Origin of the sequence: Paenibacillus sp. alder61, assembly GCF_020179875.1 — a bacterium.
In the GTDB taxonomy this organism is placed as follows: Bacteria; Bacillota; Bacilli; order Paenibacillales; family Paenibacillaceae; genus Fontibacillus; species Fontibacillus faecis.
The window spans coordinates 1-55,863 of the sequence record NZ_JAIUDG010000030.1 but is presented as its reverse complement, the minus strand read 5'-3'; the positions used below and the strand labels follow the sequence as shown (position 1 = coordinate 55,863).

The following is a 55,863-nucleotide window of genomic DNA, read 5'->3' as shown; positions in this document are numbered from 1 at the left end:
AACGTCGTTCCTTGAAAAACCGTCATGTTTACTGAAGTCTATCATGTAGTATGCCTAAACAACCATTGTTACCAAACGATGATGTTGTTATACCACACAAAAGGAAACTTCATTATACACGACGACGTTTCGGAGGACGGCATCCGTTATGAGGAATTGGAGTCACGTCTTTAATCATGTTTACTTCCAGGCCTGCAGCTTGCAAGGAGCGGATAGCGGCTTCACGACCGGCTCCAGGACCTTTAACCATAACTTCGACGCTCTTCATGCCATGTTCCATAGCCGCTTTCGCAGCGGATTCCGCAGCCATTTGAGCGGCGAACGGAGTGGATTTACGGGAACCTTTGAAACCAAGACCGCCGGAGCTGGCCCAGGAAATTGCGTTACCGTGCGGATCCGTAATTGTAACGATCGTGTTGTTGAAGGTGGAGCGGATATGTGCCACACCAGATTCAATGTTCTTACGGTCACGACGTTTCGTACGTACGACTTTTTTTGGTTTAGCCATTGTCTGTTATCCCCCCTTCTTATTTCTTCTTGTTCGCTACAGTACGACGAGGACCCTTACGAGTACGGGCATTCGTCTTAGTACGTTGTCCGCGAACCGGCAATCCGCGACGATGACGCACACCACGGTAGCAGCCGATTTCAATCAAACGTTTAATATTCAAGGAAATTTCACGACGCAGGTCACCTTCCACCTTGACCGTCTTGTCGATCGTTTCGCGTAGTTTGCTAACCTCATCTTCCGTCAAATCACGAACACGAGTGTCCGGATTGATGCCTGTTTCAGCCAGGATTTTCTGAGAAGTCGTTTTACCGATTCCGAAAATGTAAGTTAAGGCGATCTCAACGCGTTTATCACGTGGCAAATCCACACCAGCTATACGTGCCATTTTACGCTACACCCCCTTCTTTAACCTTGTTTTTGTTTGTGCTTCGGATTTTCGCAAATCACCATGACATTGCCTTTGCGACGAATGACTTTGCATTTTTCGCAAATGGGCTTTACAGAAGGTCTTACCTTCATGTTGATTACCTCCTAAAAGTTTTACGAATGTAAAACTGACTTCGAGAGCATTTGCTAAGTTTTGCGAAGCAAAACTCTCTTCGTAAGGATAAACTAAGTTTTACGGATGTAAAACTGACTTCGAGAGCATATGCCCAGCTTTGCGAAGCAAAACTCTCTTGCAAGGATGAACTATGAACTAAGTTTTACAGATGTAAAACGAATTTCTCAACTCATCGATTACTCAACCTGAATATCATAACACATATTTGTTCCAATTGGTATTGGAATCTATTTACGATACGTAATACGACCTTTAGTAAGGTCATAAGGGGACAATTGTACTACCACTTTGTCTCCCGTCAGAATCCGGATAAAGTGCATGCGCAGCTTCCCGGAAACGTGAGCGAGAATTTGATGTCCGTTCTCCAGCTCTACTCGAAAAGTAGCGTTCGGCAACGGTTCGATCACCGTACCTTCGACTTCAATGACATCTTCTTTGGCCACTGTCATTCTCCTTTCTCTTCAGCATTCGGTTTGGCGGATTCCATATAAACGTTCACGGCATGCCGCAATTTCCCGTTGGTGACCCGTCCGCTTTCCTGCAAACTATGAATGACCTCGCTGCTGATCATCGATTGAAGTTCAAGATGCTGTACATTTTTCCGCTTAGGCTGGTCAAACTTTCGTTTGTCCCCATCCGCGATCAGGACGAATCTCTCATCCACGATCCCGACGATGACATAAGCGGATCCGGCGTCTCTTCCCTTCAACGTTTTCACGATTTGCCCGATTTGAGGTTCCGGAAGCTGTTTCACTGCCATCACCTACGCATCCAGTTTTGTGAAAATTTCCAGACCATCCGAGGTTACCGCAACGGTATGCTCAAAATGAGCACACAATGAACCGTCCACTGTAACGACCGTCCAATCATCTTCCAGCGTTCTAACGTACCGCTTGCCGGCGTTGACCATCGGCTCGATGGCCAGGACCATGCCAGGCTTCAGCCGCGGCCCGCGGTCCGGGGTGCCGTAGTTAGGAATTTGCGGTTCTTCGTGCAGCTCGGAGCCGATGCCGTGACCGACATACTCCCGAACTACCGAGAAACCGGCATTTTCAATATGCTGCTGGATCGCATGCGAAATGGTATACAAGCGTACATCCGGTTTGACGAGCGCAAGACCGGCATACAGCGATCCTTCGGTGACTTCCAGAAGCCGCTGGGCTTCCTCCGAAATCGTACCGACCGGATAGGTCCAAGCCGAATCTCCGTGATATCCCCGGTACTCAGCGCCGATGTCAAGTGTGATGATGTCGCCCTCATTCAATTTGCGTTTGCCGGGAAATCCATGTACCAATTCTTCGTTGACCGAAGCGCAAATGCTGTAAGGAAAACCGTTATAACCTTTAAAAGACGGCACAGCGCCTTGACTGCGAATGAACTTGTCGGCGATTTGATCGAGTTCTCCGGTCGTAATCCCAGGCTCGATCGATTGCGCCATGAGCCTGTGCGTTTCCGCTACGATCCGCCCTGCTTCTCTCATAAAGCCCAGTTCCGTTTCGGATTTACAAATGATCATTACACCTAACCTCGCAGTATAGATACGATTTCTTTCGAAACCGTTCCAATTTCCTGTTCACCATCTACTTGACGCAGCAGGCCCTTATCTTCATAGAACGTGAGGAGAGGTGCCGTTTTGTTGATATATTCGTCGAGTCGAGTTCCCACGCTCTCTTCGTTATCGTCGGAACGCTGGTACAGCTCGCCGCCGCACTTATCACAAACACCTTCCTGAACAGGAGGATTAAAGATCACATGATAAGTGGATCCGCAAGATTTGCAAATGCGACGTCCCGTAAGACGCGCCAGCAGTTTGTTACGGTCCACCTTCAGGTTGATGACATGATCCAGTTTTCTACCTAATCCGCCGAGCAGTTCTTCCAGCGCTTCCGCTTGCGAAAGGGTTCTTGGAAATCCGTCCAATAAGAAACCTTTTTCGCAATCGGACTGCTGAAGACGCTCGCGAACGATACCGACCGTAACATCATCAGGCACCAGAAGCCCTTGATCCATGTATTCCTTCGCCTTGATCCCTACAGGCGTTTGCTGTTTGATCGCAAGGCGGAACGCATCACCGGTGGAGATGTGTGGAATGCCGAATTCATTGACGATGACCTCTGCTTGTGTTCCTTTTCCTGCTCCAGGAGGTCCCATGAATAGAATGTTCATGTCTATCACTCCCTCCAAGACTCACTGAACTGCAAAAACAGAACAATAGGCGCCAGGTGAGTTCTACTTGCGAGCTCGTCCCTGGAACCTATCGCTTACTTATTGATAAAACCTTTATAGTGGCGTTTGATCAATTGGCTTTCGATCGTCTTCATCGTATCCAGCGCAACACCGATCACGATGAGGATCGAGGTGCCGCCGATTTGAACGGTACGCGGCAAATTAGCCAAAGCGCCAAGGCCTACCGGAAGAATCGAGATAGCCGCAAGGAAGATCGCTCCCGTCATCGTCAAACGGGTGAGCACCCGAGTGAGATACGTGGCGGTTGTTTTCCCCGGGCGAATCCCCGGAATGTATCCCCCGTTTTTCTTCATGTTATCCGCCATCTGCTGCGGGTTCATCTGTACGAATGTATAGAAGAACGTAAAGCCGATGATCATAATCACATAAAGCACCATACCGAGTGGACGGTCGTGGGACAAGTTACTGCTGATCCAGCGAGCCCAAGGCTGCGTCGCCCAGAAGCTGGCGATCACGACCGGGAACTGGAGGAGCGATACCGCAAAGATAACCGGAATCACGCCCGCTGCGTTAATCTTCAGCGGAATGTGAGTGTTCTGGCCACCGTACATTTTGTTACCTACCACCCGTTTGGCATATTGAACCGGAATTTTCCGGATCGCCTGCTGGATGTAGATAACCCCAATTACGATCAACACGAAAACGAGCACGATCGCAATCGACTTCACCACGTTCATGAAGGTTTGGCCTTCCACGATAAACTCCGACTGGGCAATCGATTGAATATGACCCGGAATCCCTGCAACGATCCCCGCAAAGATAATGAGCGAGATCCCGTTGCCGATCCCCTTCTCGGTGATTTGCTCACCAAGCCACATCAAGAACGACGTACCGGCCGTCAACACGATAGCAATGACCAGATAATCGGCGAAAGTGGCGTTAGGCACCATTTCGACATTATACATCCGGTTGAAGCCGATCGATGTCGCGAAGGCTTGAATGATCGCCAGGATGACCGTACCGTAACGGGTAACCTGGGCCATTTTCTTCTTGCCGTGTTCCCCTTGTTTCGCCCATTCCGCAAACTTCGGAATAACGTCCATGGAGAGCAGCTGAACGATAATGGACGCCGTGATGTACGGCATAATCCCGAGCGCAAAAATCGAGAAGTTATGAAGAGCGCCGCCCGAGAAAGTGTTCAAGAGCCCGAACAATTCGCTCCCTGCACCGTTCATGTTTTCAAAAACCGAAGCGTTAACGCCCGGAACCGGAACGAAAGATCCGATCCGGAAAATAATGAAAACGAACAAGGTGAAGAGAATTCGGTTGCGCAGGTCCTGAACGTGCCAAATGTTCTTCATGGTTTTAAACATTAGATCACCTCGGTTTTACCGCCGGCAGCCTCGATTTTCTCTACCGCAGATTGAGAGAACTTATTCGCTTTAACTGTCAGTTTGACAGTAACTTCACCGTTACCCAGAACCTTGATTCCGCTTTTCGCGTTCTTCACGATTCCTTGTTCAAACAACAGTTCAGGAGTTACTTCCGTACCCGCTGCAAAGCTGTTCAGTTCCTCGATGTTCACGATCGCGTACTCTTTCCGCGTAGGATTTGTAAATCCGCGTTTTGGCAAGCGACGATACAACGGGTTTTGACCGCCTTCGAAGCCCGGACGCACACCACCGCCGGAACGAGCGTTTTGACCTTTGTGACCACGCGTAGATGTTTTACCCATACCGCTACCAGTACCGCGGCCCACACGCTTACGCTCTTGGCGGGATCCTGGAGCTGGGGAGAGCTCATGTAACTTCATCGTTCGTTGCACCTCCTTATATATTGTTGGCATTTGAGCATCTCGATAATCCGATAGACGGATTATCTTGATCGACTCAAAGCGACGTTTCGCAGCTTGTGCTTGGAATTATTCCGCGATTTCTTGAACCGAAACCAGGTGGCTTACTTGATTCACCATGCCACGGATGGCCGGATTGTCGTTGTGAACCACGGATTGGTTAATTTTGCGAAGTCCCAAAGTTTTCACGGTAGTACGTTGGTTCTCCGGACGACCGATCAAACTACGCACGAGGGTAATTTGCAGTTTAGCCATGAGATTCCCTCCTTAACCGAGAAGTTCTTCGACGGATTTACCGCGTAATTTCGCAACATCCTCAGCGCGTTTCAGACGGGACAAGCCCTCCAGAGTCGCGTTGACCATGTTGATGGAATTCGAAGAACCTAAAGATTTTGTCAAAATGTCGCCAACGCCTGCCAGTTCGAGTACCGCACGAACAGGACCGCCAGCGATAACCCCGGTACCTTCGGATGCCGGTTTCAGAAGCACACGGCCAGCACCGAAATGACCAACTACTTGGTGAGGGATCGACGTTCCTACGAGTGGAACATGCACAAGATTTTTCTTAGCATCTTCAATTCCTTTGCGGATCGCATCAGGAACTTCGCCTGCTTTACCGATACCGGCGCCAACCCAGCCATTGCCGTCGCCGACAACCACGAGCGCGCTGAAGCTAAAACGGCGTCCGCCTTTAACTACTTTAGCTACGCGGTTAATGTTTACAACTCTTTCAGTCAGTTCTAAAGTGTTCGGATCTACACGCAAGTCGTTAACCTCCTTTTAAAATATTTTAGAATTCCAGGCCTGCTTCACGGGCTGCGTCAGCCAGTGCCTGAATCCGTCCATGGTACAGATATCCCCCGCGGTCGAATACTACGTTCTTAACGCCTTTGCCTTGAGCGCGTTTTGCGATCAATTCGCCAACCTTACGAGCGGATTCTACGTTACCGCCGTTGCCGATTTCACTGCTCAGCTCTTTGTCGATCGTCGAAGCGGATGCGATGGTCACACCTGCTACATCGTCGATCAGTTGAGCGTAGATATGTTTGGAAGAACGGTATACGTTAAGTCTTGGACGTTCAGCCGTTCCTTGGATTTTTTTCCGTACACGCAAATGTCTTTTCAGACGGGCTTTGTTCTTATCGCCTTTAGTAATCATGACTTCCATTTCACTCCCTTCGGTTTACCTTCACAAGCCGTTCCAATCAAGACGCCAAAAGGATGGGTCCGCTAAGAAGAGGTTTATTTCTTCTTACCGGCTTTACCTTCCTTACGAATGATGCGTTCGCCTTCGTACTTAATCCCTTTGCCTTTGTACGGCTCAGGTTCGCGCACGGAGCGAATTTTTGCAGCATATTCGCCTACGCGCTCTTTGTTGATCCCACTTACGACGATCTTCGTATTCGTAGGAACTTCAAATACGATGCCCGGTTCCGGAGTGATTTCTACCGGATGGGAGTATCCCACGTTAAGAACCAGTTTCTCGCCGGATTTGCTTGCGCGGTAACCGACGCCAACCAGTTCGAGGGATTTGGAGAAACCTTCGGTTACTCCGCTCACCATGTTGCTCACTACACTGCGGGTCGTGCCGTGCAGGGAACGATGCAATTTGTTGTCAGAAGGACGTTCCACGAGGATTTGGTTGTCTTCAACCGAAACCTTGATGTCCTTATGAAGTTCACGGGTCAAAGTACCTTTCGGTCCTTTTACCGTAATGACGCTATTATCAAGTGTGACATCCACACCACTTGGTACTGTAATTGGTTTGCGACCAATACGAGACATTTGCTGCACCTCCTTGTTTTGTGACGTTAATTACCAAACGTAGCAGACAACTTCGCCGCCGGCTTTCGCCTGACGAGCTTCCTTGTCGGTCATGACTCCCTTGGAAGTGGAGATAATCGCGATACCCAGTCCGCCGAGAACACGAGGAACTTCGTTGCTCTTCGTGTAAACGCGAAGGCCTGGCTTACTGATTCTCTTAAGTCCGGAGATGACGCGTTCGTTGTTCGGGCCGTATTTCAGGAAAATACGAATGAGCCCTTGTTTGTTATCTTCGATATATTCTGCGTCACGGATGAAACCTTCACGCTTCAGGATTTCAGCGATTTGTTTCTTGATCGAGGACGCAGGCAGTTCTACTGTTTCGTGGCGAACCGTGTTCGCGTTACGAATACGAGTAAGCATATCTGCAATTGGATCTGACATAGTCATACGTGTAAACCTCCTTCCCGTTGTTGATGGATTACCAGCTTGCTTTTTTCACGCCAGGAATCTGGCCTTTATAAGCTAATTCACGGAAACAAATTCTGCAAATTTTGTACTTTTGCAATACCGAATGTGGACGACCGCAACGCTCGCAACGGGTGTAAGCCCGTACTTTGAATTTCGGAGTGCGTTGCTGTTTAACTTTCATCGAAGTTTTTGCCACTTAGCCTGACACCTCCTAGATAGTTTCGGAGAATAGAAACAATGCTTACTTCGCAAAAGGCATTCCGAGTCCGGCCAGCAGTTCGCGGGACTCTTCGTCGGTTTTTGCCGTCGTTACGATAACGATGTCCATACCGCGTACCTTGTCAACTTTATCGTACTCGATTTCAGGGAAGATCAATTGTTCCTTGAGACCGAGCGTGTAGTTACCGCGTCCGTCGAACGCTTTCGTCGATACCCCGTGGAAGTCACGGACACGCGGAAGCGTAACGTTGAACAGCTTGTCGAGGAAATAGTACATGCGCTCGCCGCGAAGGGTTACCTTCACACCGATCGGCATGTTCTCACGGAGTTTGAAGCCTGCGATCGACTTCTTCGCGCGAGTGATAACCGGTTTTTGTCCGGCGATCAGCTGCATGTCGTTTACCGCAGAATCCAGCACCTTCGAGTTGGCTACGGCGTCACCCACACCCATGTTGATAACGACCTTCTCGATTTTAGGCACTTGCATAACTGTTGTATAGTTGAATTTTTGAATCAAAGCAGGTGTTACTTCGTTCAAAAAGCGTTCTTTCAATCTTGCTGCCATGAATCATGGACCTCCTTTCTTAACATTCGTGGATTAGTCGATTACTTCTCCGGATCTCTTTGCAACACGAACCTTTTTGCCGTTGTCCAATACTTTGTAACCGATACGGGTTACTTTTCCGCTCTTCGGATCAACATGCATGACGTTCGATACGTGAATCGGAGCTTCTTTCTCGATAATGCCGCCTTGCGGGTTCAGTTGGTTCGGCTTTTGGTGTTTCTTCACCATGTTCACGCCTTCCACCAACACGCGGTTTTCACGAGGGTAAGCGGCGATAACGCGGCCTTTCTTACCTTTGTCCTTACCGGAGATCACGATGACCGTATCGTCCTTTTTCACGTGCAATTTATTGTTATGGGATTCCAGAACTTTTTTCAATCTAGGCATTCTTTACACCTCCTGTTAATCGGGGTCCCCGAAAAGTATTCGGAGTCAGCTTCCAGCCTGAAGCTTCACTTTTTGGGGTGTTGATTAGATGACTTCCGGAGCCAAGGAAACGATCTTCATGAAGTCTCTGTCGCGAAGTTCGCGAGCGACTGGTCCGAAAATACGAGTACCACGCGGGCTCTTGTCTTCCTTAACTACAACCGCTGCGTTTTCGTCGAAAGCGATGTAAGAACCGTCTTTACGGCGTACGGAACGTTTTGTACGAACAACAACCGCTCTGACAACGTCACCCTTTTTGACAACGCCGCCTGGTGTTGCTTGTTTTACAGAACAAACGATCAAATCGCCGATTTGCGCCGTGCGACGACCGGTACCGCCCAGAACACGGATACACATCAATTCCTTCGCGCCGGAGTTATCCGCAACTTGCAAACGTGTAAATGGTTGAATCATGGATATGTCCTCCTTTCGGTCTAAGCTATCCTGCTATCAGATAATAACCGCTTTTTCAACAACTTCGACCAGTCTCCAACGTTTGTCTTTCGACAACGGACGAGTCTCAGCGATCTTAACAGTGTCACCGATTTTCGCAGTGTTATTTTCATCATGCGCTTTAAATTTCTTCGTGTATTTAATGCGCTTGTGGTACAAGTCATGCTTCTTGTAAGTTTCCACAGCTACAACGATAGTTTTATCCATTTTGTCGCTGACGACTTTACCAATTTGCACTTTACGGCTATTGCGTTCTTCGCTCATGGTTAGCCTCCTTCCTGGACTTAGGCGCTTCGCATACGCTATGCGCATTCTTAACTGGTGATCCCGAGTTCTCTTTCACGTAATACGGTTTTAGCACGAGCTATTTCCTTACGCACGTCACGAATCCGAGTCGGGTTATCGAGCTGGCCCGTAGCCAATTGAAAACGGAGGTTAAAAAGTTCTTCTTTAAAACCTGCGACTTTTTGTTCGATTTCAGCAGTGGTTAAGTTGCGAAGTTCATTAGCTTTCATTTGCTTCACCACCCAATTCTTCACGTTTCACAAACTTCGTTTTGATCGGCAGTTTGTGGGCGGCGAGACGCATAGCTTCACGCGCGATTTCCTCCGAAACACCGGCAAGCTCAAACATGATTTTGCCAGGCTTCACAACTGCGACCCATTTTTCTACGTTACCTTTACCGCTACCCATCCGGACTTCAAGAGGCTTTTGAGTAATCGGTTTGTCAGGGAAAATCTTAATCCATACTTTACCGCCACGCTTGATGTAACGCGTCATTGCAATACGCGCCGCTTCGATTTGACGGTTCGTGATCCAAGTCGGCTCCAGAGCCTGAAGGCCGTATTCACCGAAGTTGAGTTCAGTGCCGCCTTTTGCTTGGCCTCTCATATTACCGCGTTGTTGCTTGCGGTGTTTTACACGTTTTGGTACCAACATGATTAGTTGCCTCCTTCCTGAGCAGCTTGTTGTTTCTTAGCCGTAGGAAGAACCTCTCCACGATAGATCCATACTTTTACGCCGATGCGGCCATAAGTCGTATGCGCTTCTGCCGTACCGTAGTCGATGTCGGCGCGGAGCGTATGAAGTGGAACAGTTCCTTCACTGTAGCCTTCCGAACGAGCAATTTCAGCACCGCCAAGACGGCCGCTAACTGCTGTTTTAATCCCTTTCGCTCCCGAACGCATCGTTCTTTGAATCGCTTGTTTCAGTGCACGACGGAAAGAAACGCGACGTTCCAATTGTTGTGCAATGCTTTCTGCGACAAGAATCGCGTCAAGATCAGGGTGTTTGATTTCAGAGATGTTGATGTGAACTTTTTTGCCGCCTGCGATTTTCGTAATTTCGCCCCGCAGGTTTTCAACCTCCGAACCACCTTTACCGATAACCATACCTGGTTTCGCAGTGTGGATCGTTACGTTCACGCGATTAGCCGCTCTCTCGATTTCGATGCGAGATACAGCGGAGTCTTTCAGTTTGTTCTTCAGGTGTTCACGAATTTTTACGTCTTCCAGCAAAAGATCGCCGAAATCTTTGCCTGCGTACCATTTGGATTCCCAATCACGGATAATCCCTACTCGTAGTCCGACCGGATTTACCTTTTGGCCCACACGTTTTCCCTCCTTATTTTTCGGATACCACCAAAGTGATGTGGCTGGTGCGTTTGTTGATCCGGCTTGCACGTCCCATTGCGCGAGGGCGGAAACGTTTCATCGTCGGACCTTGGTTTACGTAAGCTTGCGTAATAACCAATTTATTTACATCCATAGAATAGTTGTGTTCAGCATTGGCGATCGCCGAGTTCAAAAGCTTCTCCACAATCGGGGAAGCCGCCTTTGGCGTATGGCGGAGAATCGCGATAGCATCGCCAACTTGCTTGCCGCGGATCAAGTCAACCACCAGTTGAGCTTTCCGTGGGGCAATGCGGATAGACCTTGCATGTGCTTTAGCTTCCATGTGTGTTACCTCCTCTCAAACGAAGAACTTATGATTAACGTCTCGTTTTCTTATCGTCGTCCGTATGACCTTTATAGGTACGGGTTGGAGCGAATTCGCCCAATTTGTGTCCCACCATATCCTCGGTTACATAAACCGGAACATGCTTGCGGCCGTCGTATACACCGAACGTGTGGCCAATGAATTGCGGGAAGATTGTGGAACGACGGGACCAAGTTTTGATCACGACTTTCTTGTTCGAAGCGTTCACTTCTTCCACTTTCTTGAGAAGGTAACCATCAATAAATGGACCTTTTTTCAGACTGCGACTCATTTGTTTATCCTCCCTTCGTTACGCTGCTTGTTTCCTTATGACATTCACGACCGTGAAGTGATCCGCTAAACGCGGATTACTTCGTGCGGCGGCGAACGATATATTTATCAGAAGCTTTGCCCTTCTTACGCGTCTTGTAACCCAGGGTCGGTTTGCCCCAAGGAGACAATGGCGATTTACGACCGATCGGAGCGCGACCTTCACCACCACCGTGAGGGTGATCGTTCGGGTTCATGACGACACCGCGCACTTCAGGACGTTGTCCCAACCAGCGGCTGCGGCCCGCTTTACCGATTTTCACAAGCTCGTGGTCTCCGTTGCCTACAGCGCCGATAGTAGCGCGGCAAACCTTCAGAACCTTACGAACTTCGCCAGAGGACAGGCGGATCGTTACATACTTCTCTTCTTTACCCAGCAATTGCGCTTCGGTACCGGCGGCGCGAACCAATTGTCCGCCTTTGCCAGGCTTCAGCTCAATGTTGTGGATAACGGTACCTACCGGGATGTTCTCGAGCGGCATAGCGTTACCGATTTTGATGTCGGAGCCCACGCCGGATTCGATCACGTCGCCTACTTTCAGACCTTTAGGAGCCAGAATGTAGCGTTTCTCACCGTCGGCATAGTGGATCAAGGCGATGTTGGAAGTCCGGTTCGGGTCATACTCGATCGTAGCAACGCGGCCTGGAATTCCATCCTTGTTCCGTTTGAAGTCGATGATGCGGTATTTACGTTTATGTCCACCACCATGGTGACGAACCGTAATTTTACCTTGGTTGTTGCGGCCGGCCGTTTTGCTCAGCGGAGCCAACAACGATTTTTCCGGTTTATCCGTAGTGATTTCTTCGAACGTCGACACGGACATGCCGCGTCTTGCCGGAGATGTCGGTTTATACTTTTTGATAGGCACTAGATTTCCCTCCTTACTTTAGACGATTTTATACCGATTCAAAAAACTCAAGCGGCTTGCTGCCTTCCGCCAAAGTAACGAACGCTTTCTTCCATTCCGGAGTATATCCGAAGTGGCGTCCGTAACGTTTCGGCTTGGCAGGAACACGCAGGGTATTCACATTGCTCACTTTTACATTAAAGATCGCTTCAATAGCTTTCTTGATTTCGGTTTTGTTGGCGCGGATATCCACTTCAAACACATATTTCAGGTCTTCCATGTATCCAGCCGTACGTTCCGTAATCACCGGACGCTTGATAATATCACGAGGATCTTTCATTACGCGAGCACCTCCTCTACCTTCTGAACTGCTTCTTTCGTAATGATCAGTTTGTCGTGCGTCAGCACGTCAAGAACATTAATGCCGTCAGCTGCTACGAACTTCACGCCTGGAATGTTGCGAGCGGAAAGCGCCACATTGTCGTCGTAAGCTGGTGCCACAACGAGAGCTTTGCGATCCACTTTCAGGTTGTTCAGAATCGCCGCGAACTCTTTGGTCTTAGGAGCGTTCAGGCTCAAAGCATCAAGTACGATGATATCCTGATCGATCACTTTCGAGGAAAGAGCCGATTTGATCGCCAAACGACGTACTTTCTTCGGCAATTTGAAAGAATAACTGCGCGGAGTCGGTCCGAATACCGTACCGCCGCCTACCCATTGCGGAGAACGGATGGAGCCTTGACGAGCACGACCTGTACCTTTTTGTTTCCAAGGCTTACGGCCGCCGCCACGAACTTCAGAACGTCCTTTTACTTTATGAGTACCCGCACGCAGGGAAGCACGCTGCATAACTACTGCATCATGAAGAACATGAACGTTCGGCTCGATACCGAATACCGCGTCATTCAGCTCAACTTCGCCCACCTGGCTACCACTGACATTAAAAAGTGCTACTTTTGGCATTTGTTGTTCCTCCTTTCTTCGTTCGATTATTTCTTCACCGTTTGTTTGATTTTTACAAAGCTGTTTTTAGGACCCGGGATCGAACCTTTAACGAGCAGAACATTGCGTTCAGCATCCACACGAACCACTTCAAGGTTCTGGATCGTAACGGTTTCGCTACCCATGTGCCCTGGAAGGCGTTTGCCTTTAGGAACGCGGTTCGCTTGAATCGAACCCATGGAACCTGGTCTACGATGATAACGGGAACCGTGAGCCATAGGGCCGCGGCTTTGTCCCCAGCGTTTGATAACGCCTTGGAACCCTTTACCCTTCGAAATACCAGTTACGTCAACAAATTCGCCCTCTGCAAAAATATCGACTTTGACCTCTTGGCCAACTTCGTATCCTGCCAGATCAACACCGCGAATTTCGCGAACGTAGCGCTTAGGCGTTGTGTTTGCCTTTTTCGCATGACCTGCTTCAGGCTTGTTGGATCTGGATTCCTTTTTATCGGAGTAACCGATTTGAATCGCTTCATAACCGTCATTCTCCAGATCTTTCTTCTGCAAAACAACATTACCGCTAGCCTCAATAACCGTTACGGGAATAACATTCCCTTCCGGAGTAAACACTTGAGTCATTCCAAGCTTTTTCCCTAAGATACCTTTCATGTTGACACCTCTTTTCCTTTCCTATTTCAACGCTTAATTGGAATTACAATTTGATTTCGATATCTACACCGGACGGCAGGTCCAAGCGCATCAAGGCATCCACAGTTTGTGGAGTCGGGTTCACAATGTCGATCAGACGTTTGTGCGTCCGTTGTTCGAATTGTTCCCGGGAATCCTTGTACTTGTGTACCGCACGGAGAATAGTAATCACTTGTTTTTCAGTCGGCAGCGGAATCGGCCCGGAAACACCGGCACCCGAACGTTTTGCCGTTTCAACGATCTTCTCTGCGGATTGATCAAGAATTCTGTGGTCGTAAGCTTTCAAACGAATACGAATTTTTTGCTTTGCCATTTTAGTCCCTCCTTCTATCGCCCAATTTGGTATCGGACATACTCCGTGAAAATTTTCTGACCGCCCTCCCATGGCAAAGGGGCCGGGTGTGTCAGTAACCTCTCACATCATCGCAACGTCACAGAACAACATTCATTATTATATAGAAAAGCCCGGCGCATTGCAAGCATAAACTATAAAGAATTATTCTGAATTTTCTTTCCTTTAAAAGGAGGTCGATTTACGGTGTGGGGTCACTTCAAGGAATGCTCATTCCCTCTATATCACATATAAAAAAGATCCGCCCTAAAGGACGGATCTCCAAGCAGCAAGTGCTTTATTATTTGCTGATGGTAACAACTGCGCCGGAACCAACGGTACGGCCGCCTTCACGGATGGAGAAGCGAGTTCCTTCTTCGATCGCGATTGGGCTGATCAGTTGTACAGTAACTTCGATGTTGTCGCCAGGCATAACCATTTCAGTACCTTCTGGCAGGTTGATGATACCTGTTACGTCAGTTGTACGGAAATAGAATTGAGGACGGTAGCCGGAGAAGAAAGGCTTATGACGTCCACCTTCTTCTTTAGTCAATACGTATACTTGAGCGGAGAACTCAGTATGCGGATTAACGGAAGCTGGCTTAGCCAATACTTGACCGCGCTCGATTTCTTTACGGTCTACACCACGGAGCAATGCACCGATGTTGTCGCCCGCTTCAGCGGAATCCAGCAATTTACGGAACATTTCAACGCCCGTAACAACGGATTTCTTAGTTTCTTCGCGGATACCCACGATTTCGATCTCGTCGCCGACTTTAACAGTACCGCGTTCTACACGGCCTGTAGCAACCGTACCACGACCTGTGATCGAGAACACGTCCTCGACAGGCATCAGGAACGGTTTGTCCACTGGACGCTCTGGAAGCGGAATGTACTCGTCGATGATTTCGAACATTTCAACGATTTTCTTAGCCCAGTCGCCGTCAGGGTTGTTGAGGGCTTCACGAGCGGAACCGCGAATGATCGGAGTGTCGTCGCCTGGGAACTCATATTCGTTGAGCAGGTCGCGCACTTCCATTTCAACCAATTCGATGAGCTCTTCGTCTTCAACCATGTCGCATTTGTTCAAGAATACAACGATGTAAGGTACGCCTACGTTACGGGACAACAGGATGTGTTCCCGAGTTTGCGGCATTGGGCCGTCAGCTGCGGATACAACCAGGATTGCGCCGTCCATTTGAGCCGCGCCGGTGATCATGTTTTTAACATAGTCGGCGTGCCCTGGGCAGTCAACGTGTGCATAGTGACGGTTGTTTGTTTCATACTCAACGTGTGCCGTCGAGATCGTGATACCGCGCTCGCGCTCTTCTGGAGCTTTGTCGATTTGGTCGAATGCTACGGCAGCACCGCCATATGTTTTGGACAATACAGTCGTGATGGCTGCAGTCAGAGTTGTTTTACCATGGTCAACGTGACCGATTGTACCGATGTTAACGTGCGGTTTTGTACGTTCGTATTTAGCCTTTGCCATTTTAAACATTTCCTCCTTAAAATATGGATTGTTATGTTGGACTAACCAGGGAATCCTTCCCCCTTACGGGCTGCAGGAGACCCCGGCTAGCAGATACTGAATTTACTCTCCGCCCTTATGTTTGGACACGATTTCTTCAGCGATCGTTCTTGGAACTTCTTCATAGTGAGAGATTTCCATCGAGAACACGCCGCGTCCTTGCGTACCGGAACGAAGGGTTGTCGAGTAACCGAACATTTCGGAGAGAGGCACTTTTGCACGGATAATTTGCGCTCCGCCACGGGAATCCATACCTTCGATCCGTCCACGGCGGGAGTTCAGCATACCCATAACGTCGCCCATGTACTCTTCAGGAACCGTTACTTCGACTTTCATGATCGGCTCAAGCAGAACCGGTTGACATTTTTCCTTAGCCGCTTTAAGGGCCATGGAACCAGCGATCTTAAACGCCATTTCACTGGAGTCAACATCATGGTAGGAACCGTCGACGATGGTCGCCTTAACGTCTACCAATGGGAAGCCTGCAAGGACACCATTTTTCATGGCTTCTTCAATACCTTGCTGAGCTGGAGCAATGTATTCTCTCGGTACGGAACCGCCGACGATCTTGCTTTCGAACTGGTTGCCGCTGCCTGGTTCCAAAGGTTCGAACTCAACCCAGACGTGACCGTATTGACCACGACCACCGGACTGACGAACGAATTTACCTTCAACGCGAGCAGGCGCCTTGAATGTTTCGCGATAAGCAACTTGAGGTTTACCAACATTCGTCTCAACCTTGAATTCACGGCGCATCCGGTCGATGATGATATCGAGGTGAAGCTCACCCATACCCGCAAGGATCGTTTGGCCAGTCTCTTCATTAGTCGAAGCACGAAGCGTCGGGTCTTCCTCGGTCAATTTACCGAGAGCGACACTCATCTTATCTTGGTCGGCTTTGGTTTTAGGCTCAACCGCGATTTCGATAACCGGTTCAGGGAAGTTCATCGATTCAAGAATAACCGGTGCCTTCTCATCACACAGTGTATCACCTGTGCCCGTATCTTTCAAACCGACGGCTGCCGCGATATCACCGGAGTAAACTTCAGTGATTTCTTGACGGCTGTTGGCGTGCATTTGCAGGATACGGCCGATCCGTTCGCGTTTGCCTTTCGTTGCGTTCAATACGTAAGAACCGGATTGCAAAATACCGGAGTATACGCGGAAGAACGTCAGTTTACCAACATAAGGGTCCGTCATGATTTTAAATGCAAGCGCTGCGAACGGCTCTTCGTCGGAAGAGTGGCGTTCCACTTCGGTACCGTCTTCCAAGTGACCTTGGATGGAAGGTACGTCGACCGGCGCAGGCAGGTAATCGATGACGGCATCCAGCATCAGCTGAATCCCTTTGTTACGGTAAGAGGAACCGCAAACGACAGGGAAGATCTTAACTTCGCAAACGCCTTTGCGCAGTGCGGCTTTCAGTTCTTCAACGGTGATTTCCTCGCCCTCGAGGTATTTCATCGTCAAATCTTCGTCCAGCTCGGCAACCTTCTCAATCAGTTCAGCACGCAGTTCTTCAACCTTATCAGCCAAATCGGCTGGAATTTCGGCTTCTTCGATGTTTTGACCCAAGTCGTCTTTGTACATGTACGCTTTTTGGGCGATGATGTCGATAATGCCGACAAAATCACTTTCCGCACCGATCGGCAGTTGGATGGCAACTGCGTTCGCTTGCAGACGATCGCGCATGTCATTGACAACGTTCAGGTAGTCCGCACCGATGATATCCATTTTGTTAACATAAGCGATCCGAGGAACGCCGTAACGGTCAGCCTGTCTCCAAACGGTTTCAGATTGTGGCTCAACGCCTTCTTTCGCACTGAAAACGCCTACTGCCCCGTCCAATACACGCAGGGAGCGTTCAACTTCAACGGTGAAGTCAACGTGCCCCGGGGTATCGATGATATTAACGCGGTGGCCCTTCCATTGAGCGGTCGTAGCAGCGGACGTAATCGTGATACCGCGCTCTTGCTCCTGTTCCATCCAGTCCATCGTAGCAGCACCTTCGTGAACTTCCCCGATTTTGTGCGTACGGCCTGTGTAGAACAAGATACGTTCCGTCGTGGTCGTTTTACCGGCGTCAATATGCGCCATGATCCCGATATTACGTGTATTTTTCAAGGAGAACTCTCTTGCCATGAATCTGTCTCCCTTCAAAATAGAAGTTTATTAGAATAAACCGGATCCTACCAGCGGTAGTGTGCGAACGCTTTGTTCGCTTCGGCCATTTTGTGCGTATCTTCGCGTTTCTTCACGGAAGCGCCTGTGTTGTTCGATGCGTCGATGATCTCCGCAGCCAAACGTTCTTCCATCGTCTTCTCGCCGCGGTTGCGGGAGTAGTTTACGAGCCAACGTAATCCCAAGGATGTACGTCTTTCCGGTTTAACTTCGATAGGCACTTGGTAGTTGGCACCACCGACACGGCGAGCCTTAACTTCCAATACAGGCATGATGTTCTTCAGCGCCGCTTCGAACACTTCCATCGGGTCATTCCCCGTACGTTCTTGGATAATGTTGAACGCGTTGTACAGAATGCTTTGAGCAACGCCGCGTTTACCGTCGAGCATGATGCGGTTGATCAGACGAGTAACGAGTTTGCTGTTATACACCGGATCTGGCAACACGTCTCTCTTTGTAACTGGACCTTTGCGTGGCATAGTTATCCCCCTTTCAGTATTAATCCAAACCTAGTGGTTCATTAAGTCACCTTGCGGTCAACTTAGGATTTTTTTGCTTTTGGACGCTTAGCGCCGTATTTCGAACGAGCTTGCATGCGGTTGTTCACACCAGCTGTGTCCAAGGCTCCGCGTACGATATGATAACGTACACCCGGAAGGTCCTTGACCCGGCCGCCGCGAATCAACACCACGCTGTGCTCTTGCAGGTTGTGACCGATCCCGGGAATGTAAGCCGTCACCTCTACGCGGTTCGTCAAGCGAACACGGGCATATTTACGAAGTGCGGAGTTCGGTTTCTTAGGAGTCATAGTACCTACACGAGTGCAGACACCGCGTTTTTGCGGAGAGCTCAAATCCGTCGCTTCACGCTTCAGGGCGTTGAAACCTCTTTGCAATGCTGGCGATTTCGATTTGTACACTTTGTCTTGACGTCCTTTACGGACGAGTTGGTTAATTGTTGGCATGTTAGTTGCCACCCCCTTCCTCAAATTTTACAAGCTTCTTACAAACCTTTTTTAAGCCCACAGACCCAGGCGGTTCATAAAAGAACAAATGAAAAGTTTTTGCCGAAAGCTTCCCTTCAACAAAAACATTCCTATCAACTATTGTCTTACGATCGCAGCCATTGCCGCTCCGACATCAATCCCGCAAGCTTTGCCGAGGTTGACCATCGTATCCACCATCGTCACCTTAACGGAACGTTGGTTGCATAGGGCAATGATCTTCGAGGTAAGGCGCGGATCTGCATCTTCAGCTACATAAACCTCGTCGGCTCGTCCCAATTCCACCATTCGCATGGTTTGCTTGGTGCCGATTTTGACATGAGCGTCCTGTAAACCTTTATCATTAGACATATCGACGTCCTCCAAAGAAACAGGGATATCCGTACTCACGCACTTTGATATATTAGCATCCCGGATAGACGATGTCAAGCCATTGTTTTTGAAGCGGAAAATAAAATTTTCGAGCTACCGATTCAGCCGCCAGGACGGTGAAAAGAGAACAGCAGCGGTCTGCTGCCGACGGGCATCCCCATGGCACAGCCGCTGCTGCGAAACCTCTTTACTCTACAGATACTGGCTCCAGATTTTCTTCCGCCGTATCTTCGCCTTCCGGCTCTTCGAATTGAACGCTGCGGTAACGGTTCATCCCCGTACCGGCAGGGATCAATTTACCGATAATGACGTTTTCTTTCAGGCCGAGGAGTTTATCCACTTTGCCCTTGATCGCGGCATCGGTAAGTACCCGAGTCGTCTCCTGGAAGGATGCGGCGGACAGGAAGGAATCCGTTTCAAGCGATGCCTTGGTGATCCCGAGCAGGACCGGTTTGGCTACCGCCGGCTCTTTGCCGGAGAGAATCGCATCCTTGTTCGCCACTTCATATTCGTGCAAGTCCACAAACGAACCCGGCAAGAGCGGCGTATCCCCCGCATCGACGATGCGGATTTTGCGCAGCATTTGTCTTACCATGACTTCGATGTGCTTGTCGTTGATTTCTACGCCCTGGTTCCGGTAAACGCGCTGAACTTCCTGAAGGATATAGTTCTGCACGCCGCGAATCCCCTTGATGCGCAAAATTTCTTTCGGGTCGATGGAACCGTCGGTGAGCTCGTCGCCCGCTTCGATTTCCTGTCCTTCGCTTACGCGCAGACGGGAACCGTAGGTAACGGAGTACACTTTCGTTTCCGCTTCGCCTTGAACCTCGATCTCCCGACGGTCTTTGGCCTCGCGGATTTCCTTAATGACGCCGTCGATTTCACTGATCGTGGCTTGACCTTTCGGGTTCCGGGCTTCAAAGAGCTCCTGAATCCGCGGCAAACCTTGGGTGATATCGTCGCCGGCAACGCCCCCGGTATGGAACGTACGCATGGTGAGCTGGGTTCCCGGTTCACCGATCGATTGCGCGGCGATAATGCCGACCGCTTCCCCGATTTCAACGTGCTTGCCTGTCGCCAGGTTACGGCCGTAGCATTTCTTACATACGCCATGGCGGGCGCGGCAGCTCAGCACGGAACGGATCTGCAGCTTCTCGACGCCGGCGTTGACGATTTCATGCGCCTTGTCGGAATCGATCAATTCGTTGCGGTGAACGATAATCTCCCCCGTTTGCGGATGCTTGACGGTTTCAAACGAGTAACGTCCTTCAATCCGGTCATACAGGCCTTCGATGACCTCTTTGCCGTCCTGAATAACGCCGACCATGAAGCCTTTGTCCGTACCGCAATCTTCCTCGCGGACGATGACGTCCTGGGCCACGTCGACCAGACGACGGGTCAGGTAACCGGAGTCGGCGGTCCGGAGAGCGGTATCCGCCAGACCCTTCCGCGCACCGTGCGTCGAAAGGAAGTACTCGAGGACCGTCAGGCCTTCGCGGAAGTTCGATTTGATCGGGAGTTCGATGATCCGACCCGACGGGTTGGCCATCAGACCCCGCATACCGCCTAACTGGGTGATCTGCGATTTGTTACCCCGGGCCTTGGAATCCACCATGAGCATGATGGAGTTGTAACGGTCCATCGATTTCATGAGAACATCGGTAATTTGATCCTTCGCTTTGGACCAGATATCGATAACGCGGTCATAACGTTCTTCGTTCGTGATCAGACCGCGGCGGTATTGCGTCGTAATCACTTGTACCTTATCGTCGGATTCCTTCAGAATCGCCTGCTTCTCATCCGGAACGATAACGTCGGATACGGCGATACTTACGCCCGCGCGGGTCGAGTAGGTAAACCCAGTTTGCTTGATCCGGTCAAGAATAATCGAGGTTTCCGTCGTATGGTAAATCTCAAAGCAACGGCCGATGATCTCGCCGAGATACTCTTTACCTACGCCGCCCGCTTGTTTTGCCCCAAGGATCCGCTCGGTGATATCGGCGCCTTTTTCATAGATGAAATAATCTTCCGGTGTGCCTTGGAACAGGTTTGCTCTGGAAGGCTCATTGATGTACGGGAAGCTTGCCGGAAAAATATCGTTGAAGATGATCTTCCCTACCGTCGTGATAAGCAGAGCATCTTGCTGTTTCTCTGTAAAACTGGTCTTGCCGAGCGCTTTGACCGGAATCGCCACGCGGGCATGCAATGCGGCCGTACCGCGTTGATAAGCGGAGTAAGCCTCGTTGACCGAACCGAGAATCATGCCGGAACCTTTGGCTTCCTTGTTGTCCATCGTCAGGTAATAGGATCCGAGGACCATATCCTGCGAAGGCGTAACGACCGGCTTGCCGTCTTTCGGGTTCAGGATGTTTCCGGACGCCAGCATCAGGATGCGGGCTTCGGCTTGAGCTTCCGCGGACAACGGTACGTGCACGGCCATTTGGTCACCGTCAAAGTCGGCGTTGTAAGCCGTACATACGAGCGGGTGAAGCCGGATTGCGCGGCCTTCCACGAGGATCGGCTCGAACGCCTGGATCCCCAGTCTGTGGAGCGTAGGGGCACGGTTCAGCAGAACCGGGTGTTCCTTAATGACTTCTTCAAGGACATCCCATACTTCCGGGCTAACGCGCTCCACTTTCCGCTTCGCGCTCTTGATGTTGTGAGCCAGACCTTTGTTTACGAGCTCCTTCATCACAAACGGCTTGAACAGTTCAAGCGCCATTTCCTTCGGCAAACCGCATTGGTACATCTTGAGGTATGGACCTACGACGATTACGGAACGACCGGAATAGTCGACCCGTTTCCCGAGCAGGTTTTGCCGGAAGCGGCCTTGCTTCCCCTTCAGCATGTGGCTGAGCGATTTCAACGGACGGTTCCCCGGCCCGGTAACCGGACGTCCGCGGCGGCCGTTGTCGATCAGGGCGTCAACGGCTTCCTGAAGCATCCGTTTTTCGTTTTGTACGATGATGTCCGGCGCGCCCAGATCGAGCAGGCGTTTCAGACGGTTGTTCCGGTTGATGACGCGGCGGTACAAGTCGTTCAAATCGGACGTCGCAAAACGGCCGCCGTCCAGCTGTACCATCGGACGAAGCTCTGGCGGAATTACCGGGAGCACGTCGAGAATCATCCATTCCGGTTCGTTGCCGGAGCTCTTGAACGCCTCGATGACTTCCAGGCGCTTGATCGCACGGTTACGGCGTTGACCTTGGGCCGTGCGCAGCTCTTCCTTCAAGAATTCCAGCTCTTTGTCGATGTCGAGGTCCTGAAGCAGCTTCTTCACCGCTTCGGCGCCCATCCCGGCCTGGAACCCATAGCCGTACTTCTCGCGGTAGCTGCGGTATTCCTTCTCGGACAGAAGCTGCTTTTTCTCCAGCGGGGTTTCTCCCGGATCCGTAACTACATAAGATGCAAAATAAATAATCTCTTCCAGCGAACGCGGCGACATGTCGAGCGCCAGGCCCATCCGGCTCGGAATCCCTTTGAAATACCAAATGTGGGAAACCGGCGCGGCCAGCTCGATATGTCCCATCCGTTCGCGGCGCACTTTTGCTCTCGTTACTTCGACGCCGCAGCGGTCGCAGACAACGCCTTTGTAACGAACGCGTTTATATTTACCGCAATGACATTCCCAGTCTTTGGTCGGACCGAAGATTTTCTCGCAAAACAGCCCTTCCTTTTCCGGTTTCAGCGTACGGTAGTTGATCGTTTCCGGTTTCTTCACTTCTCCGCGGGACCAAGAACGAATTTTATCTGGGGAAGCGAGCCCGATTTTCATATACTCGAAGTTGTTGACGTCCAACAAGGAGCATCCCTCCTTAACCAAGTCCTGATATTGACATTTTCCGGCTATCAATCATCTCCGGGCGGCGGACCGGCCGCCGCCCCAGGGATGCTTATTCCACTCCGACTTCCGCGCCTTCCAGGTTCAGACTCAGTTTGTCCCCGGACGCATCGTCTTCGTCGTCGATTTCCTTCATCTCGATCTCCTCTTCGTTCTCGGTGAGGATCTTCACATCCATCCCCAAGCTTTGAAGCTCTTTGATCAAGACTTTAAACGACTCCGGCACACCAGGTTCTGGCACGTTCTCGCCTTTAACGATGGATTCGTAGGTTTTCACCCGGCCGACCACATCGTCCGACTTGACGGTCAAAATCTCTTGCAGCGTATAAGCGGCGCCGTAAGCTTCCAGCGCCCACACTTCCATTTCCCCGAAACGCTGTCCGCCGAACTGGGCTTTACCGCCGAGAGGCTGCTGCGTAACGAGCGAGTAAGGACCCGTGGAGCGGGCGTGAATTTTATCGTCAACCATGTGCGCCAGCTTGATCATGTGCATGACGCCGACGGTTACTTCACGTTCAAACTGTTCTCCGGTACGGCCGTCGTACAGGATGGTCTTGCCGTTGCGCTGCATACCGGCCTCTTCCATCGTATCGAACACGTCGTACTCGTTCGCGCCGTCGAATACCGGCGTGGCCACATGGATACCGAGCTTCAGCGCGGCCATACCCAGGTGGATTTCCAGCACCTGACCGATGTTCATCCGCGAAGGAACGCCCAGCGGGTTCAGGACGACTTGAACAGGCGTGCCGTCCGGCATAAACGGCATATCTTCTTCCGGCAAAATCCGGGCTACGACCCCTTTATTACCGTGACGTCCGGCCATCTTGTCGCCTTCGGAAATCTTACGTTTCTGGGCAATATATACCCGAACGAGTTGATTTACGCCCGGCGGCAATTCGTCGCCGTTCTCCCGGGTAAAGACCTTCACGTCCACGACGATCCCGTCCGTACCGTGAGGCACGCGCAGCGAAGTATCGCGCACTTCGCGGGCCTTCTCCCCGAAGATCGCATGAAGGAGACGCTCTTCCGCGGTCAACTCGGTAACGCCCTTCGGCGTTACCTTGCCGACAAGGATGTCGCCTGCGCCGATTTCCGCACCGACCCGGATGATGCCGCGCTCGTCAAGATTGCGAAGCGCTTCTTCCCCGACGTTCGGAATATCGCGGGTGATTTCCTCAGGCCCGAGCTTCGTATCGCGGGCTTCGGATTCGTATTCCTCGATATGAATCGAAGTATAAACGTCCTCTTTCACGAGCTTCTCGCTAAGGAGGATCGCATCCTCGTAGTTATAGCCTTCCCAAGTCATGAACGCAACGACTACGTTGCGGCCAAGCGCCAATTCGCCCATTTCCGTGGACGGCCCGTCCGCGAGGATATCGCCCTTCTTGACGATGTCGCCGCGTTTGACGATCGGACGCTGGTTGATGCATGTTCCTTGGTTCGAACGCATAAATTTGTGTAATTTATACTTAACAAGATCGCCCTTCACTTCTTTGCCATCCACCGTCTCGATCCGGCGAAGCCAGATTTCGTTGGCGGCCGACCGTTCAATAACCCCGTCGTACTTCGAAACGATACATACACCGGAGTCTTTGGCGGCCTTGTGTTCCATCCCGGTTCCGACGAGCGGAGCCTTAGGAATCAGCAAAGGAACAGCCTGACGTTGCATGTTGGAACCCATCAGCGCGCGGTTAGAGTCATCGTTCTCAAGGAACGGAATCAGCGCGGTAGCGACGGATACCACCTGCTTCGGCGATACGTCCATGTAGTCGACGCGATCGCTCGGCATCGTCAGAATGTTGTCGGACTGCTTATTGTAACGAACGATAACGTTCGCGTCGCGGAACGTATTGTCCTCATTGAGAACCGCGTTCGCCTGGGCGATGATGTAGTTATCTTCCTCGTCCGCAGTCAGGTACGCGATTTGATCGGTGACTTTACCGGTGTTCGGATCGACCCAACGATAAGGCGCTTCGATAAAGCCGTATTCGTTGATCCGCGCGAACGTCGACAAGGAGTTGATCAAACCGATGTTCGGACCTTCCGGCGTCTCGATCGGACACATCCGGCCGTAGTGCGAATGGTGAACGTCACGCACTTCAAAGCCGGCGCGTTCCCGGGTCAGACCGCCAGGACCGAGCGCGGAGAGACGGCGCTTATGCGTAAGTTCGGCAAGCGGGTTCGTCTGGTCCATGAACTGGGACAACTGGGAGCTGCCGAAGAACTCTTTGATCGAAGCGATAACGGGACGAATGTTGATCAAAGCCTGGGGCGTGATCACATTGGCGTCCTGAATCGACATTCTCTCGCGCACGACGCGCTCCATCCGGGACAACCCGATGCGGAACTGGTTCTGCAGCAATTCGCCTACGGAACGCAGTCTGCGGTTGCCCAAGTGGTCGATATCGTCCGTGCTGCCGATGCCGTGAAGCAGGTTCAGGAAGTAGCTGATCGACGAGATGATATCCGCAGGTGTAATATGTTTCACCGATTTATCGATGTTGCGGTTCGCGATCACCTTCACCACTTTGCCGTCCTCGATCGGCGAGAAGACGTCGATCGTTTGCAGCGGCACATCATTGGCATCAAGAACGCCGCCGGCAACATGGTAGTTCTTAAACCCTACCGAATTCTCCAGGTGCGGAAGAATTTGATCCAGCAGACGACGGTCTACCATTTGACCGGCTTCGGCGATAATTTCGCCGGTATTCGTGTCGATCAGACTTTCCGCCAGGCGTTGGTTGAACAGACGGTTCTTGATATGCAGCTTCTTGTTGATTTTATAGCGGCCGACATTGGCCAGATCGTAGCGCTTCGGATCAAAGAAACGGGCTACCAGCAAGCTCTTGGCATTCTCAAGTGTCGGCGGTTCGCCCGGACGAAGACGCTCGTAAATCTCGATGAGGGCTTTCTCCGTCGAATCCGTGTTATCCTTATCAAGCGTATTGCGAATATATTCATCGTTACCGAGGAGATCCAGAATCTCGGCATCCGTGCCGAAACCGAGCGCGCGAAGCAGCACGGTCACAGGAATCTTACGGGTACGGTCGATCCGGACGTAAATGATGTCCTTCGCGTCCGTCTCCAATTCCAGCCATGCGCCACGGTTCGGAATCACAGTAGCGGTATAGGTCTTCTTACCGTTCTTATCTACTTTAGTGCTGAAATAGACGCTAGGAGAGCGAACCAACTGGCTGACAATAACCCGTTCCGCACCATTAATAATGAAGGTGCCGGTTTCCGTCATCAGCGGGAAATCCCCCATGAAAACTTCCTGCTCTTTGACTTCGCCGGTTTCTTTATTAATGAGCCGGACTTTTACCCGAAGCGGCGCAGCATACGTTACATCGCGTTCCTTCGCGTCGTCTACCGTATACTTCGGTTCCCCGAGACTGTAATCGATAAATTCCAACACCAGATTTCCGGTGAAATCCTGAATCGGCGAAATATCCTGGAACATCTCCCGAAGGCCTTCTTCCAAGAACCAATCATAGGATTTCTGTTGGATTTCGATCAGGTTCGGAACTTCGAGTACCTCGTTAATTCGTGCATAACTTCGCCGAGTGCGTCGACCATATTGAACAAGATGTCCTGCCAACTTATACTCACCCCTCATGTCTACTCACTTAAAAATTTATTGCGAACCCGTGTTTGTGCCCTTATAATAGGACCATACGAATTCATCCACAAATAAAGAAAAGCCCTTATCGAATGCTTTCGAAAAAAGAGCATCATTATCCGTGTCATTTCCAGCCTGATGTCCCCGTATTCAGTAGATTTACCCAAAATGTACATATTATACGTTAAGCGATGTGATTTTATACATCGCCTGTGCAAAACATGACTTTTCGGTTAAGTAAAGCCACAGAGGGCATCCTAATACTGACATTTTATAATAATAACACAACGGACCACGCAAGTCAAACTCTATTTTACAGCCTTATAGATGCGGTACCCTTTATCCTTCGTAACTTCCTCCACCTGACTGAACAATGTCTCAAGCTTCTGCTTGGCCGACGGCGCCCCCTGCTTTTTCTGAATCACGATCCACAACGCTCCACCGCTTTTCAATCTTGCATGGGCTCCTTCAAAAATGGCATGAACCGTTTCTTTCCCTGCCCGGATCGGCGGATTGGTCAATACCACATCGAATTCCCGATCGCCCAGCGCCTCAAACAAATCGCTTTGCAGGACGGTAACGTTGGAGATCCGGTTCGCCGCGGCATTCTCCCGAGCCAATTCCACAGCCCTGCTGTTGACATCGATCATCGTGACATGCCCCTGACTCGCCAGTCTCGCCGCTGCTAGCCCGATCGGTCCGTAACCGCAACCGACATCCAGCACATCGGCCTCTTTCGGAATATCCATCGCTTCGATCAATGTGCGGCTTCCGAAATCAACGCCGCCTTTGGCGAAAACGCCGGCGTCGCTCGTAAACCGGAAGGATTGTCCGCGCAGCGTAGTCTCCCACGTTTTTCGGTCATGCGCCGCAGTTGGTTCATTCGTGTAATAGTGATCAGGCATCGTTCCAGAACTACCTCCGTTAAAGGCTATTAAAGTGCTTTTGGGACTGGGGTTCCCTTGCCAATCTATCTCACCATCGGGTCCGCGAGCAAAAGAGCACCAGGCCCAAAAACGCATACTCCCATTCATTAACCCAAGGTTAAAAGAAACCCCTTGAATCATATTCAAGGGGTTTGCTTTTTGCCGGAAGGGAATTACTTCACTTCTACAGTTGCGCCTGCTTCTTCCAATTTTGCTTTTACGGAATCGGCTTCTTCTTTGCCTACTTTTTCTTTCAGCGGTTTTGGTGCGTTGTCAACCAGGTCTTTGGCTTCTTTCAAGCCGAGGCCAGTGATTTCGCGAACCACTTTGATAACGTTAATTTTGGAAGCGCCAGCGTTAGTCAGAATTACATCGAACTCAGTTTGCTCAGCCGCTTCGGCTGCGCCACCGCCGCCACCAGCTACAACTACAGGAGCCGCAGCAGTTACGCCGAATTCTTCTTCAATTGCTTTAACCAGATCGTTCAGTTCAAGAACGGTCATGCCTTTAATTGCTTCCAAGATTTGTTCTTTACTCATGGTAGAACCTCCATTATTTGAATTTGATTGTTTTTAAATGACTGGTTTGAAGAAAGTCTTACGCGCTTGCGCTGCCTTCTTCTTTCTCTGCAACGGCTTTGACAGCCAAAGCAAAGTTGCGAACCGGAGCTTGAAGCACGCTGAGGAGCATCGAAAGGAGACCTTCGCGGGAAGGAAGATCCGCCAGCGCTTTGATTTGGTCCACGCCTACAACGCGACCTTCAACCACGCCACCTTTCACTTTCAACGCATCGTTCTTCTTCGCGAAATCGCTCAGAATTTTAGCTGGTGCTACCGCATCTTCCGCACTGAACGCGATTGCCGTAGGACCGGTCAATACTTCGTCCAGCTCAGTCAGTTCAGCAGCCGCCGTAGCACGACGAACGAGCGTGTTCTTCAGCACTTGGAATTCGACGCCAGCTTCACGAAGCTGTTTGCGCAATTCCGTAACTTGTGCAACGTCCAGACCGCGATAGTCCGCTACTACAGTCGTCGCGCTTTCGCGCAATTTCGCAGTTACGACATCAACGGCTTCTTGTTTTGCTTGAATCACTTTTGCGTTTGCCAACCTGTACACCTCCTGATAGATTTACTCGGCTCTCTTCATGTCCATGAAAAAAGCCTCCGTAGAATCACGAAGGCCTGATGAATCATCAACCACAGAAAACCTGCAGTACACTGATATTCTATCACAACACCTCGGTAGGAAATTAAGCCTCTTCGGCACCTACTGTCTACGGTAAGCATATTCAAATTTAATACTTCGCTGTGGAAACAACTCGTTTAGTTTACCAGGAGATCAACCTCAAGTCAATCTCTTTCTCCGTCAAAGACGGCGGTATTATCTGTAAACGGCTGTATTCACGCGAGCGCTAGGGCCCATCGTCGAAGAAATGGCGATATTCTTCAAGTATACGCCTTTGGCGGCAGCCGGTTTAGCCCGGTTCAACGCGTCGATCAGAGCTTTCAAGTTCTCGTTCAACTGCTCCGCAGTGAAGGAAACTTTACCGATCGGCGCATGGATTTGACCTGCTTTATCCAGACGATACTCGATTTTACCCGCTTTGATTTCTTGAACGGCCTTGGCTACGTCAAACGTAACCGTACCTGCTTTAGGGTTAGGCATGAGGCCTTTACCACCGAGCAGACGACCCAGTTTACCAACTTCGCTCATCATGTCCGGAGTCGCTACGCAGACATCGAACTCGAACCAGCCTTGTTGGATTTTGTTGATCATATCTTGATCGCCGACGTAATCAGCACCGGCAGCTTCCGCTTCCTTAGCTTTTTCGCCTTTGGCGAATACCAGAACGCGTTGCGTCTTACCCGTGCCATGAGGCAGGACAACGACACCACGAACGGCTTGGTCTTGTTTACGAGGGTCAACACCCAAACGAACTGCAGCTTCAACGGTTTCGTCGAATTTCGCAGTCGCTGCCTTCTTCACCAGTTCAACGGCTTCAGAAGGCTCATATGTCGCTTCGCTGTCAATCAGCTTAGCGGCTTCCAGGTATTTCTTACCGTGTTTAGCCATGAAATTGTTCCTCCTTTGTGGTATTAGCGGAATATCCTCCCACTGGTCTTTGATTCACCAGTTACCCTAAGGCTAGCTTGTGAATCAAAGGCAACTTCAGTTGCTTAATGTCTAGTCATTCTTAGCTGTCATGCAACTCCATCGCTTGTACACGCCCAAGAATTAGTCTTGGATCGTGATGCCCATGCTGCGGGCCGTACCTTCAACCATACGCATCGCCGATTCAACGGAAGCCGCGTTCAGGTCAGGCATTTTTTGCTCCGCGATTTGACGAACGACGTCGCGCTTCACGGTAGCCACTTTCTTCTTGTTCGGTTCGCCGGAACCTTTCTCGATCTTCGCGGCAACGCGAAGCAGAACGGCTGCCGGAGGAGTTTTGGTGATGAAAGTAAAAGAACGGTCTTCAAACACCGAAAGTTCAACCGGAATGATCAAACCTGCTTGATCGGCAGTACGAGCGTTGAATTCTTTACAGAATGCCATGATATTGACACCCGCTTGACCCAATGCCGGACCTACCGGAGGCGCAGGATTCGCTTTCCCTGCAGGAATTTGCAGTTTTACCACTTTGATAACCTTTTTCGCCATGTAAAACACCTCCTTGCCCTAATGGTGGTAGACGGAGCTTGGCTCCTCCCACTTAGAAACCCTAAGAAACCTATATCTTTTCCACTTGAGTGTAGTCCAGCTCAAGCGGGGTTTCTCGTCCAAACATGTTGACGTGAACCTTAAGCTTGCTTTTGTCGACCAGAATTTCTTCAATCGACCCGACAAAATTGGCAAACGGACCAACCTTGATGCGTACGGATTCTTTCAGATCGAACTCGATAACCGGCTTCGGTTCTTCCATGCCCATATGCTGCAAAATCTGTTCCACTTCTTCAGGGAGCAGAGGCGTAGGTTTGGATCCCGATCCCGTAGAGCCGACAAATCCAGTGACGCCCGGCGTGTTGCGGACAACATACCAAGAATCGTCGGTTTGGATCATCTCGACCAAGACATATCCCGGGTAAACTTTACGCATGACGGTTTTCTTCTTGCCGTCTTTGTTCACCACTTCTTCTTCCATCGGAACAAGAACGCGAAATATCTTGTCTTCCATGCCCATGGACTCGACACGCTTCTCCAAATTGGCTTTGACTTTGTTCTCATACCCGGAATAGGTATGAACTACATACCATCTTTTCTCCATATCAAGCCACCTAAGGACCCTTCTTAAATTATCGCTTCGATCACAGCAGAGATGCCGATATCAAGAACCCAAAAATAAATCGCGACAGCCACAATTGTACCCAGCACAATCAGCGTATAATTGGTCAGCTCTTTACGATTAGGCCAGCGAACCTTTTTAAGCTCAGCCCAGCTTTCAGAGAAAAAAGAGAACAACGACTTGAAACTTCGTTTCATCCGCGACTACACCTCCAAAGACTATCTGGTTTCGCGATGAGGAACTTGCTCGTTACAAAACTTGCAAAATTTCTTCATCTCCATGCGGTCGGGGTGGTTACGCTTGTTTTTCGTTGTCGTGTAGTTTCTTTGTTTGCAATTCGTACAAGCCAACGTAATAATTACCCGCATGATGTGCACCTCCCGAAGACATTTCTTTTATGAGAAAGTCTCATGAATTGACCTGAAATTCAAAAAAACGCAAATTTAGGCCTACCTAAAACACTTTATCACATGCCAATACCCGTGTCAACGAGCCAAACAAGCTTCTCGCGTCGTTAAATTGAGGTAATTTACCGAGGGATCCGAGTCAAAAATGGGTCGCCAGGAAAGTGCTGGAATCGAATGCGTACTTGTTCTAGTATTGCTCAACTTCTCGAAGGATAAACTTCCTTCCCTCCGCATATGGAAGAGTTCCCGGAATAGCAAAAAAGGACGACCGCAAGCCCTCGTCCCTTGTTTCCGTGGAATAATAGAAAAACCAAAATTTCAAATTCCTCCGTCACGCACTTCCAGATAACGTTCCAGCTTTCTCTTAACCCGCTGCAGCGCATTATCGATGGATTTGACGTGCCGCTTCAGATCTACCGCAATCTCCTGATAAGAGCGGCCATCCAAATAGAGCATCAAAACCTTGCGTTCGAGATCGCTTAGGATCTCGGACATCTTGTCTTCAAGGCCGGTAAATTCCTCCTGGTTGATGATCAGCTCTTCGGGGTCGCAAACCCGGGAACCGCAGATCACATCCAGCAGCGTACGATCGGAATCTTCGTCGTAAATCGGCTTGTCCAAAGAAACATAGGAATTTAACGGAATATGCTTCTGCCTCGTCGCCGTCTTGATCGCGGTAATAATCTGCCGCGTGATGCAAATCTCGGCGAATGCCTTGAACGAAGCCAGCTTGTCTCCCCGAAAATCCCGGATCGATTTGTAAAGACCGATCATGCCTTCCTGGATAATATCCTCGCGGTCAGCCCCAATCAGGAAATAAGATCTAGCTTTGGCCCGCACAAAACTGCGGTACTTGTTGATCAAGTACTCCAGAGCTTCACTGTCACCGTTACGCACGGCTTCGACAATGTCTTCGTCATTTAAAACCTCATAGTCGGATCTAACCCATGTCTCGAGGTTGACACTCACCACAAATCCCTCCGGCTGCAACGCACGGTGCCCCGTCACTCAGTCAAGTAATACGAACAGTATATATGATGCCGCATATGAGCGTCAACAAAAAAAGTACCAAAAGATGTAAAGTCGAACTTTGTCAAGGGCATTTAGGAGGAATCCGACAGAATTCTCGCCTATTCCCTTCGCCATCTCTCGAACATCTGGCGCATCTCCGGGCTTAGCTTTCCGTCCAGCGTATTGCGGGCGGTATTACTGCTGCGTTCCGTCAATTTCGTCTGAATCTCTTTCTCGCTTTGTTCGACTTGCGTCAACAATTCCCTTGCCGAAATCCGCAGAGCTCCTTGTCCAAAAATCACGTGCTGCTCCACCATATCGCTCGTAGCCACATAAATTTGCCTGCGGCGGTGCCAAAGTTCGCCCACCAGCCGCTCAATGCATTCGTCCGCCGTCTCTTTCTCTTTGGTGTAATAGATATCGATTTTGTATTGAGCGAACGATTTTCCGAGGCCGGGTACCCGGTAGGCGTCAAATACCACAATCACCTTTCTCCCCGAAAAGGCTTGATAATCGGCGAGCCTCGCCAGCAGGCGATTCCTGGCCTCCTCCAAATCGTTTTTGGACAAAGCGGCCAACTCGGGCCACCCGCCGATCATGTTGTACCCGTCCACCAGAAGAACGTCGCGCATATCGCGCATAAGTGTTTATCCCTGCGCCCGGCGTCTGCGCAGCACTTCATACATCACAACGCCCGCGGCGACCGAGGCGTTCAGGGAATTCAGCTTTCCGTTCATCGGAAGTTTCAGCAGCACATCGCAATTTTCACGAACCAGCCGGCCCATCCCCTGGTTTTCGTTCCCGATGACCACCGCTACCGAGCCTGACAAAATATCGCCGCCGCCATAGATTTCTTCCTTGGCCGCAACGTCGGTGCCGACGATCCAGACCCCCGCCTCTTTCAACTGCTCCATCGTCTGAACCAGATTGGTCACCCTCGCAACCGGGACGTATTCAACGGCCCCGGCGGAGGTTTTGGAGACGGTGGCCGTCACGGCAGCCGAACGCCGTTTAGGGATAATAACGCCATGCACCCCGGTGCATTCCGCCGTCCGCAAAATCGAGCCCAAATTATGCGGATCCTCGATTTCGTCCAAAATCAGCAAAAACGGTGGCTCCTCCCGCTCGGCGGCCTTAGCCAGCAGCTCCTCCACCTCGACATAGGCATAAGGGGCCGCTTGGGCCACTACGCCCTGATGCTGCATGCCCGGCGCCATTTGGTCCAGCTTCCGCTTGTCCACAAACTGAACCACGATGCCGCGGTTTTTGGCTTCGGCCAGAATCGGCTGGGTCAAATGCTTCTGGGCGCCCTCGGCCACCCAAATTTTGTTGATTGTTCGTCCCGCCCTCAGCGCTTCAAGCAGCGAATGCTTGCCGGCGATCCATTCCTGATCCTCCATAACCGTATCCTCCTGTGCAAAAAATATGTTAACCCGCTCAAGTTCGATCCTGCTCCAGCTTGGCAAAGCCCTGTGCAAGCAAATCCCGCATGCGGTCATGCGCTCCCGTGTAGTACAGATATCCGACCAGGCATTCCAAGGCGGTCGCGTGCCGGTAATCCTGCACGTTCGCGTTTTTGGGAACGGTGCCGGATTTGGCGTTGCGGCCCTGCCGGACAACGTCCCTTTCCTCCTCGGTCAGCTGCGGCTCCAGCAGGGCCAGCAGCTTGGCCTGGGCTTTGGCGGAGACGTATTTGGTCGACTGCCCGTGCAGGTGGTGAGGCCGGAGATTCGGCCGGGCCATCACATGCTGGCGGACGGCGACCTCATAGACGGCGTCGCCGATATAAGCCAGCGCGAGCGGCGGCAGCAGCCGGGCCGGCTTGGTCGGCGGCTCCGGGAACCAGAGCGCCGCCGGTTCGGGCGCGGCCGGCTGCGCATCCGCCGGGGCGCCGGGGCCTGCGGCGGCGGACCGCTCCGGCTCGCCGCCGGTTGGTCCCGGGCCCGTCATTTGCGCCGCCATCTCATGCCCTGCGGCGTATCCTCGAGCAGGATGCCCTGCTCGTTCAGCAGATCGCGGATTTCGTCGGCCCGGGCCCAATTTTTGTTCTTGCGCGCTTCCGCCCGCTCCGCGATCAGCGCATCGATGTCCTCGTCGAGCAGCTCCTGCTCCGCTTCCGCGGCGATGCGCAGCACGCCGTTCATCTCCGCGAACAGCTTGTGCGCCGCCTCCAGATCGGCGCGGGACACCTCCTGTCGCTGCAGCAAGGCGTTGACCTCGCTCACCCATTCAAACACCGCCGTAATGGCGTCCGGCGTATTGAAGTCGTCCTGCATCTTGGCGTGGAACGTCAGCCAGATTTCGCGCAGCTTCTTCTCCCATTCCGGAGTCGCTGCACCGCCGCCCTGCGCGTCCGCGGACTCTTTCATCCGGTAGCGCAAGTTGTTCAGGGCGTTTTCGATCCGCTCCACGCTCCGCTCGGCTTGCAGCATCGCTTCATCCGAGAAGTTCAGCGGATTGCGGTAGTGGTTCGACAGCATGAAGTAACGGATCGCTTCGCGTTTGTAGCGCCCGCGGAGGTCCTTGACCAGAACGCCGTTGCCGAGCGACTTCGACATTTTTTCCCCGCCGATGTTAACGTAGCCGTTATGCATCCAATAGCTGGCCAGAGGCTTGCCGGTCAACGCCTCCGATTGGGCCACCTCGCATTCATGATGCGGGAACTGCAGGTCCTGCCCGCCGCCGTGGATATCCATCGTCTCCCCCAAATGGTGGCGCGCCATCGCCGAGCATTCGATATGCCAGCCCGGCCGTCCTTTGCCCCAAGGGCTGTCCCAATGAATTTCCCCCGGTTTCGCGGCTTTCCAGAGCACGAAGTCCTCCGGATTTTCTTTGCGTTCGTCCACTTCGATGCGGATGCCGAACTGCAATTCCTCGATGTTTTGGCCCGAGAGCTTGCCGTATCCGTCGAATTTTTTGGTCCGGAAAAAAACGTCCCCGCCGCTTTCATAAGCATAGCCTTTGCTTTCCAGCTCCCGGATAAACGCGATGATCAGATCCATGTTCTCCGTAACCCGCGGGTTGGCCGTCGCTTTGGGAATGCCGAGCCCCTCCAGATCTTCATAGTAGGCATCGATAAACAGCGAGGCGACCTCAGGTACGGTCAATTTCATTTCTTCGGCTTTTCGGATCAATTTGTCATCCACATCCGTGAAATTGACCACGTAATTGACCTTATAGTTTTGATTTTCCAAATAGCTGCGAACGACGTCGAAAAAAATCACCGGCCGCGCGTTACCGATATGGATATACCCGTATACGGTCGGGCCGCACACATACATGCTGGCCTTTCCCGGTTCCCGCGGGACGAAATTCTCCTTCATTCGCGTCAGGGTGTTATAGATTTGCAGCGCCATAATCACGATTCCTTTCCGCATTAAGTTCCTATGGTTATAGTTATTTTACCCTGATTCCCTGCCGGCACCGCCGTTCTGTCGGCCACCCGGCTGAATTCAAGACTAGCGTTTTCTCTCCAGCGCTTCTTCCGGCTTCTCTTGCTTCTCTTGCTTCTCTTGCTTCTCTTGCTTCTCTTGCTTCTCTTGTTGCTCCGGCTCCTTATGCATCTCCTGCGTCCCATAGAGCCCGCTGTGCTCACCCTGCCGTTCTCCCCGCAGGCGCTCCACTTCGCTCTGGAGCCGTTCGATCTCCAATTGAAGTGAGCGCAGCGCATCGACGACCGGATCCGGAAGCTGGTGGCTGAGGCGGTCCAGGCGTTTACCGCCCTGCCGGACCACTTTGCCCGGGATGCCGACGACCGTGCTGCCGGCGGGGACTTCCTTCAAAACGACCGAATTGGCTCCGATATTGCTCTGATCTCCCACCTTAAACGAGCCCAGTATCTTCGCTCCGGACCCGATCACGACGTTGTTGCCGATGGTCGGATGGCGCTTGCCTTTCTCTTTGCCGCTCCCGCCCAGCGTAACCCCCTGATAAATCACCACATCGTCGCCGATTTCACAGGTCTCCCCGATGACCACACCCATGCCGTGGTCGATGAACAGCCTGTTCCCGATTTGGGCCCCAGGGTGAATTTCGATACCCGTGAAAAACCGGCTGACCTGGGAAACGATGCGAGCCAGCGTAAACCACCGCCTGCGGTACAAGGCGTGAGCGATCCGGTGGCTCCAGATGGCGTGCAGACCGGAGTAGGTGAACACCACCTCAAACCAGCTTCTGGCCGCGGGATCGTTTTCGAATACCGCCTGGATATCGGATTTCATTCTTTTAAACATAAGCGTTCCCCCTCTTTCTGCTTACGTCTTTTCCTGGTCCGTGTAACGCTAACCCCCACCTCGGTAAGTTGAGGAAACTCCTCGGCCGCAATAGCGGTCTTTTGGGCCGTTATTTCGGCCCGATTCGCTTTCGCGGGTAAAATAGTGGTCAAAAACGGCCTTATTTCTCTGGCGTGAGCTCAAAAATCCGGTTTTTGCCCGACTTTCTCTAAAATAAGGCCCCAAATGACCTCTATTTCACACCGAAAAGCCAAATTCGACAAAATAGCGCCTTAAAAGACCCTTATTCACCTGACTGGCTTCCGACGGAAGCTGGCTGGCTATCGAAGCTCGCCGCCCTGCCCTGCGCTCCCTACTCTGCTCGGGGGCGGCGTCGCCGACGCCCGCAAATCTCCCCGGCGGCCCGTCGTACGCGCCGGGCCGGTCTTACCCCTTGTCTCTATTCGCACGGATTCCTCCCGGTATTTGCCTGAATCCGTTATCCCGGTACTCAGCCCGGCCCTCGGTCATCTCGGTCATCCCGGTCATCCCCGGCAAAAGCCGGATTCCTGGAATTTACCGCCTACAAAAAAAGCGCCCCTGCAGCTTTCGCTGCAGAGACGCCGGCTTATGTGCGTGGTTCCACTCTGCTTCGGATAGACGGTTTGACCGGGGCCCCGCTTGGATCGAGCGGCTTGAAATATGCCGCGGATCTGCCCGCGTGGCTTGGTTCCGCCGACAATATGCCGGCTTCTTCCCGCGGTCTGTCGCTCCGTCCGGCATGCCGAACGCGGATTCCCGGGTTCTATCCCTCACTCTCGTCCTTAACGCGGACGATACGTCAGCCTCTACCCGCCCCAATAATGGCGCGCTCGACGCTGCGGCTCACGGGTGCATTTCCGCCGCGCGTATTGGGATAACTCTCAGCCTCGGCCACGCCTTAAGCGCGGCTTCCGGTTATCCTCTCTGGCCAATACGTACGCGATGCGTACTTCTCCCGATCTCTGCCTTTGCCCCTATCTTACATGATTGCCTGTAAAACTGACAATAAAGATTTCATGCTACGCCCCGCGGATTTGCGCTTTTAACCGGTCGATGACGCGGTCGCGGCCGAGCAAATAAATCGTCTGATTCAAATCGCGGCCATGCGTTTGTCCGGTCAAGGCCACGCGGATCGGCATAAAGAGCCCTTTGCCCTTGGCGCCGGTTTCTTTCTGTACTTCCTTGATCCAGGCGGCGATTTGCTCAGGCTTGAACTCGGCGGCGGAGGAAGCCTCCACCTTGCCCAGGAAAGCGTTCATGACTTCCGGCACTTGCGGCTCCGCCAGTACGGCGGCGGCCTCCGCATCCATCTCCAGATGGGTGCGGAAGAAGAGATCCGACAGCTCCACGATGTCCGAAGCCGCCGTCATCTGCTCCTGGTACAGGGCGACGAGCGCCTTCGTCCAGGTTTCCTGCTCCGGCGTCAATTCCGCCGGCAGGCGGGACGCCGCCTGAAGGTGCGGAATGGCCAGAGCGGCCACCCGTTCCGGATCGGCGTTTTTGATGTAATGATTGTTGAGGTGAGCCAGCTTATGCTTGTCGAAGACCGCCGGGCTGCGCGACAGGCGATTCGCGTCAAAGATCGAAATCAGCTCTTCACGGGAGAAGATTTCCTCTTCCCCTTCCGGCGACCAGCCCAGCAGCGCGATAAAGTTAAACATCGCTTCCGGCAAATAGCCCAGCTTATCGTATTGCTCGATAAACTGGATCACCGATTCGTCGCGTTTGCTCAGCTTCTTATGGTTCTCCCCGACGATCAGGGTCATGTGCCCGAACCGCGGCGGCTCCCAGCCGAAAGCCTCGTAAATCATCAGCTGACGCGGGGTGTTCGAGACATGGTCTTCCCCCCGGAGCACATGCGTGATTTTCATCAAATGGTCATCGAGCGCCACCGCGAAGTTATAAGTCGGGATGCCGTCTTTTTTAACGATGACGAAGTCGCCGCTGATATCCGATTCGAAGGTAATCGGTCCTTTGACCAAATCATCGAACGTGTAAGTGCGGCCTTCCGGAACGCGGAAACGGATGCTCGGCACCCGGCCCTCCGCCTCGAAAGCGGCGCATTGCTCCGGCGTCAAATCCCGGTGCTTCCCGGAATAACGCGGCGTTTCGCCGCGGGCGATCTGCTCCTCGCGCTCTTGTTCCAGCTCTTCTTCCGTACAGTAACAACGATAGGCCAGACCGCGGTCGAGCAGATCCTGCCAGTATTTGCGGTAAATCTCCAGGCGTTCCGTCTGGCGGTACGGCCCGTATTCCCCGCCGACGTCCACGCTCTCATCCCAGTCGATGCCGAGCCATTTCAAATAGGTCAGCTGGCTCTCTTCCCCGCCGGCGATATTCCGCTTCACGTCCGTATCCTCGATACGGATGATAAATTTGCCTCCGTGATGTCTGGCAAACAAGTAATTAAACAACGCCGTTCTGGCATTGCCGATATGTAAATGCCCCGTAGGACTCGGCGCATAACGCACGCGAACCTCCGTCATTGCAATCCCCTCCCGTATTTATCCTTCTTCCGGCATCAGAGATACCCTTACAATCCTATGATGATAGCACATCGGAGACCAGGCATACAATACATTGCGCCGCAATCCCCTCGCCGCGCCCGGCAAATCCGAGATGCTCGGTCGTCGTCGCCTTCACATTGACCCGCCGTGCGTCCGCTCCCAGCGCTTCCGCGATAATTTCCACCATCCGCGGAATGTGCGGCGCCATTTTGGGCGCCTGCGCGATGATGGTCGCGTCGAGATTGCCGAGCCGGTATCCGCGCTCGCCGGCCATGTCCCATACGCGGCGCAGCAGCACAAGACTGTCTGCGTCCTTAAAAGCCGGGTCCGTGTCCGGGAAATGCCAGCCGATATCGCCCAGCGCGAGCGCCCCCAGAATAGCGTCGCTCACCGCATGCAGCAGCACGTCGGCGTCCGAATGGCCGAGCAGTCCTTTCTCGTACGGGATGGTGACGCCGCCGATGATGCAGGGCCTGCCCTCTACCAACTGATGCACATCAAATCCTTGTCCAACCGCGATCATGAATTATCTCTCCCCTGGATTTCTTGTCGTTTGATGAAAATTTCCGCCACATCCAGATCTTCCGGCGTGGTGATTTTGATATTGCGATAGCTGCCCTCCGTAACGAACACGGGAAGGCCGAGCCGTTCGATCAACATCGCATCGTCCGTCCCGATGAACCCGTCGGCTTCCGCATCCTCATGCGCCCGCAGCAGGTCCGACCGCCGGAAAGCCTGGGGCGTCTGTACGGCCCACAAGCTCGTACGATCCGGCGTGCCCGTAACCTGTCCCCGCGCATCAACCTGCTTGATCGTGTCCTTCACCGATACGGCCAATATCGCCGCCCCGTGCCGGACGGCCGCCTCATAGCAGGAGGTCACCTGCCCGCTCGTGACAAAAGGGCGGACGCCGTCATGCACCAGTACCCAGGGCGTGCCGATTTCCCGCAATCCCCGGTATACCGAATGCTGACGTTCCGCCCCGCCCGGTATGACTTTTACCTTTTTCGTTATGCCGTACTCGTCGATCCAGGCCCGGCACCGTTCCACATCCTGCTCCCCGGTCACCAGCACCATTTCGCGAATCAAAGGATGGCGGTCGAAGACCTCCAGCGTGTGAACGATAATCGGCTTGTCCCGAAGCGAGAGAAACTGCTTGCTCTCCTTCGTCCCCATGCGCGTCCCCCGGCCTGCCGCCACGATAATCGCCCCGGCGTCCGGGATGGTCGTTGTCTCCATAAGTTCTGCCTCACCCCGATAAGGAAAATAGGGGTCAACTCCCGTTCTTTTTCGCCCCATGTATTCCCATCATACCGAATTTACTGGGCTTTTTCCAACAGTTTCGGTTTGGCGAAGATCATGCGGCCCGCCGAAGTCTGCAGGACGCTCGTGACGAGCACTTCGGTGACGCTGCCGATAAAATCGCGCCCCCCCTCGACGACGATCATCGTGCCGTCATCCAGATAAGCGACGCCCTGTCCATGTTCCTTCCCGTCCTTGATCACCTGAACCATAATTTCCTCGCCCGGCAGGACCACCGGTTTGACCGCATTGGCCAAATCGTTGATGTTCAGTACCGAGACCCCTTGGAGCTCGCATACTTTGTTCAGGTTAAAGTCGTTGGTGACGACTTTTCCCTGCAGCACTTTGGCCAGCTTGACCAGCTTGCTGTCGACCTCGGAGATTTCCTCGAAATCCCCTTCATAGATCAGCACTTTAACGTCGAGCTCTTTTTGGATTTTGTTCAGAATGTCCAGCCCCCGCCGGCCGCGGTTCCGTTTCAACAGATCCGAGGAATCCGCGATATGCTGAAGCTCCTCAAGCACAAATTCGGGGATCACGACCGTTCCCTCGATAAACCCGGTTTTGCATATGTCGGCGATCCGGCCGTCGATAATGACGCTGGTGTCCAAAATTTTGTGCTCCTCCAGACGGCGTTCTTCCTCCTTGCCGCCGGTCGCCCATTTTCCCGAAACCCACATGGAAGAGAGCTCTTCTTTTTTCTCCAGAGCCACATACAACCCGATATAGCCGAGCAGGGTGGAAACCGCAAACCGGGCAAAGCTCTCCAAAGAGCCAAGCCAGGACAAAACGGGGTAGACCATTAAAGAAAGAAGAAGTCCTGCAGTCAGTCCGGCCGCTCCGGCCGCCATGTCCTTCATAGGGATTTGGGTTAAGGAAGCAATCCATTTCCGCACTCTGGCGGAGACGGCATCCGCGGCAAGCGAGAATGCGAGCAGAAACAGACCCGCACCCGCAGCGGCCAGCAGCAGCGAACCCGCGACCGGACCCATTCCGTCAATCCAGCTCCGCAGCGGTTCGGGAAATGCGCCTGACGCCCCTTTCGTCGTGTACCCGAACCATGCGCCGCAAAGCCCCGCCACGATCAATAACCATTTTTTTAGCATGACGCTCTTCACCTCCTGATAGATATCCTCTTTATCCAGTATGATCCAATTTTTGGCGGCGTAATCGGGGGAACGTCAACTTTTTTTCAGTATGGAAATCCCATCCAAACCCGGAGAGAAGCCGTGTGGTGCGGCATTTCTGGTTGATCCCGGGGAAAAGGTGGCATATAATGAATTCAATTCATAATATTGAGGTGGATGGAAAATGAGCGCACCAAGCCTTCAATCTTTTCAAGACCAAGTTTCCGAACTGTTGCTCCGTCACCGCAGTCTGCTGGATGTCATGTCGAAATTGGGACAAACCAACGCCGCAGCCGTCCGCTCCGTAACCAAGGCGATCACGGAATGCGGCTGTATTGAACTTCACGCCACCAAGCAGGAATTCGAACCGGGTTTAAGCCTCGAAGAGGCCAAAGAACGAATCGGCCGGCACGTCCAAGGGGAATTGTGCGAGAACTGCCGCGATGTCATCAGCAACGAACTTGGACGCAGCTTATTTTATACGTCCGCGCTTTGCAATTTGCTGGGAATTCAACTGGAGGAAGTCCTGGAAAAGGAGTCGCAGAAATGCTCCACCCTGGGGCTGTTCAATATGTCTTGATCTCTTTTTACGCCCATAACGCCAAAGAGCACTGCCATTCCTTTGTGGAATGCAGTGCTCTTTATGGTTTAGGCGGTTATCTTTTGGGCCCGAACAGCCTTTCGGAGTCGTCCTCTTCCCGCCGTTTCCGGCGCAGCAGCCTGTCGATATTCTGTTTTAAACCGTATCCCGCATAGATCACCAGGGGAACAAAGATCAGCTTGGAGGTTTCATCCGGAAAAAGAACGGCGATCACAACCGCAAGCACGACTACAAAGGGCGTCGCGATCACGGCTTTCTTCGGAAGGCCGAGCTTCTTGAAGTTCGGGTATCTGACCGAGCTGACCATCAGGTAGGATAACAGCAGCATGGAAATGATGAAGTAAGGTGCCGTAATATCCTTATGGAACAAAGACAGCGTCGCCACGACTCCGCCGGCGGCCGGAATGGGCAAACCGATGAAATAGCCGGGGATCCCTTTTTGTACGTTGAATCGGGCCAGCCTCAGTGCCCCGCACATCGGAAAAATCGCGGTGACCGCCCAGGCCAATCCCGTTTGCGGCAAGCTGTGGAAGGAAATCACATACATAATAAGTGCGGGCGCAATGCCGAAAGAAATGATATCCGATAAGGAGTCCAACTGCTTGCCGAATTCGCTCTGACAATTCAGCGCTCTGGCGACCCGGCCATCCAATCCGTCAAGCAGCATGGCGACAATGACCATGATCGCAGCCAAGCTGTATCTACCGTCAAGCGCAAGCATCATGGCCAACATTCCGAGAAACAGGTTACCCAAGGTAAACAGGTTCGGAATTGATTTCGTGATCATTTTTTCACCTCAATTGATATTGCTCTAACATACATCCATTGATTGTAGGAGAATTAAATTTGCCTGTCAATGAATACCTGTTCTTGAAGCCGCTTCAAACCTTCCTTGATTGCCCGGGCACGCACCTCGCCGATGCCGTCGACTTCATCCAGTTCCTCGATCGTAGCCGTCAGGATGTTCGGCAGTTCGCCGAATCGCTCCACCAGGTTATGAATGATGACATTCGGAAGGCGGGGGATCTTGTTCAGCACCCGATATCCCCGTGGAGAAATCAGCTCTTCCGATGTAGCCGCCGAAGTGGGATAACCGAGCAGCCGCGTAATATGGTTATCGTCCAGCAGTTCGTCGTCGGAGGAACGTTTAAGTCCCAGGATGATTTCACGGATCGCTTCATCGCTGTCATCCTTCGCATAATCCTTATAGAGCAGCCAGGCCTCTTCTTCCATGTTGCTGACCAGCTCTTCCATCTGCATGCTGATCAGCCGTCCTTCGGTCCCCAGTTCGTTAATAAACCGTTTGATTTCCATCTTGATGCGGATGACCATTTCCACCCGCTGAATGACATTGATGACTTCCGGTATTGTAACCAGTTCTTCGAACTCTGACGCAGTCAAATTGGTCAGGGTTTGATTGAGAACCGCCCTATATTTCTCCAGCGTTTGAATCGCCTGATTCGCTTTCGTCAGAATGACGCCGATTTCTTTGAGCGCGTATCTTAACCCGCCCTGATATAACGTGATGATGTTCCGGCGTTGGGAAATCGAAACGACCAGTTTCCCGGTCTGCTTCGCTACCCGTTCGGCCGTCCGGTGGCGAATGCCGGTCTCCGACGAAGAGATGGAGGAATCGGGGATCAATTGAGTGTTCGCGTATAAAATCCGTTTCAAGTCCTCGCTCAGGATGATTGCCCCGTCCATTTTGGCAAGCTCATACAAGTAGTTTGGCGAGAAATCGCAGTTGATGGAGAATCCGCCTTCGACGACCTCCATCACTTCCGGGCTGTAACCGACGACGATCAGACCGCCCGTCTTGGCCCGAAGCACGTTCTCAAGCCCGTCGCGAAAAGCGGTACCCGGCGCAACGAGCCTAAGCAGTTCATTCATTTTCTCCGCTTGGGTTGATTCTTTCATCATTTAGTGCCCCCTAATCTAACGCAACCGCTAGCGCATCTGCAACGGTATTCACACCGATTAATTGAATTTCCTTGGGCCCCTTCCAGCCCTTCATGCTCTTCTCGGGAAGGATGACCCGTTTGAAGCCCAGTTTGGCCGCTTCCTTCACCCGCTGTTCCGCCCGGGATACGGCCCGGACTTCACCGGTGAGCCCCACCTCGCCGAAAAAGACATCGAACGGCTTGGTCGGCAGATCGCGGAAACTGGAAGCGATGCTGACGGCAATCGCCAAATCGACGGCCGGCTCATCCAGTTTGACGCCTCCGGCCAGATTCACGTAGGCATCCTGATTTTGCAGGAACATGCCCATCCGCTTCTCCAATACCGCAATAATCAGATTCATCCGGTGGTGATCCACTCCGGTAGCCATTCTCCGCGGGGAAGGGAATTGGGTTGAGGCGATCAACGCCTGGAGTTCCACCAGCATCGGCCGGGTTCCCTCCATCGAAGCCACCACCGTAGATCCCGCGACGCCCAGAGGGCGTTCGGACAGGAACAATTCGGACGGGTTCGCCACCTCATCCAGCCCCGCTTCTTTCATTTCAAAGATCCCGATTTCATTGGTCGATCCGAAGCGGTTCTTCACGGCGCGCAGCAAACGGTAAGAATGATGCCGCTCTCCTTCGAAATACAGAACGGAATCCACCATGTGCTCCAGCATACGCGGACCGGCGATCGCCCCTTCTTTGGTAACGTGACCCACCAATACCGTGGCGATTCCCTGCCCTTTGGAGATCCGCATGAAGCGGGCGGTGCATTCCCGTACTTGTGAAACACTGCCGGGCGCACTCGTCACCTCCGGCAAATAAACCGTTTGAATCGAGTCGATGACCAGAAAATCGGGTTTCACCTGATCGATGGCCTCCTCGATCCCGTCCATGCTGCTTTCGCAAAGCACGTAAAGCTCGGGAGACAGCGCCCCGAGCCGTTCCGCCCGCAGCTTGGTCTGCCGGGTCGATTCCTCCCCGGAGATATACAGCACCCGCAGCCCCGCCTTCGCCATTTCATGAGATGTCTGCAGCAAAAGCGTGGATTTCCCGATCCCCGGATCCCCGCCTACCAAAATCAAGGATCCGGGGACCACTCCACCGCCCAGTACGCGGTTCAGCTCGGCTATCCCGGTTTGGATCCGCGGCTCTTGGCCGCTCTCTATATTTATGATCGGAAGCGGTTTTTCTTTCGTATGAAATAACCCCGAAGTAAGGCCCTGGGTTTTCACCACTTTCTCCGTTTCCTCCACCATCGTGTTCCAAGACCCGCAGCCCGGGCATTTTCCGTACCATTTCGGCGATTCGTAACCGCATTCGGTACAGAAAAACTTTGTTTTTACTTTAACCATTTATCTCTCCTTCTCCGCACTGCAAAATTTGACAAACCTTGCAGGCCGCGCCGCAGAGGCGATATTAAAAGTTTACCATTCTTTGAGGTGAACTGGAAGCATTTCCGGGCAGATCGGGAAAGGTTATAAAGCGGAAAAAAGCAGCCCAAAGCACAAGCTTTGCAAGCTGCCTTTACCCTATTCATCGGCGAAAACGTTGGAATTTTGTAGCAATCGAGGCACTTTTGTTTTTTCCATTTTACATTTGCTTATCGATCAGTTTAGCGATCCCCGTGCTTCGGGCGACCGTCGAGTTGTTCAGGAACAGGACATCGGTAATTTCGTGCTCCTTCACAAACTCGGTCAGACTCCCCGTATAGAAACGGGGATCGATATAATAAATCGATTCAAAATGCGGGATCAGAAACGGAATGAAGGCATTGGCATAGGAGTCTTTAATCACGGCGATTTTTCGGCCGTTGTTCCGTTCCGTTTGAATCTCGCCCCAGGGAAAGTCCCCTCCCAAAAAAACGGCATATCCGCCGCTCGCCTTGGCGTAACGCGGATCGACGATTTTCCCCGGAAGAGGCTGCCCCTTGGTGGAGTATCGGGTGTATTCGTATTTTGAACCGGGTTCATAATATTCAATGGTGTCGGGATGCGCTTTTAGTTTAGGGCTTAACGTAGCCTTGTAGGCCGTGCCCAAAAAGCCTTCTATCCGTCCTTTGGCGTAGGAATCGAGCGGCACGGGAGTTTCTCCCAGCTCTTTCATCAGCTCGGCATACGCATAATAGGCGCCCAAGGCCGTCCAGTGATGGTCGGTCCCAAAGTAAATCTCTTCCTGTTTGTGCCGATCCAGCGCTCCGTAAACGTCTATCCGGCGGATCTCGGGATCCAGCGATGCATTAACGTGATCGAAAGCGTTCTTTTGCGAATCGGAAAGTTTCTGGTAAGACGCCTTCCCGATAAATTCGGACGAGGTAGGCGCCAGCATGGAATAGACCCCAACCTTCGGATCCACCGCCGCCTTAAAGCGGTTTAACGCCTTGGCGTACGCCTCGGCCGCTTCTTGAGAATATGCGAAAAGCGTGTAAGCCCGATCCTTATAAATCAAATATTGCACCTCTTGCCCCGCCCCGGCGGCCGCACTGCCATCCTTAGCCGCTGTATCCAGCTTCTGGGCCGTGTTATCGCCGCCCTGCTGAATAATCTTCGCATCATTGTCCGGCAGTCCTTTATATTCCACAAGAGCTGCGCCGGCTTTGGCCATCGGCGTGCGAAACGCGAAATGATCGGAGAAATAATCATCGAATTCCCTCGTGAATTCTCCCGAAAAAAACCTTTCCCATGAAAAAGCGGGCCACTTCGTCAGCGTCCGCTGTTCCAACGAGGATACGTCCCCGGATTGGGGATAAGCCAGATTGAGTATACCTAAGCCGAAGATGACCAGCAAAAAGAAAAGAGTATTCCAAATATAACGAAATTTCATCCTGATCCTCCTCGTCAAAACCGGTAGTATAGAAACGGATTATACGAACTTCCGACAAGTAAAATCGTGGCGAGAATCAATACCGCCACATTAAACACCTGGCTTCCGGCGACGACCAGTCCCCTCCCGAGTTTTGAGGAAGAGGCCGCAAGCTTTTCAAGTCCCCGTGCGACCAACGGCGTCGAAAGCAGGATTGCTGCGAGAACCAGCAGCAGATTGTCGCGGATATAAAATTCCAACTCCAGATTGGCGAATTCCCGGTGGTTGAGCCCGAACATCGTCAGAAGCGCCTGAATCCCCTGGGAAAGGTCGGTGAAATAAAACCATACCCAGCCCACCAATATCACGATGACCGCATAAATATGGGAGAAAAACGCAGGAATGCGGGCCAGCCATTTTCCGAGAAATTGGCGCTCGATATAAATCAACATCCCGAAATAAAGTCCCCAAATGATAAAATTCCAGCTCGCCCCGTGCCAGAAACCGGTCAGAAACCATACGACAAACAGGTTGCGCAGATAAAACCTCTGGTTCCCGCCCAACGGGATATACACATAATCGCGGAAAAATCCTCCCAAAGACATGTTCCAACGCCGCCAGAATTCCCCCGCGGACTTGGAGACATAGGGATAATTGAAATTTTCCCTCAGATTAAAGCCGAACATTTTGCCCAGACCGATCGCCATATCCGAATAGCCCGAGAAATCAAAATAAATCTGCAAGGCGAAAAGAATGATTCCGAACCATATGCCCAGCACGGAAGATGACGCCGAACTCGGGGTTAGCAGCTGCGCGGCCGTCTCCCCAAGCAGATTGGCCAGCAGCACCTTTTTCCCCAGTCCCACCATGAAACGGGATATCCCCGCGCTGAATCCCGCCAGGGTGACTTGCGGACGCTCGATCTGTTTTTCGATATCCGTATAACGAATAATCGGGCCGGCTACCAGATGCGGAAAGAAGGAAACATAAAAAAGCACTTTTTTCGGCGATCGTGGAGCGCTGATCGTTCCTTTATAGACGTCGGTCAGATAACAAATCAATTCAAAGGTGAAGAAGGAGATGCCGATCGGCAGCTTCACTTCAGGAACCGGAATGTCCACCGGCAGCAACAGATTCAAGTTATCAACCAGGAACCCGGCGTATTTAAAAAATCCCAGCAAACCTATGTTCACGACGATAGAGGCGACATAGAGCCCTTTGGACGCCCAAGTCCCTCTCGTCCGCTCGATGCCGAGCGCAAACACGTACCCGATCAACGAGGCCAATAGCAGCAAAATGACCCAAAGCGGTTCTCCCCACGCATAAAAAACATAGGAGAATATAATCAATACCCAAATCCGGTATCCCGCATGTTTGGAGATAAAGTAAGCCGCCAATAGAATTGGCAGGAACAGATACAAAAAAATCAAGCTTGAAAAAACCATAGTACTTCGTAGCTCCCCTCTATCTTTAGACACCCGAGGAGAAGTATAAAAGAGGAAGCTTAACATTCTTTACAGCAAATCTTAATAAACTCTTACAATTTGCTTGTGATATAAAAAACGGCGATATCTTCTTTTATCCCTCTCCATAGAATTAGACGGACAAGCTGCTTGAAAGGTTAGCAAACCCGCTAATTCGCATTCCTGACGATTGCGGTGACCGCATTCTATTATAACGCTTTTCCTAACACCCCGAACGCTTTTTTTTCATAAATTACACCCCGGCTAAGGGAAAACGTGCCTCGAACACGGTGCGTTGAGGGTTGCTCGTTACCGAAATTTGACCTTCATGAACTTCAACGATGCTCTTGGCGATGGCCAGCCCCAGCCCCGTTCCACCCGTCGATTTCGAGCGTGAGCCTTCGACGCGGTAGAAGCGGTCAAACAGAAAAGGCAGGCTGCTGGAGGGGATCTCTTCCCCGTAATTGGTAAACTTGACGCTGGCCCATCCCTCCGCCGCATCGACCAGAACGTCGACGTATTTTCCCTCGGCCCCGTATTGAATGGCGTTGCTCATCAGGTTTTCGAAGGCACGAACCAGCAAATCGCCGTCGGCCAGAATGGGCACTTCCATCCGGTCCACCGTAACTCGGCAGACCATCCCCGCCTGTTCCAGACTGGGTACAAATTCTTCGGCAAGCTGGCAGATGAACCCGACCAGATCCAGCTCCGATAGCTTCAGCGGCAGCCCGTTTCGGATCCGGGTGTACTCGAACAGCTGGTCGATCAGCTTTTTAAGATCCAGCGATTTCTCATAGGCAATGTTGACATAGTAACGCAGTTCGGTCTCATCCTTGTAGCGGTCTTCTTCAATCGCTTTGAGAAATCCCAGGATTGAAGTAAGAGGCGTCCGAAGGTCATGGGAAACCCCCGTGATCAGGTCGTTCTTGGATCGCTCCGCCAGGCGCTCCTCCTCGATGGAGCGGTTGAGCCGATCCGCCATATGGTTGATGCTCTCGGCAACCCTGGCCAGCTCTCCGGTCTGAAGGGGGATTTTTCGGTCCAGCCGCCCTTCGGCGATTTCCTCAAGCCCGCTAGTCATTTCCCGCAGCGACGAATGGAGCCCTTCCATCGCCCTGTTCAAATTTTCCGCTATATTCCCCAACTCATCGGAGGTACGAACCGGGATTCGCACATCGAAACGGCCCAGGCCGACTTCCACTAAAGTCTGGTCAAGCTCCTTTAAATATCGGGTCGTTCCCCGCGTTAACCACATATAGATCATAACGAATACCACGACACCTACGATGGCCATGGCCGACACGGATCCGATTTGCCGGATCACTTCACGGATCGCCCAGCGGAATGGCGAAACGAAGGGGGACTCCGGCAGTTCAAGAATGTACGCCGCCAATTGATGGCATATGAACAGCGTGGACACCGTAAGCAAAAAACTGCCCACGGCAACCAGCAAAAACTTCAAACGCAGCGACATCAAGCGTTTCATGTTCATCGTCCGGACCCCTGCCTACTCAAGGTTTTCCATCTTGTAACCGATGCCCCAAATCGTTTTGATGAATCGGGGATGCTGCGGATCCTGTTCGATTTTTTCGCGCAGCCTGCGGATATGCACCATGACTGTATTTTTTGACTCCATATATTGTTCCTTCCATACTTCCTCATAGATTCGGTCCATGCTAAGCACGATGCCCCGATTGGAGGCCAGCAGCTTCAGAACCTCGAATTCCCGCGGCGTCAACTTGATTTCCTTCTGATCCACCGTTACTTTGTGCATGGCGGTATTGATCACCAGATCATCGATCACAATCTCGTCTTGTGCCGGAGGCCAGGCTTGTTTGGCAAATCGGTTGTAGCGCCTGAGCTGCGATTTCACCCGGGCAATCAACTCCAACGGATTAAACGGCTTGGTGACATAATCGTCCGCCCCGATGCTGAGCCCGGCAATTTTATCCATATCCTGACTCTTGGCCGACAACATGATGATCGGGGTGTCGCGCGCTTCGCGAATGCGCATGCAAGCTTCAAGCCCGTCCAGTCTCGGCATCATCACGTCAAGGATGATCAGGTCCACCTCGTGAGACTGAAGCAGTTCCAACGCTTCCTGGCCGTCCGAGGCCGTCAGCAGTTCATAGCCTTCGTTCCGCATATAGATTTCCATTAGCTTGATAATCTCTTTCTCGTCATCTACCAAAAGTATCGTTTCTCTCACAACAAACAAGCCTCCTTGATCACTATCATACCATTTCGTCAAAAAGGCTTCCTTTCCTCCGCGTTTGCTGCAAAACCGTGTTGAAATCGCTCGAAAATAAAAACGGACCTGCGGCAATGGCAGGTCCGTATCCAAATTTTATAGCCTTGCGGCATTAGGCGTTCTTTGAAAAGGTTCCGGTTCTCTCCACGGTCAGCGAGCCATCCTGCTCGTCGATCGTGAGCGAATCGCCTTTCTTCACGTGGCCGGTCAGCAGCTCCTCGGACAAACGGTCCTCGATATGCTTCTGAATCGCCCGGCGGAGCGGACGCGCCCCGTAGGCCGGGTCGAATCCTTCTTTGGCCAAGAAGGCTTTAGCCTTGTCGGTCAGCTCGAAATCGACATCGTACTCGCGCAGCCGCTTGCGCAGCTCCTCGGACATGAGGGTCACGATTTGACCGATATGCGCTTCCTCGAGCGAGTGGAAGACGATGATTTCATCGATCCGGTTGAGGAATTCCGGACGGAAGCTCTTCTTCAGTTCTTCCATCACTTTGCCCTTCATGTTGTCGTAATCCGCCCCGGCGTCGTCCACGGCGGTAAAGCCGAGCCGCGTATTCCGCTTGATCGCGTCGGCCCCCACGTTGGAGGTCAGGATGATCAGCGTATTGCGGAAGTCGACGACCCTGCCTTTGGAGTCGGTCAAACGGCCGTCCTCCAACACTTGCAGAAGGATGTTGAACACTTCCGGATGCGCCTTTTCAATTTCGTCGAGGAGCACGACGGAGTAAGGTTTGCGGCGTACTTTCTCGGTCAGTTGGCCACCTTCCTCATACCCTACGTATCCCGGAGGCGCGCCGACGAGCCGGGCCGTGGAATGCTTCTCCATGTATTCCGACATGTCGATGCGAATCACGGCGTTCTCGTCGCCGAACATCGATTCGGCGAGGGCGCGGGCCAACTCCGTCTTACCTACCCCGGTTGGTCCAAGGAAGATGAACGAGCCCATCGGCCGCTTCGGATCCTTAAGGCCGGCACGCGCCCGGCGAATCGCCCGGCTGACCGCCTTGACGGCTTCATCTTGGCCGATGACGCGCTCATGCAGAATTTGCTCCATATTCAGCAGGCGTTCGGTCTCTTCTTCCTTCAGCTTGCTCACCGGGATTCCCGTCCAGCTCGCAACGACCTGGGCGATATCCTCCGGCGTTACTTCCGAGTCGGTCCGGCCCTGTTTTTCTTTCCACTGGTTCTTGGTGACGTCCAGCTCTTCGCGGATCTTTTGCTCCGTGTCGCGCAGGGCGGCCGCTTTTTCGAATTCCTGGCTTTGCACCGCGGCATCCTTCTCTTTGCGGATATCCTCCAGACGGCTTTCCAGTTGCTTCAGATTCGGCGGTACCGTGTAAGAGTTCAGCCTTACTTTGGAGCCCGCCTCGTCGATCAGGTCGATCGCTTTATCCGGCAGGAACCGGTCCTGAATGTAGCGGTCCGACAGCTTCACCGCCTGCTCAATCGCCTCGTCGGTGATCTTCACCCGGTGATGCGCTTCGTAGCGGTCGCGCAACCCGTGCAGGATTTGGATCGCTTCGTCCACCGACGGCTGGTCAACCGTAATCGGCTGGAAGCGGCGTTCCAGTGCGGCATCCTTCTCGATGTACTTCCGGTATTCGTCCAGAGTCGTCGCCCCGATGCACTGAAGCTCACCGCGGGCCAAAGCCGGCTTGAGAATGTTGGAGGCGTCGATCGCGCCTTCCGCGCCGCCGGCCCCGATCAAGGTGTGCAGCTCGTCGATGAAAAGGATGATGTTCCCCGCTTGGCGGATTTCATCCATGATTTTCTTCAAACGGTCTTCGAATTCACCGCGGTATTTCGTTCCGGCTACGACCGAACCCATATCCAGCGTCATGACTCGTTTATCCCGCAGCGTCTCGGGAATTTCGTTGTTGATGATCTTCTGGGCCAGCCCTTCGGCGATCGCGGTTTTCCCGACGCCCGGTTCCCCGATCAGCACCGGATTGTTCTTCGTCCGGCGGCTGAGCACCTGGATGACCCGTTCGATTTCCTTGCTGCGTCCGATTACCGGATCCAGATTGCCTTCCTTGGCTGAGGCAGTCAAGTCGCGGGCCAGGCTGTCCAGGGTCGGTGTGTTCACATTGGCGGGCGCCCCATGGTGGCTCGAGACGGCTTCACTGCTGCCGAGCAATTGGAGCACTTGCTGGCGCGCCTTGTTCAGGCTGATCCCGAGGTTGTTCAGCACACGGGCAGCGACGCCTTCGCCTTCCCGGATCAGGCCAAGCAGGATATGCTCGGTGCCGACATAGGTATGACCCAACTTCCGGGCTTCATCCATCGACAATTCGATGACTTTCTTGGCACGGGGCGTATAAGCGATATTGGAAGGCTGCTCCTGGCCGCGGCCGATCAGCGTTTCCACTTCGTCCTGGATTTTTTCCAGGCCCAATCCCAAACCGATCAGCGCTTTAGCGGCAATCCCTTCGCCTTCCCGGATGAGACCGAGCAAAATATGTTCCGTTCCGATATTGTTGTGCCCCAATCTAACGGCTTCTTCTTGAGCCAAGGCCAGTACTTTCTGGGCACGCTCCGTAAATCTTCCAAACATCATGTCTTCTGCACCTCCATAAATTAAGTCCGCTTCCGTTATTTACCCACTTTCTCGCGAATCAGCTTGGCGCGGTACATATCCCGCTCCCCAGGCGAAAGGTTCTCGCCGAACATCTTTTGCAAAAAGCCGGGCTGGGTCATGACGTTAAGTTCATTGAGCACTTGAGGAGGCACGTTATCTATTAACCCGAGATCCACCCCAAGCCGAACATCCGACAGCCGCTGTGCCGCTTCCTTTGAATCCATGATCGACGCATAGGACAATATCCCGTACGATCGCATCACCCGGTCGGTCATCCGCAGCCGGGATTCGGTAAGCAGCTTGTTGCGGGCGTTCTTCTCATGTTCGATAATTTGCAGGACCACGCCATACAAATTCTCAATAATTTCCGCCTCGCTTTGTCCTAGTGTAATCTGATTTGAGATTTGAAACAAGTTGCCCATCGCTTCGCTGCCTTCACCGTAAATCCCCCGCACCGTCAATCCCACTTGAGACACGGCGGAGAGAATCCGGTTGATCTGCTGCGTCAGCACCAGAGCGGGCAGGTGCATCATGACCGAAGCCCGAAGCCCCGTCCCTACATTGGTCGGACAACTGGTCAAAAAGCCCCGGTTGGCGTCGAACGCATAATCGACATGATCCTCGAAAATATCGTCGATCGCGGTAGCTTTTTCCCAAGCCTCCTGAACTTGAAGTCCCGGATACAGGCACTGAATTCGCAAATGATCCTCTTCATTGACCATAATGCTCAAGCTCTCATCCTCGCTGATGAAGGCGGCCCCTTTCCGGGATTCCCCCGCCAGGTTCGGACTGATCAGATGCTTCTCCACCAGAATTTTCTTGTCGAGCTCATCCAAATCCGCCAGCAGCACCGGATGCAGCTTGCCGTAGCCCAGCAGACGCTCGTCGCTTAATGCGCCCTGCAGCAGCCTGAGCACCTCTTCGGATTGCTGGTTGGTCGCCAGCATCGGAAAAGGATGATGAATCAGGTTGCGGGCAATGCGCACGCGGGTACTGATCACGATCTCCGATTCCTTGCCGCCCCGGCTCATCCATTCGCTTAACGGTTGCTGTGTAAAACGAAGATTAGGCATTCTGCACTCCTCCTACTCTGCGGAAATTTGCTTCTCTAGCTCGCGAATTTGATCCCGAAGCGCGGCCGCTTCTTCGAACTCCTCCTGCAAAATCCGATATTGCAGCTCGCGTCGAAGGTCATCCAGCTTCCGCTTCACTTGGATGTGGCCTCCGGCCCGTTTTGGCACTTTCCCGACATGGACCGTGTTGCCGTGCACTCTTTTGAACAGAGGATCCAGACGGTCGTTAAAATATTTATAGCAGGAGCTGCAGCCAAACCGCCCGATTTTACTGAACTGAGAATACGTCAGGCCGCATTCCTCACAACGGATACTCTCTTTCGGTTTCGCCGCCGCTGCGGCTCCGGGGATGCCAGGATGGAAATCCATTAATCCCGAGAGCAGGTTATGGATCGAGAAGCCTCCGCTCGTACCCGGGATCATCTCTCCCTTCTCCCGCGCACATGCCTCACAGATGTGAAACTCGGTCTTCTCGCCGTTGACGATTTTTGTAAAATGTAGTGTAGCAGGGCGTTTACCGCATTCTTGGCATTGCATAGTTGTCCCTCCTCCAACAATGGATTGCCTTGGTTTCGTCGCTTGCTGTCATTAGCCGAGTAAGGAAATCAGCATCGCCTTCATAATTCTGGCGCGGATCTGATCCCGGTAAGGCAGCTTCACCATCAGCGCTTCCCTGGAAATCGCCGCCCTCATCAGCGCCGCTTCCCTCCTACTTAGAAAACGAGCCTCCTCCAGTTGATAAATAAGTCCTTCAGCAGCAGTCTGGCCGATTTCGTCACTTATCATCTGATGGAGGTACGTATGCAGGCTGTTGGCACCCGGCAATTCGATTCGCCTGATGCGAACGTACCCGCCTCCGCCACGCTTGCTCTCCACCAAATACCCCTTTTCCAACGTAAAGCGCGTACTAATAACGTAATTAATTTGGGAAGGAACGCAGGAAAATTGCTCGGCGAGTTCGTTACGCTGTATTTCTATCGCCCCTTCAGGGCTTTCATGCAAAATGCTCTTAAGGTATTTCTCGATAATGTCGGAGATATTGCGCATCACCCATCCTCCATTACTTAATCGTTGCAACATACCGCGCCAGCGTTAACAGGATCCGCAGTGACTATGCTTCACATGTATGAATAGTATTAACCGTATGCGACGGTTTGAATATAGGATGGTCATGATATGTTGACTTTGACTTTCTTTGACTTTAAATTCATTATAACACATTTTCCCGATTTGCCAAGAGGGAACGATTCGGTGTTTGGATGCCCCGTAAAAGTAGCTTATTCGTCCTCACTCTGTTATATAGAACTTCCTGTAAAATGTGAATTCCTGCAAATATGCAGGAATTTTTGGGGAGATAGCCCCTGCTGAGCGAAATTCCTGCAAATCTGCAGGCTTTTTTGCTGCAGGGGCTCCATTCGGGCGGACGGGCCGAAAATTCCTGCACTTTTGCATCTTTTTCGCTTTTCGAGGCTAAAACGCTCGGAAATTCCTGCAGATTTGCAGGTATTTTAAATAGCACACTTATTGAGCATACAAAAAGAGCACCACCGCATCATACGGTAGTGCTCTTCTCAGTTGCTTGGCGGCGTCCTACTCTCCCAGGACCCTTCGGTCCAAGTACCATCGGCGCTGGAGGGCTTA

The 55,863-nt window shown here is 52.2% G+C and carries 66 protein-coding genes and 1 other annotated feature; of the genes, 1 reads left to right on the top strand and 65 read right to left on the bottom strand.

Translation table 11 applies throughout. From position 1 onward, the window contains the following. Window positions 1–112: 112 nt before the first annotated feature. The 54 genes from rpsK to LBW89_RS24470 all read right to left on the bottom strand — a co-directional run bounded on the left by rpsK (window position 113) and on the right by LBW89_RS24470 (window position 41,490). Window positions 113–508, bottom strand: a complete 396-nt coding sequence (gene rpsK / locus LBW89_RS24735; protein ID WP_018753969.1) for a 30S ribosomal protein S11 — start codon at window positions 506–508, stop codon at window positions 113–115. Window positions 509–527: 19 nt separating this feature from the next. Beyond that, on the bottom strand, window positions 528–896 hold the full coding sequence (rpsM, locus tag LBW89_RS24730) for a 30S ribosomal protein S13 (protein ID WP_148458048.1): 369 nt from the start codon (window positions 894–896) through the stop codon (window positions 528–530). 20 nt (window positions 897–916) lie between these two features. Continuing rightward, a complete protein-coding gene (gene rpmJ, locus LBW89_RS24725; RefSeq protein WP_003333770.1) occupies window positions 917–1,030 on the bottom strand; it encodes a 50S ribosomal protein L36 in 114 nt (37 codons plus the stop codon). A 270-nt stretch (window positions 1,031–1,300) separates the two neighbouring features. Next, window positions 1,301–1,516, bottom strand: coding sequence for a translation initiation factor IF-1 (gene infA, locus LBW89_RS24720; protein WP_007132547.1), 216 nt, complete (start codon window positions 1,514–1,516; stop codon window positions 1,301–1,303). 2 nt (window positions 1,517–1,518) lie between these two features. Next, complete coding sequence (locus tag LBW89_RS24715) at window positions 1,519–1,833, bottom strand: KOW domain-containing RNA-binding protein (RefSeq protein WP_148458047.1); 315 nt, start codon at window positions 1,831–1,833, stop codon at window positions 1,519–1,521. A 3-nt stretch (window positions 1,834–1,836) separates the two neighbouring features. After that, window positions 1,837–2,589, bottom strand: a complete 753-nt coding sequence (gene map / locus LBW89_RS24710) for a type I methionyl aminopeptidase (RefSeq protein ID WP_148458046.1) — start codon at window positions 2,587–2,589, stop codon at window positions 1,837–1,839. Window positions 2,590–2,594: 5 nt separating this feature from the next. Then, window positions 2,595–3,239 (bottom strand): adenylate kinase, encoded by a 645-nt coding sequence (locus LBW89_RS24705; RefSeq protein ID WP_148458045.1) that lies wholly within the window; start codon window positions 3,237–3,239, stop codon window positions 2,595–2,597. A 95-nt stretch (window positions 3,240–3,334) separates the two neighbouring features. Further along, window positions 3,335–4,633 (bottom strand): preprotein translocase subunit SecY, encoded by a 1,299-nt coding sequence (gene secY / locus LBW89_RS24700; RefSeq protein ID WP_148458044.1) that lies wholly within the window; start codon window positions 4,631–4,633, stop codon window positions 3,335–3,337. Further along, window positions 4,633–5,073: a 50S ribosomal protein L15 gene (gene rplO / locus LBW89_RS24695; RefSeq protein WP_148458043.1), complete on the bottom strand. Its 441-nt coding sequence runs from the start codon at window positions 5,071–5,073 to the stop codon at window positions 4,633–4,635. The genes secY and rplO overlap by 1 nt, the downstream gene beginning before the upstream one ends. Window positions 5,074–5,181: 108 nt before the next feature. Continuing rightward, a complete protein-coding gene (gene rpmD / locus LBW89_RS24690; RefSeq protein WP_148458042.1) occupies window positions 5,182–5,367 on the bottom strand; it encodes a 50S ribosomal protein L30 in 186 nt (61 codons plus the stop codon). Between the two features lie 12 nt (window positions 5,368–5,379). Beyond that, window positions 5,380–5,877 (bottom strand): 30S ribosomal protein S5, encoded by a 498-nt coding sequence (gene rpsE, locus LBW89_RS24685; RefSeq protein WP_018753978.1) that lies wholly within the window; start codon window positions 5,875–5,877, stop codon window positions 5,380–5,382. Window positions 5,878–5,902: 25 nt separating this feature from the next. Continuing rightward, window positions 5,903–6,271 (bottom strand): 50S ribosomal protein L18, encoded by a 369-nt coding sequence (gene rplR, locus LBW89_RS24680; protein WP_148458041.1) that lies wholly within the window; start codon window positions 6,269–6,271, stop codon window positions 5,903–5,905. An 83-nt stretch (window positions 6,272–6,354) separates the two neighbouring features. After that, window positions 6,355–6,897, bottom strand: a complete 543-nt coding sequence (rplF, locus tag LBW89_RS24675) for a 50S ribosomal protein L6 (protein ID WP_148458040.1) — start codon at window positions 6,895–6,897, stop codon at window positions 6,355–6,357. 30 nt (window positions 6,898–6,927) lie between these two features. Further along, entirely contained in the window at window positions 6,928–7,326 is a 399-nt protein-coding gene (rpsH, locus tag LBW89_RS24670) for a 30S ribosomal protein S8 (protein ID WP_148458039.1), read from the bottom strand. Window positions 7,327–7,357: 31 nt separating this feature from the next. Then, window positions 7,358–7,543 (bottom strand): type Z 30S ribosomal protein S14, encoded by a 186-nt coding sequence (locus tag LBW89_RS24665; RefSeq protein WP_009226651.1) that lies wholly within the window; start codon window positions 7,541–7,543, stop codon window positions 7,358–7,360. Window positions 7,544–7,588: 45 nt separating this feature from the next. Then, window positions 7,589–8,131, bottom strand: coding sequence for a 50S ribosomal protein L5 (rplE, locus tag LBW89_RS24660; protein WP_148458038.1), 543 nt, complete (start codon window positions 8,129–8,131; stop codon window positions 7,589–7,591). A 33-nt stretch (window positions 8,132–8,164) separates the two neighbouring features. Further along, entirely contained in the window at window positions 8,165–8,518 is a 354-nt protein-coding gene (gene rplX, locus LBW89_RS24655) for a 50S ribosomal protein L24 (protein WP_211373384.1), read from the bottom strand. 84 nt (window positions 8,519–8,602) lie between these two features. Further along, window positions 8,603–8,971 (bottom strand): 50S ribosomal protein L14, encoded by a 369-nt coding sequence (gene rplN, locus LBW89_RS24650; RefSeq protein WP_148458037.1) that lies wholly within the window; start codon window positions 8,969–8,971, stop codon window positions 8,603–8,605. Between the two features lie 36 nt (window positions 8,972–9,007). Then, window positions 9,008–9,274: a 30S ribosomal protein S17 gene (rpsQ, locus tag LBW89_RS24645; RefSeq protein WP_148458036.1), complete on the bottom strand. Its 267-nt coding sequence runs from the start codon at window positions 9,272–9,274 to the stop codon at window positions 9,008–9,010. A 50-nt stretch (window positions 9,275–9,324) separates the two neighbouring features. Then, window positions 9,325–9,525: a 50S ribosomal protein L29 gene (gene rpmC, locus LBW89_RS24640; protein WP_148458035.1), complete on the bottom strand. Its 201-nt coding sequence runs from the start codon at window positions 9,523–9,525 to the stop codon at window positions 9,325–9,327. After that, the gene (gene rplP, locus LBW89_RS24635; protein WP_059040326.1) at window positions 9,515–9,949 is read right to left on the bottom strand and encodes a 50S ribosomal protein L16; all 435 of its coding nucleotides are present in this window, start codon (window positions 9,947–9,949) and stop codon (window positions 9,515–9,517) included. Before rplP ends, rpmC begins: the two co-directional genes overlap by 11 nt. 2 nt (window positions 9,950–9,951) lie before the next feature. Next, window positions 9,952–10,620 carry a 30S ribosomal protein S3 gene (gene rpsC / locus LBW89_RS24630; RefSeq protein ID WP_148458034.1) on the bottom strand — a complete coding sequence of 223 codons (669 nt, stop codon included), beginning with the start codon at window positions 10,618–10,620 and terminating at the stop codon, window positions 9,952–9,954. Window positions 10,621–10,633: 13 nt separating this feature from the next. Continuing rightward, window positions 10,634–10,966 (bottom strand): 50S ribosomal protein L22, encoded by a 333-nt coding sequence (gene rplV, locus LBW89_RS24625; RefSeq protein WP_009226643.1) that lies wholly within the window; start codon window positions 10,964–10,966, stop codon window positions 10,634–10,636. Window positions 10,967–11,000: 34 nt separating this feature from the next. Beyond that, window positions 11,001–11,279 (bottom strand): 30S ribosomal protein S19, encoded by a 279-nt coding sequence (gene rpsS, locus LBW89_RS24620; protein WP_044482519.1) that lies wholly within the window; start codon window positions 11,277–11,279, stop codon window positions 11,001–11,003. Window positions 11,280–11,355: 76 nt separating this feature from the next. After that, window positions 11,356–12,186 carry a 50S ribosomal protein L2 gene (rplB, locus tag LBW89_RS24615; RefSeq protein WP_148458033.1) on the bottom strand — a complete coding sequence of 277 codons (831 nt, stop codon included), beginning with the start codon at window positions 12,184–12,186 and terminating at the stop codon, window positions 11,356–11,358. A gap of 28 nt (window positions 12,187–12,214) precedes the next feature. Next, the gene (gene rplW, locus LBW89_RS24610; protein ID WP_148458032.1) at window positions 12,215–12,505 is read right to left on the bottom strand and encodes a 50S ribosomal protein L23; all 291 of its coding nucleotides are present in this window, start codon (window positions 12,503–12,505) and stop codon (window positions 12,215–12,217) included. Next, on the bottom strand, window positions 12,505–13,128 hold the full coding sequence (rplD, locus tag LBW89_RS24605; RefSeq protein WP_148458031.1) for a 50S ribosomal protein L4: 624 nt from the start codon (window positions 13,126–13,128) through the stop codon (window positions 12,505–12,507). Before rplD ends, rplW begins: the two co-directional genes overlap by 1 nt. A gap of 26 nt (window positions 13,129–13,154) precedes the next feature. Then, on the bottom strand, window positions 13,155–13,778 hold the full coding sequence (gene rplC, locus LBW89_RS24600) for a 50S ribosomal protein L3 (RefSeq protein ID WP_148458030.1): 624 nt from the start codon (window positions 13,776–13,778) through the stop codon (window positions 13,155–13,157). Window positions 13,779–13,821: 43 nt separating this feature from the next. Continuing rightward, window positions 13,822–14,130 (bottom strand): 30S ribosomal protein S10, encoded by a 309-nt coding sequence (rpsJ, locus tag LBW89_RS24595; RefSeq protein WP_009226637.1) that lies wholly within the window; start codon window positions 14,128–14,130, stop codon window positions 13,822–13,824. 319 nt (window positions 14,131–14,449) lie between these two features. Further along, window positions 14,450–15,640 (bottom strand): elongation factor Tu, encoded by a 1,191-nt coding sequence (tuf, locus tag LBW89_RS24590; RefSeq protein WP_148458029.1) that lies wholly within the window; start codon window positions 15,638–15,640, stop codon window positions 14,450–14,452. Between the two features lie 102 nt (window positions 15,641–15,742). Then, window positions 15,743–17,821: an elongation factor G gene (gene fusA, locus LBW89_RS24585; protein ID WP_148458028.1), complete on the bottom strand. Its 2,079-nt coding sequence runs from the start codon at window positions 17,819–17,821 to the stop codon at window positions 15,743–15,745. 47 nt (window positions 17,822–17,868) lie between these two features. Beyond that, window positions 17,869–18,339, bottom strand: coding sequence for a 30S ribosomal protein S7 (gene rpsG / locus LBW89_RS24580; protein ID WP_148458027.1), 471 nt, complete (start codon window positions 18,337–18,339; stop codon window positions 17,869–17,871). Between the two features lie 62 nt (window positions 18,340–18,401). Beyond that, window positions 18,402–18,824, bottom strand: a complete 423-nt coding sequence (gene rpsL, locus LBW89_RS24575; RefSeq protein ID WP_018753998.1) for a 30S ribosomal protein S12 — start codon at window positions 18,822–18,824, stop codon at window positions 18,402–18,404. 138 nt (window positions 18,825–18,962) lie between these two features. Then, a complete protein-coding gene (locus tag LBW89_RS24570; protein ID WP_148458026.1) occupies window positions 18,963–19,214 on the bottom strand; it encodes a ribosomal L7Ae/L30e/S12e/Gadd45 family protein in 252 nt (83 codons plus the stop codon). 208 nt (window positions 19,215–19,422) lie between these two features. Then, the gene (rpoC, locus tag LBW89_RS24565; protein ID WP_213509090.1) at window positions 19,423–23,037 is read right to left on the bottom strand and encodes a DNA-directed RNA polymerase subunit beta'; all 3,615 of its coding nucleotides are present in this window, start codon (window positions 23,035–23,037) and stop codon (window positions 19,423–19,425) included. A gap of 91 nt (window positions 23,038–23,128) precedes the next feature. Further along, entirely contained in the window at window positions 23,129–26,674 is a 3,546-nt protein-coding gene (gene rpoB / locus LBW89_RS24560) for a DNA-directed RNA polymerase subunit beta (RefSeq protein ID WP_148458024.1), read from the bottom strand. A 329-nt stretch (window positions 26,675–27,003) separates the two neighbouring features. Further along, window positions 27,004–27,600: a class I SAM-dependent methyltransferase gene (locus LBW89_RS24555; protein WP_225040700.1), complete on the bottom strand. Its 597-nt coding sequence runs from the start codon at window positions 27,598–27,600 to the stop codon at window positions 27,004–27,006. A 194-nt stretch (window positions 27,601–27,794) separates the two neighbouring features. After that, window positions 27,795–28,160, bottom strand: a complete 366-nt coding sequence (gene rplL / locus LBW89_RS24550; RefSeq protein WP_148458022.1) for a 50S ribosomal protein L7/L12 — start codon at window positions 28,158–28,160, stop codon at window positions 27,795–27,797. 58 nt (window positions 28,161–28,218) lie between these two features. Further along, entirely contained in the window at window positions 28,219–28,728 is a 510-nt protein-coding gene (rplJ, locus tag LBW89_RS24545; protein ID WP_225040698.1) for a 50S ribosomal protein L10, read from the bottom strand. A 37-nt stretch (window positions 28,729–28,765) separates the two neighbouring features. Next, window positions 28,766–28,918 (bottom strand) — a sequence feature (ribosomal protein L10 leader region). Between the two features lie 83 nt (window positions 28,919–29,001). Beyond that, entirely contained in the window at window positions 29,002–29,694 is a 693-nt protein-coding gene (gene rplA / locus LBW89_RS24540) for a 50S ribosomal protein L1 (RefSeq protein WP_148458020.1), read from the bottom strand. 162 nt (window positions 29,695–29,856) lie between these two features. Continuing rightward, window positions 29,857–30,282 carry a 50S ribosomal protein L11 gene (gene rplK, locus LBW89_RS24535; protein WP_148458019.1) on the bottom strand — a complete coding sequence of 142 codons (426 nt, stop codon included), beginning with the start codon at window positions 30,280–30,282 and terminating at the stop codon, window positions 29,857–29,859. 70 nt (window positions 30,283–30,352) lie between these two features. After that, the gene (gene nusG / locus LBW89_RS24530) at window positions 30,353–30,886 is read right to left on the bottom strand and encodes a transcription termination/antitermination protein NusG (protein ID WP_044482538.1); all 534 of its coding nucleotides are present in this window, start codon (window positions 30,884–30,886) and stop codon (window positions 30,353–30,355) included. A gap of 23 nt (window positions 30,887–30,909) precedes the next feature. Then, window positions 30,910–31,101 (bottom strand): preprotein translocase subunit SecE, encoded by a 192-nt coding sequence (gene secE, locus LBW89_RS24525; RefSeq protein ID WP_148458018.1) that lies wholly within the window; start codon window positions 31,099–31,101, stop codon window positions 30,910–30,912. A gap of 21 nt (window positions 31,102–31,122) precedes the next feature. After that, window positions 31,123–31,272, bottom strand: coding sequence for a 50S ribosomal protein L33 (gene rpmG, locus LBW89_RS24520; RefSeq protein ID WP_071784256.1), 150 nt, complete (start codon window positions 31,270–31,272; stop codon window positions 31,123–31,125). A 357-nt stretch (window positions 31,273–31,629) separates the two neighbouring features. Beyond that, window positions 31,630–32,283, bottom strand: coding sequence for an RNA polymerase sporulation sigma factor SigH (gene sigH, locus LBW89_RS24515; protein WP_373317771.1), 654 nt, complete (start codon window positions 32,281–32,283; stop codon window positions 31,630–31,632). A 158-nt stretch (window positions 32,284–32,441) separates the two neighbouring features. Then, complete coding sequence (locus LBW89_RS24510; protein ID WP_148458016.1) at window positions 32,442–32,963, bottom strand: NYN domain-containing protein; 522 nt, start codon at window positions 32,961–32,963, stop codon at window positions 32,442–32,444. Between the two features lie 6 nt (window positions 32,964–32,969). Next, entirely contained in the window at window positions 32,970–33,722 is a 753-nt protein-coding gene (gene rlmB / locus LBW89_RS24505) for a 23S rRNA (guanosine(2251)-2'-O)-methyltransferase RlmB (protein ID WP_148458015.1), read from the bottom strand. A 37-nt stretch (window positions 33,723–33,759) separates the two neighbouring features. After that, window positions 33,760–34,284 (bottom strand): Mini-ribonuclease 3, encoded by a 525-nt coding sequence (locus tag LBW89_RS24500; protein WP_225040697.1) that lies wholly within the window; start codon window positions 34,282–34,284, stop codon window positions 33,760–33,762. Then, window positions 34,269–35,678: a cysteine--tRNA ligase gene (gene cysS / locus LBW89_RS24495; RefSeq protein ID WP_225040696.1), complete on the bottom strand. Its 1,410-nt coding sequence runs from the start codon at window positions 35,676–35,678 to the stop codon at window positions 34,269–34,271. Before cysS ends, LBW89_RS24500 begins: the two co-directional genes overlap by 16 nt. A gap of 102 nt (window positions 35,679–35,780) precedes the next feature. Next, a complete protein-coding gene (gene cysE / locus LBW89_RS24490) occupies window positions 35,781–36,554 on the bottom strand; it encodes a serine O-acetyltransferase (protein WP_225040694.1) in 774 nt (257 codons plus the stop codon). A gap of 1,040 nt (window positions 36,555–37,594) precedes the next feature. Beyond that, window positions 37,595–39,061 (bottom strand): glutamate--tRNA ligase, encoded by a 1,467-nt coding sequence (gene gltX / locus LBW89_RS24485; protein ID WP_225040692.1) that lies wholly within the window; start codon window positions 39,059–39,061, stop codon window positions 37,595–37,597. Between the two features lie 55 nt (window positions 39,062–39,116). After that, on the bottom strand, window positions 39,117–39,605 hold the full coding sequence (gene ispF, locus LBW89_RS24480; protein WP_225040690.1) for a 2-C-methyl-D-erythritol 2,4-cyclodiphosphate synthase: 489 nt from the start codon (window positions 39,603–39,605) through the stop codon (window positions 39,117–39,119). Further along, window positions 39,602–40,321 (bottom strand): 2-C-methyl-D-erythritol 4-phosphate cytidylyltransferase, encoded by a 720-nt coding sequence (gene ispD / locus LBW89_RS24475; protein ID WP_225040688.1) that lies wholly within the window; start codon window positions 40,319–40,321, stop codon window positions 39,602–39,604. Before ispD ends, ispF begins: the two co-directional genes overlap by 4 nt. Window positions 40,322–40,401: 80 nt before the next feature. Beyond that, a complete protein-coding gene (locus tag LBW89_RS24470; RefSeq protein ID WP_148458008.1) occupies window positions 40,402–41,490 on the bottom strand; it encodes a PIN/TRAM domain-containing protein in 1,089 nt (362 codons plus the stop codon). Between the two features lie 205 nt (window positions 41,491–41,695). Here LBW89_RS24470 and LBW89_RS24465 point away from each other — a divergent pair, with 205 nt between their 5' ends. After that, entirely contained in the window at window positions 41,696–42,091 is a 396-nt protein-coding gene (locus LBW89_RS24465) for a DUF1573 domain-containing protein (RefSeq protein WP_148458007.1), read from the top strand. Window positions 42,092–42,167: 76 nt separating this feature from the next. Here the strand turns inward: LBW89_RS24465 and pssA are convergent, their stop codons facing one another. From pssA to LBW89_RS24410, 11 genes are all read right to left on the bottom strand, one after another. Further along, window positions 42,168–42,899 (bottom strand): CDP-diacylglycerol--serine O-phosphatidyltransferase, encoded by a 732-nt coding sequence (gene pssA / locus LBW89_RS24460; protein WP_148458006.1) that lies wholly within the window; start codon window positions 42,897–42,899, stop codon window positions 42,168–42,170. A gap of 53 nt (window positions 42,900–42,952) precedes the next feature. Next, window positions 42,953–44,029 (bottom strand): DNA integrity scanning diadenylate cyclase DisA, encoded by a 1,077-nt coding sequence (gene disA / locus LBW89_RS24455; RefSeq protein WP_225040708.1) that lies wholly within the window; start codon window positions 44,027–44,029, stop codon window positions 42,953–42,955. A gap of 13 nt (window positions 44,030–44,042) precedes the next feature. Continuing rightward, window positions 44,043–45,410 (bottom strand): DNA repair protein RadA, encoded by a 1,368-nt coding sequence (gene radA / locus LBW89_RS24450; RefSeq protein WP_148458005.1) that lies wholly within the window; start codon window positions 45,408–45,410, stop codon window positions 44,043–44,045. A 238-nt stretch (window positions 45,411–45,648) separates the two neighbouring features. Then, window positions 45,649–46,878 (bottom strand): DHHW family protein, encoded by a 1,230-nt coding sequence (locus LBW89_RS24445; RefSeq protein WP_225040686.1) that lies wholly within the window; start codon window positions 46,876–46,878, stop codon window positions 45,649–45,651. Window positions 46,879–46,892: 14 nt separating this feature from the next. After that, window positions 46,893–48,302, bottom strand: a complete 1,410-nt coding sequence (locus LBW89_RS24440) for an MBOAT family O-acyltransferase (RefSeq protein WP_225040684.1) — start codon at window positions 48,300–48,302, stop codon at window positions 46,893–46,895. A 271-nt stretch (window positions 48,303–48,573) separates the two neighbouring features. Next, window positions 48,574–49,812, bottom strand: a complete 1,239-nt coding sequence (locus LBW89_RS24435) for a sensor histidine kinase (protein WP_225040682.1) — start codon at window positions 49,810–49,812, stop codon at window positions 48,574–48,576. A gap of 15 nt (window positions 49,813–49,827) precedes the next feature. After that, window positions 49,828–50,529 carry a response regulator transcription factor gene (locus tag LBW89_RS24430; RefSeq protein ID WP_225040680.1) on the bottom strand — a complete coding sequence of 234 codons (702 nt, stop codon included), beginning with the start codon at window positions 50,527–50,529 and terminating at the stop codon, window positions 49,828–49,830. Window positions 50,530–50,683: 154 nt separating this feature from the next. Beyond that, window positions 50,684–53,128, bottom strand: a complete 2,445-nt coding sequence (gene clpC, locus LBW89_RS24425) for an ATP-dependent protease ATP-binding subunit ClpC (protein ID WP_148458001.1) — start codon at window positions 53,126–53,128, stop codon at window positions 50,684–50,686. A 35-nt stretch (window positions 53,129–53,163) separates the two neighbouring features. Then, entirely contained in the window at window positions 53,164–54,222 is a 1,059-nt protein-coding gene (locus tag LBW89_RS24420; RefSeq protein WP_213509101.1) for a protein arginine kinase, read from the bottom strand. Window positions 54,223–54,234: 12 nt separating this feature from the next. Then, window positions 54,235–54,759: a UvrB/UvrC motif-containing protein gene (locus LBW89_RS24415; protein ID WP_148457999.1), complete on the bottom strand. Its 525-nt coding sequence runs from the start codon at window positions 54,757–54,759 to the stop codon at window positions 54,235–54,237. A 51-nt stretch (window positions 54,760–54,810) separates the two neighbouring features. Further along, window positions 54,811–55,269 carry a CtsR family transcriptional regulator gene (locus LBW89_RS24410; RefSeq protein ID WP_148457998.1) on the bottom strand — a complete coding sequence of 153 codons (459 nt, stop codon included), beginning with the start codon at window positions 55,267–55,269 and terminating at the stop codon, window positions 54,811–54,813. Window positions 55,270–55,863: the final 594 nt, after the last annotated feature.

Excerpts from the sequence above, each read along its gene's own strand:
- rpsK (WP_018753969.1), bottom strand. The coding sequence starts at position 508 with ATGGCTAAACCAAAAAAAGTCGTACGTACGAAACGTCGTGACCGTAAG.
- rpsM (WP_148458048.1), bottom strand. The coding sequence starts at position 896 with ATGGCACGTATAGCTGGTGTGGATTTGCCACGTGATAAACGCGTTGAG.
- rpmJ (WP_003333770.1), bottom strand. The coding sequence starts at position 1,030 with ATGAAGGTAAGACCTTCTGTAAAGCCCATTTGCGAAAAATGCAAAGTC.
- LBW89_RS24715 (WP_148458047.1), bottom strand. The coding sequence starts at position 1,833 with ATGGCAGTGAAACAGCTTCCGGAACCTCAAATCGGGCAAATCGTGAAA.
- map (WP_148458046.1), bottom strand. The coding sequence starts at position 2,589 with ATGATCATTTGTAAATCCGAAACGGAACTGGGCTTTATGAGAGAAGCA.
- LBW89_RS24705 (WP_148458045.1), bottom strand. The coding sequence starts at position 3,239 with ATGAACATTCTATTCATGGGACCTCCTGGAGCAGGAAAAGGAACACAA.
- secY (WP_148458044.1), bottom strand. The coding sequence starts at position 4,633 with ATGTTTAAAACCATGAAGAACATTTGGCACGTTCAGGACCTGCGCAAC.
- rplO (WP_148458043.1), bottom strand. The coding sequence starts at position 5,073 with ATGAAGTTACATGAGCTCTCCCCAGCTCCAGGATCCCGCCAAGAGCGT.
- rpmD (WP_148458042.1), bottom strand. The coding sequence starts at position 5,367 with ATGGCTAAACTGCAAATTACCCTCGTGCGTAGTTTGATCGGTCGTCCG.
- rplR (WP_148458041.1), bottom strand. The coding sequence starts at position 6,271 with ATGATTACTAAAGGCGATAAGAACAAAGCCCGTCTGAAAAGACATTTG.
- rplF (WP_148458040.1), bottom strand. The coding sequence starts at position 6,897 with ATGTCTCGTATTGGTCGCAAACCAATTACAGTACCAAGTGGTGTGGAT.
- rpsH (WP_148458039.1), bottom strand. The coding sequence starts at position 7,326 with ATGACTATGTCAGATCCAATTGCAGATATGCTTACTCGTATTCGTAAC.
- rplE (WP_148458038.1), bottom strand. The coding sequence starts at position 8,131 with ATGGCAGCAAGATTGAAAGAACGCTTTTTGAACGAAGTAACACCTGCT.
- rplX (WP_211373384.1), bottom strand. The coding sequence starts at position 8,518 with ATGCCTAGATTGAAAAAAGTTCTGGAATCCCATAACAATAAATTGCAC.
- rplN (WP_148458037.1), bottom strand. The coding sequence starts at position 8,971 with ATGATTCAACCATTTACACGTTTGCAAGTTGCGGATAACTCCGGCGCG.
- rpsQ (WP_148458036.1), bottom strand. The coding sequence starts at position 9,274 with ATGAGCGAAGAACGCAATAGCCGTAAAGTGCAAATTGGTAAAGTCGTC.
- rpmC (WP_148458035.1), bottom strand. The coding sequence starts at position 9,525 with ATGAAAGCTAATGAACTTCGCAACTTAACCACTGCTGAAATCGAACAA.
- rplP (WP_059040326.1), bottom strand. The coding sequence starts at position 9,949 with ATGTTGGTACCAAAACGTGTAAAACACCGCAAGCAACAACGCGGTAAT.
- rplV (WP_009226643.1), bottom strand. The coding sequence starts at position 10,966 with ATGGAAGCTAAAGCACATGCAAGGTCTATCCGCATTGCCCCACGGAAA.
- rpsS (WP_044482519.1), bottom strand. The coding sequence starts at position 11,279 with ATGAGTCGCAGTCTGAAAAAAGGTCCATTTATTGATGGTTACCTTCTC.
- rplW (WP_148458032.1), bottom strand. The coding sequence starts at position 12,505 with ATGAAAGATCCTCGTGATATTATCAAGCGTCCGGTGATTACGGAACGT.
- rplD (WP_148458031.1), bottom strand. The coding sequence starts at position 13,128 with ATGCCAAAAGTAGCACTTTTTAATGTCAGTGGTAGCCAGGTGGGCGAA.
- rplC (WP_148458030.1), bottom strand. The coding sequence starts at position 13,778 with ATGAAAGGTATCTTAGGGAAAAAGCTTGGAATGACTCAAGTGTTTACT.
- rpsJ (WP_009226637.1), bottom strand. The coding sequence starts at position 14,130 with ATGGCAAAGCAAAAAATTCGTATTCGTTTGAAAGCTTACGACCACAGA.
- tuf (WP_148458029.1), bottom strand. The coding sequence starts at position 15,640 with ATGGCAAAGGCTAAATACGAACGTACAAAACCGCACGTTAACATCGGT.
- fusA (WP_148458028.1), bottom strand. The coding sequence starts at position 17,821 with ATGGCAAGAGAGTTCTCCTTGAAAAATACACGTAATATCGGGATCATG.
- rpsG (WP_148458027.1), bottom strand. The coding sequence starts at position 18,339 with ATGCCACGCAAAGGTCCAGTTACAAAGAGAGACGTGTTGCCAGATCCG.
- rpsL (WP_018753998.1), bottom strand. The coding sequence starts at position 18,824 with ATGCCAACAATTAACCAACTCGTCCGTAAAGGACGTCAAGACAAAGTG.
- LBW89_RS24570 (WP_148458026.1), bottom strand. The coding sequence starts at position 19,214 with ATGTCTAATGATAAAGGTTTACAGGACGCTCATGTCAAAATCGGCACC.
- LBW89_RS24555 (WP_225040700.1), bottom strand. The coding sequence starts at position 27,600 with ATGCCTGATCACTATTACACGAATGAACCAACTGCGGCGCATGACCGA.
- rplL (WP_148458022.1), bottom strand. The coding sequence starts at position 28,160 with ATGAGTAAAGAACAAATCTTGGAAGCAATTAAAGGCATGACCGTTCTT.
- rplA (WP_148458020.1), bottom strand. The coding sequence starts at position 29,694 with ATGGCTAAACACGGTAAGAAATACCTGGAAGCCGCTAAGCTGATTGAC.
- rplK (WP_148458019.1), bottom strand. The coding sequence starts at position 30,282 with ATGGCGAAAAAGGTTATCAAAGTGGTAAAACTGCAAATTCCTGCAGGG.
- nusG (WP_044482538.1), bottom strand. The coding sequence starts at position 30,886 with ATGGAGAAAAGATGGTATGTAGTTCATACCTATTCCGGGTATGAGAAC.
- secE (WP_148458018.1), bottom strand. The coding sequence starts at position 31,101 with ATGAAACGAAGTTTCAAGTCGTTGTTCTCTTTTTTCTCTGAAAGCTGG.
- rpmG (WP_071784256.1), bottom strand. The coding sequence starts at position 31,272 with ATGCGGGTAATTATTACGTTGGCTTGTACGAATTGCAAACAAAGAAAC.
- LBW89_RS24510 (WP_148458016.1), bottom strand. The coding sequence starts at position 32,963 with ATGCGCGATATGCGCGACGTTCTTCTGGTGGACGGGTACAACATGATC.
- rlmB (WP_148458015.1), bottom strand. The coding sequence starts at position 33,722 with ATGGAGGATCAGGAATGGATCGCCGGCAAGCATTCGCTGCTTGAAGCG.
- LBW89_RS24500 (WP_225040697.1), bottom strand. The coding sequence starts at position 34,284 with ATGGCGGCGCAAATGACGGGCCCGGGACCAACCGGCGGCGAGCCGGAG.
- cysS (WP_225040696.1), bottom strand. The coding sequence starts at position 35,678 with ATGGCGCTGCAAATCTATAACACCCTGACGCGAATGAAGGAGAATTTC.
- cysE (WP_225040694.1), bottom strand. The coding sequence starts at position 36,554 with ATGTTTAAAAGAATGAAATCCGATATCCAGGCGGTATTCGAAAACGAT.
- gltX (WP_225040692.1), bottom strand. The coding sequence starts at position 39,061 with ATGACGGAGGTTCGCGTGCGTTATGCGCCGAGTCCTACGGGGCATTTA.
- ispF (WP_225040690.1), bottom strand. The coding sequence starts at position 39,605 with ATGATCGCGGTTGGACAAGGATTTGATGTGCATCAGTTGGTAGAGGGC.
- ispD (WP_225040688.1), bottom strand. The coding sequence starts at position 40,321 with ATGGAGACAACGACCATCCCGGACGCCGGGGCGATTATCGTGGCGGCA.
- LBW89_RS24470 (WP_148458008.1), bottom strand. The coding sequence starts at position 41,490 with ATGCTAAAAAAATGGTTATTGATCGTGGCGGGGCTTTGCGGCGCATGG.
- LBW89_RS24465 (WP_148458007.1), top strand. The coding sequence starts at position 41,696 with ATGAGCGCACCAAGCCTTCAATCTTTTCAAGACCAAGTTTCCGAACTG.
- pssA (WP_148458006.1), bottom strand. The coding sequence starts at position 42,899 with ATGATCACGAAATCAATTCCGAACCTGTTTACCTTGGGTAACCTGTTT.
- disA (WP_225040708.1), bottom strand. The coding sequence starts at position 44,029 with ATGAAAGAATCAACCCAAGCGGAGAAAATGAATGAACTGCTTAGGCTC.
- radA (WP_148458005.1), bottom strand. The coding sequence starts at position 45,410 with ATGGTTAAAGTAAAAACAAAGTTTTTCTGTACCGAATGCGGTTACGAA.
- LBW89_RS24445 (WP_225040686.1), bottom strand. The coding sequence starts at position 46,878 with ATGAAATTTCGTTATATTTGGAATACTCTTTTCTTTTTGCTGGTCATC.
- LBW89_RS24440 (WP_225040684.1), bottom strand. The coding sequence starts at position 48,302 with ATGGTTTTTTCAAGCTTGATTTTTTTGTATCTGTTCCTGCCAATTCTA.
- LBW89_RS24435 (WP_225040682.1), bottom strand. The coding sequence starts at position 49,812 with ATGAACATGAAACGCTTGATGTCGCTGCGTTTGAAGTTTTTGCTGGTT.
- clpC (WP_148458001.1), bottom strand. The coding sequence starts at position 53,128 with ATGATGTTTGGAAGATTTACGGAGCGTGCCCAGAAAGTACTGGCCTTG.
- LBW89_RS24420 (WP_213509101.1), bottom strand. The coding sequence starts at position 54,222 with ATGCCTAATCTTCGTTTTACACAGCAACCGTTAAGCGAATGGATGAGC.
- LBW89_RS24415 (WP_148457999.1), bottom strand. The coding sequence starts at position 54,759 with ATGCAATGCCAAGAATGCGGTAAACGCCCTGCTACACTACATTTTACA.
- LBW89_RS24410 (WP_148457998.1), bottom strand. The coding sequence starts at position 55,269 with ATGCGCAATATCTCCGACATTATCGAGAAATACCTTAAGAGCATTTTG.